This is a genomic window from Pantoea sp. BAV 3049, assembly GCF_009765445.1.
Classification (GTDB): Bacteria; Pseudomonadota; Gammaproteobacteria; order Enterobacterales; family Enterobacteriaceae; genus Erwinia.
This window is the reverse complement of sequence record NZ_WHOY01000031.1, coordinates 3,207,774-3,265,444: the sequence shown is the minus strand read 5'-3', so window position 1 is coordinate 3,265,444 and position 57,671 is coordinate 3,207,774. Positions and strand designations below refer to the sequence as shown.

Annotated in this window: 44 protein-coding genes, 1 tRNA gene and 3 pseudogenes (1 of these 48 only partly in view); 32 read left to right on the top strand and 16 right to left on the bottom strand. The window is 50.2% G+C overall.

What is annotated here, in order from left to right; all coding sequences use genetic code 11:
• The 4 genes in view from GSQ70_RS16280 to GSQ70_RS16265 are tightly spaced (at most 49 nt apart) and all read left to right on the top strand, a layout consistent with a single transcriptional unit that may run on beyond the window.
• Window positions 1-201, top strand: partial view of a glycosyltransferase family 2 protein gene (locus GSQ70_RS16280; protein WP_158783507.1) — the 3' end only. It extends 771 nt beyond the left edge of the window; only the last 201 of its 972 coding nucleotides appear in the window; its start codon lies beyond the left edge, outside the window; the stop codon is at window positions 199-201.
• Between the two features lie 49 nt (window positions 202-250).
• Window positions 251-889 (top strand): bifunctional 2-polyprenyl-6-hydroxyphenol methylase/3-demethylubiquinol 3-O-methyltransferase UbiG, encoded by a 639-nt coding sequence (locus tag GSQ70_RS16275; protein WP_233268331.1) that lies wholly within the window; start codon window positions 251-253, stop codon window positions 887-889.
• Entirely contained in the window at window positions 874-1,773 is a 900-nt protein-coding gene (locus GSQ70_RS16270) for a lysylphosphatidylglycerol synthase domain-containing protein (protein ID WP_158783506.1), read from the top strand. Before GSQ70_RS16275 ends, GSQ70_RS16270 begins: the two co-directional genes overlap by 16 nt.
• Entirely contained in the window at window positions 1,766-3,529 is a 1,764-nt protein-coding gene (locus GSQ70_RS16265; protein WP_199257272.1) for a glycosyltransferase family 39 protein, read from the top strand. The genes GSQ70_RS16270 and GSQ70_RS16265 overlap by 8 nt, the downstream gene beginning before the upstream one ends.
• Window positions 3,530-3,636: 107 nt before the next feature.
• On the opposite strand, the gene GSQ70_RS16260 is transcribed toward GSQ70_RS16265, so the two are convergent.
• The 4 genes from GSQ70_RS16260 to sbcB form a co-directional block, all read right to left on the bottom strand.
• Window positions 3,637-4,593: a glycosyltransferase family 2 protein gene (locus GSQ70_RS16260; RefSeq protein WP_158783504.1), complete on the bottom strand. Its 957-nt coding sequence runs from the start codon at window positions 4,591-4,593 to the stop codon at window positions 3,637-3,639.
• A 19-nt stretch (window positions 4,594-4,612) separates the two neighbouring features.
• Window positions 4,613-6,010: a DUF2142 domain-containing protein gene (locus GSQ70_RS16255; protein ID WP_158783503.1), complete on the bottom strand. Its 1,398-nt coding sequence runs from the start codon at window positions 6,008-6,010 to the stop codon at window positions 4,613-4,615.
• Between the two features lie 29 nt (window positions 6,011-6,039).
• Complete coding sequence (locus GSQ70_RS16250) at window positions 6,040-6,414, bottom strand: GtrA family protein (protein WP_158783502.1); 375 nt, start codon at window positions 6,412-6,414, stop codon at window positions 6,040-6,042.
• Window positions 6,415-6,557: 143 nt separating this feature from the next.
• Complete coding sequence (gene sbcB / locus GSQ70_RS16245) at window positions 6,558-7,985, bottom strand: exodeoxyribonuclease I (RefSeq protein WP_233268328.1); 1,428 nt, start codon at window positions 7,983-7,985, stop codon at window positions 6,558-6,560.
• A gap of 281 nt (window positions 7,986-8,266) precedes the next feature.
• On the opposite strand from sbcB, the gene GSQ70_RS16240 reads away from it, so the two are divergent.
• A complete protein-coding gene (locus GSQ70_RS16240; protein WP_158783500.1) occupies window positions 8,267-9,304 on the top strand; it encodes an acyltransferase in 1,038 nt (345 codons plus the stop codon).
• 66 nt (window positions 9,305-9,370) lie between these two features.
• Here GSQ70_RS16240 and GSQ70_RS16235 read toward each other — a convergent pair whose 3' ends face one another.
• A complete protein-coding gene (locus GSQ70_RS16235) occupies window positions 9,371-10,519 on the bottom strand; it encodes an acyltransferase (protein WP_158783499.1) in 1,149 nt (382 codons plus the stop codon).
• 264 nt (window positions 10,520-10,783) lie between these two features.
• Here GSQ70_RS16235 and dacD point away from each other — a divergent pair, with 264 nt between their 5' ends.
• Complete coding sequence (gene dacD, locus GSQ70_RS16230; protein ID WP_158783498.1) at window positions 10,784-11,953, top strand: serine-type D-Ala-D-Ala carboxypeptidase DacD; 1,170 nt, start codon at window positions 10,784-10,786, stop codon at window positions 11,951-11,953.
• Window positions 11,954-12,508: 555 nt separating this feature from the next.
• On the opposite strand, the gene GSQ70_RS16220 is transcribed toward dacD, so the two are convergent.
• Both GSQ70_RS16220 and GSQ70_RS16215 read right to left on the bottom strand, forming a co-directional pair.
• A complete protein-coding gene (locus tag GSQ70_RS16220; protein WP_158783497.1) occupies window positions 12,509-13,735 on the bottom strand; it encodes a cytochrome c in 1,227 nt (408 codons plus the stop codon).
• On the bottom strand, window positions 13,732-14,226 hold the full coding sequence (locus GSQ70_RS16215; RefSeq protein WP_233268326.1) for a GMC oxidoreductase: 495 nt from the start codon (window positions 14,224-14,226) through the stop codon (window positions 13,732-13,734). The genes GSQ70_RS16220 and GSQ70_RS16215 overlap by 4 nt, the downstream gene beginning before the upstream one ends.
• Before the next feature lie 255 nt (window positions 14,227-14,481).
• On the opposite strand from GSQ70_RS16215, the gene GSQ70_RS16210 reads away from it, so the two are divergent.
• Window positions 14,482-15,540: an FUSC family protein gene (locus GSQ70_RS16210; protein ID WP_158783496.1), complete on the top strand. Its 1,059-nt coding sequence runs from the start codon at window positions 14,482-14,484 to the stop codon at window positions 15,538-15,540.
• A 150-nt stretch (window positions 15,541-15,690) separates the two neighbouring features.
• Window positions 15,691-16,011, top strand: a complete 321-nt coding sequence (locus GSQ70_RS16205) for a DUF496 family protein (RefSeq protein ID WP_158783495.1) — start codon at window positions 15,691-15,693, stop codon at window positions 16,009-16,011.
• Between the two features lie 47 nt (window positions 16,012-16,058).
• Here GSQ70_RS16205 and GSQ70_RS16200 read toward each other — a convergent pair whose 3' ends face one another.
• Window positions 16,059-17,132 carry a LacI family DNA-binding transcriptional regulator gene (locus tag GSQ70_RS16200; protein WP_158783494.1) on the bottom strand — a complete coding sequence of 358 codons (1,074 nt, stop codon included), beginning with the start codon at window positions 17,130-17,132 and terminating at the stop codon, window positions 16,059-16,061.
• Window positions 17,133-17,261: 129 nt separating this feature from the next.
• Between GSQ70_RS16200 and GSQ70_RS16195 the strand changes: the two genes are divergently transcribed.
• The 12 genes from GSQ70_RS16195 to GSQ70_RS16140 all read left to right on the top strand — a co-directional run bounded on the left by GSQ70_RS16195 (window position 17,262) and on the right by GSQ70_RS16140 (window position 33,015).
• Window positions 17,262-18,686, top strand: a complete 1,425-nt coding sequence (locus GSQ70_RS16195) for an EmmdR/YeeO family multidrug/toxin efflux MATE transporter (protein ID WP_158783493.1) — start codon at window positions 17,262-17,264, stop codon at window positions 18,684-18,686.
• Window positions 18,687-18,740: 54 nt separating this feature from the next.
• A complete protein-coding gene (locus GSQ70_RS16190) occupies window positions 18,741-20,003 on the top strand; it encodes an MFS transporter (protein ID WP_158783492.1) in 1,263 nt (420 codons plus the stop codon).
• Between the two features lie 249 nt (window positions 20,004-20,252).
• Window positions 20,253-21,476, top strand: coding sequence for an enterochelin esterase (gene fes / locus GSQ70_RS16185; RefSeq protein ID WP_158783491.1), 1,224 nt, complete (start codon window positions 20,253-20,255; stop codon window positions 21,474-21,476).
• Window positions 21,477-21,488: 12 nt separating this feature from the next.
• Window positions 21,489-21,713 carry an MbtH family NRPS accessory protein gene (locus tag GSQ70_RS16180; RefSeq protein ID WP_158783490.1) on the top strand — a complete coding sequence of 75 codons (225 nt, stop codon included), beginning with the start codon at window positions 21,489-21,491 and terminating at the stop codon, window positions 21,711-21,713.
• On the top strand, window positions 21,710-25,684 hold the full coding sequence (locus GSQ70_RS16175; RefSeq protein ID WP_199257271.1) for an enterobactin synthase subunit F: 3,975 nt from the start codon (window positions 21,710-21,712) through the stop codon (window positions 25,682-25,684). Before GSQ70_RS16180 ends, GSQ70_RS16175 begins: the two co-directional genes overlap by 4 nt.
• On the top strand, window positions 25,681-26,940 hold the full coding sequence (gene entS, locus GSQ70_RS16170) for an enterobactin transporter EntS (RefSeq protein WP_158783489.1): 1,260 nt from the start codon (window positions 25,681-25,683) through the stop codon (window positions 26,938-26,940). Before GSQ70_RS16175 ends, entS begins: the two co-directional genes overlap by 4 nt.
• A gap of 88 nt (window positions 26,941-27,028) precedes the next feature.
• Window positions 27,029-28,201 (top strand): isochorismate synthase, encoded by a 1,173-nt coding sequence (locus GSQ70_RS16165; RefSeq protein ID WP_158783488.1) that lies wholly within the window; start codon window positions 27,029-27,031, stop codon window positions 28,199-28,201.
• An 11-nt stretch (window positions 28,202-28,212) separates the two neighbouring features.
• Window positions 28,213-29,829 carry a (2,3-dihydroxybenzoyl)adenylate synthase gene (locus tag GSQ70_RS16160; protein WP_158783487.1) on the top strand — a complete coding sequence of 539 codons (1,617 nt, stop codon included), beginning with the start codon at window positions 28,213-28,215 and terminating at the stop codon, window positions 29,827-29,829.
• Window positions 29,830-29,843: 14 nt separating this feature from the next.
• Window positions 29,844-30,698 (top strand): isochorismatase, encoded by an 855-nt coding sequence (locus tag GSQ70_RS16155; RefSeq protein ID WP_158783486.1) that lies wholly within the window; start codon window positions 29,844-29,846, stop codon window positions 30,696-30,698.
• Entirely contained in the window at window positions 30,695-31,453 is a 759-nt protein-coding gene (gene dhbA / locus GSQ70_RS16150) for a 2,3-dihydro-2,3-dihydroxybenzoate dehydrogenase (RefSeq protein WP_158783485.1), read from the top strand. The genes GSQ70_RS16155 and dhbA overlap by 4 nt, the downstream gene beginning before the upstream one ends.
• Window positions 31,454-31,465: 12 nt before the next feature.
• Window positions 31,466-31,879 (top strand): hotdog fold thioesterase, encoded by a 414-nt coding sequence (locus GSQ70_RS16145; RefSeq protein ID WP_158783484.1) that lies wholly within the window; start codon window positions 31,466-31,468, stop codon window positions 31,877-31,879.
• A 71-nt stretch (window positions 31,880-31,950) separates the two neighbouring features.
• Window positions 31,951-33,015, top strand: coding sequence for a YncE family protein (locus GSQ70_RS16140; protein WP_158783483.1), 1,065 nt, complete (start codon window positions 31,951-31,953; stop codon window positions 33,013-33,015).
• 291 nt (window positions 33,016-33,306) lie between these two features.
• On the opposite strand, the gene GSQ70_RS16135 is transcribed toward GSQ70_RS16140, so the two are convergent.
• The 4 genes from GSQ70_RS16135 to GSQ70_RS25785 all read right to left on the bottom strand — a co-directional run bounded on the left by GSQ70_RS16135 (window position 33,307) and on the right by GSQ70_RS25785 (window position 41,782).
• Window positions 33,307-33,987, bottom strand: coding sequence for a hypothetical protein (locus tag GSQ70_RS16135; protein WP_158783482.1), 681 nt, complete (start codon window positions 33,985-33,987; stop codon window positions 33,307-33,309).
• Between the two features lie 102 nt (window positions 33,988-34,089).
• Window positions 34,090-34,317, bottom strand: a complete 228-nt coding sequence (locus tag GSQ70_RS16130) for a hypothetical protein (RefSeq protein WP_233268325.1) — start codon at window positions 34,315-34,317, stop codon at window positions 34,090-34,092.
• A gap of 119 nt (window positions 34,318-34,436) precedes the next feature.
• Window positions 34,437-40,373, bottom strand: coding sequence for an AVAST type 3 anti-phage nuclease/ATPase Avs3a (gene avs3a, locus GSQ70_RS16125; RefSeq protein ID WP_158783480.1), 5,937 nt, complete (start codon window positions 40,371-40,373; stop codon window positions 34,437-34,439).
• 146 nt (window positions 40,374-40,519) lie between these two features.
• A complete protein-coding gene (locus GSQ70_RS25785; RefSeq protein ID WP_199257270.1) occupies window positions 40,520-41,782 on the bottom strand; it encodes a hypothetical protein in 1,263 nt (420 codons plus the stop codon).
• Window positions 41,783-42,180: 398 nt separating this feature from the next.
• On the opposite strand from GSQ70_RS25785, the pseudogene GSQ70_RS16115 reads away from it, so the two are divergent.
• The 6 genes and pseudogenes from GSQ70_RS16115 to GSQ70_RS16090 all read left to right on the top strand — a co-directional run bounded on the left by GSQ70_RS16115 (window position 42,181) and on the right by GSQ70_RS16090 (window position 44,968).
• Window positions 42,181-42,593 (top strand): annotated as a pseudogene (locus GSQ70_RS16115) (hypothetical protein).
• Window positions 42,590-42,795, top strand: a pseudogene (locus GSQ70_RS16110) (helix-turn-helix domain-containing protein). The pseudogenes GSQ70_RS16115 and GSQ70_RS16110 overlap by 4 nt, the downstream one beginning before the upstream one ends.
• Before the next feature lie 347 nt (window positions 42,796-43,142).
• Complete coding sequence (locus GSQ70_RS16105) at window positions 43,143-43,400, top strand: antitoxin (RefSeq protein ID WP_079816675.1); 258 nt, start codon at window positions 43,143-43,145, stop codon at window positions 43,398-43,400.
• On the top strand, window positions 43,401-43,733 hold the full coding sequence (locus tag GSQ70_RS16100) for a type II toxin-antitoxin system PemK/MazF family toxin (RefSeq protein ID WP_098142490.1): 333 nt from the start codon (window positions 43,401-43,403) through the stop codon (window positions 43,731-43,733). It begins immediately after the preceding gene.
• A 223-nt stretch (window positions 43,734-43,956) separates the two neighbouring features.
• Entirely contained in the window at window positions 43,957-44,292 is a 336-nt protein-coding gene (locus GSQ70_RS16095; protein WP_158783479.1) for a hypothetical protein, read from the top strand.
• Window positions 44,293-44,578: 286 nt separating this feature from the next.
• Window positions 44,579-44,968, top strand: coding sequence for a phage integrase N-terminal domain-containing protein (locus tag GSQ70_RS16090; RefSeq protein WP_158783478.1), 390 nt, complete (start codon window positions 44,579-44,581; stop codon window positions 44,966-44,968).
• 864 nt (window positions 44,969-45,832) lie between these two features.
• On the opposite strand, the pseudogene GSQ70_RS16080 reads toward GSQ70_RS16090, so the two are convergent.
• Window positions 45,833-47,095 (bottom strand): annotated as a pseudogene (locus GSQ70_RS16080) (tyrosine-type recombinase/integrase).
• A 161-nt stretch (window positions 47,096-47,256) separates the two neighbouring features.
• Window positions 47,257-47,332 (bottom strand) — tRNA-Asn (locus GSQ70_RS16075).
• Window positions 47,333-47,839: 507 nt separating this feature from the next.
• Here GSQ70_RS16075 and GSQ70_RS16070 point away from each other — a divergent pair.
• Genes GSQ70_RS16070 through GSQ70_RS16060 form a run of 3 tightly spaced genes read left to right on the top strand, consistent with a single transcriptional unit; the run spans window position 47,840 to window position 51,319 of the window.
• A complete protein-coding gene (locus GSQ70_RS16070) occupies window positions 47,840-48,763 on the top strand; it encodes a sugar ABC transporter substrate-binding protein (protein ID WP_158783475.1) in 924 nt (307 codons plus the stop codon).
• 22 nt (window positions 48,764-48,785) lie between these two features.
• Window positions 48,786-50,270 (top strand): sugar ABC transporter ATP-binding protein, encoded by a 1,485-nt coding sequence (locus tag GSQ70_RS16065; protein WP_158783474.1) that lies wholly within the window; start codon window positions 48,786-48,788, stop codon window positions 50,268-50,270.
• 17 nt (window positions 50,271-50,287) lie between these two features.
• Window positions 50,288-51,319: an ABC transporter permease gene (locus tag GSQ70_RS16060; RefSeq protein ID WP_158783473.1), complete on the top strand. Its 1,032-nt coding sequence runs from the start codon at window positions 50,288-50,290 to the stop codon at window positions 51,317-51,319.
• A gap of 63 nt (window positions 51,320-51,382) precedes the next feature.
• On the opposite strand, the gene GSQ70_RS16055 is transcribed toward GSQ70_RS16060, so the two are convergent.
• Entirely contained in the window at window positions 51,383-51,802 is a 420-nt protein-coding gene (locus tag GSQ70_RS16055) for a lipoprotein (protein ID WP_158783472.1), read from the bottom strand.
• 399 nt (window positions 51,803-52,201) lie between these two features.
• Here GSQ70_RS16055 and nac point away from each other — a divergent pair, with 399 nt between their 5' ends.
• The 3 genes from nac (at window position 52,202) to GSQ70_RS16040 (ending at window position 55,224) form a co-directional block, all read left to right on the top strand.
• Window positions 52,202-53,119 (top strand): nitrogen assimilation transcriptional regulator NAC, encoded by a 918-nt coding sequence (nac, locus tag GSQ70_RS16050; protein ID WP_158783471.1) that lies wholly within the window; start codon window positions 52,202-52,204, stop codon window positions 53,117-53,119.
• Window positions 53,120-53,257: 138 nt separating this feature from the next.
• Window positions 53,258-54,214 (top strand): HTH-type transcriptional regulator Cbl, encoded by a 957-nt coding sequence (cbl, locus tag GSQ70_RS16045; RefSeq protein ID WP_158783470.1) that lies wholly within the window; start codon window positions 53,258-53,260, stop codon window positions 54,212-54,214.
• A gap of 167 nt (window positions 54,215-54,381) precedes the next feature.
• Window positions 54,382-55,224, top strand: coding sequence for an oxidoreductase (locus GSQ70_RS16040; RefSeq protein ID WP_158783469.1), 843 nt, complete (start codon window positions 54,382-54,384; stop codon window positions 55,222-55,224).
• A gap of 1,219 nt (window positions 55,225-56,443) precedes the next feature.
• Here the strand turns inward: GSQ70_RS16040 and GSQ70_RS16035 are convergent.
• Window positions 56,444-57,346 carry a LysR family transcriptional regulator gene (locus GSQ70_RS16035; protein WP_158783468.1) on the bottom strand — a complete coding sequence of 301 codons (903 nt, stop codon included), beginning with the start codon at window positions 57,344-57,346 and terminating at the stop codon, window positions 56,444-56,446.
• Window positions 57,347-57,671 lie beyond the last annotated feature (325 nt).

Genomic DNA, 57,671 nt, shown 5'->3' with positions numbered 1-57,671 from the left:
CTCGATGGCGAAGGATCCGGTCATATTCAGTCTCTGATTCTCGCTTCAGTCCTTCTGGGAATGGGGTTCCAAACCTTATTGATTGCGTTTGTCGCTGACTTGCTTTCAGCTAACAGAAAGCTACTTGAAGATCTGAGATTTAAGATGGCTCAGTGGGAAAAAAATAATCCCACTAAAATTAAATCATCGGATGATAATTAATCATCGCTTTCAGGTTAACTAACAAAATGATTATGAGACTTAAATTAGTATGAATATGAAAATAGCTGGCGGTAAAACTGAGGATGGTATTGTAGTTGGCAATACCTATGACAAATATGGCGCACGTAATCCCATAGTAAAATGGATGATGAAAGGGTTTGAGGATTCGTTAACACAACTGGTCTCATTAACTAATGCAAAAAATATCCATGAAATCGGTTGTGGGGAAGGTTATTGGGTGACCAAATGGAGCCAGTCAGGTGTGGCTGCAAGAGGGTGCGATTTTTCGCATCAGGTAATAGAAATAGCACAAGAAAATGCAAAATCCGCGGGTGTTTCAGAAGATATTTTTAAAGCCAAAAGTATCTATGACCTGGACTCAGAGCAAGATAGCGCAGAACTTATCGTTTGCTGCGAAGTGCTTGAACATCTGGAAGATCCTCTTGCCGGTCTTGAAGCACTTCAGAGAGTAACAACTGATTATATCTTATTAAGTGTTCCCAAAGAACCTTTATGGAGAGTTCTCAACTTTGTGCGTGGGAAATATTGGTCCGATTTGGGAAATACACCAGGGCATCTCCAACACTGGTCAAAACGTTCATTTATTGAACTGGTAAGCCGTTATTTCGATGTTGTACAGATTAATACTCCTTTGCCCTGGACTATGGTGTTATGCCGCCGAAAATAAGAGATGTTAAGCCGTATTTGCACTATGTTGGCTCTTTTTTAGCAATATGTGGTGTTGTTTTTGTTATTTTAAAATTGAATCAATATTGGCATAGTGTCAAGCTGAGTGATCTTGGCATAGCTACATGGTTAACTATTTTGGCTCTAAGCTTTTGTTATGGTGCAGCGAATATCTTTTTGGTAATGGCCTGGCGCTCAATTTTAAAATTTTATCATATTCCCACAAAGTTAAATTGGACTATATATGCCTATGGTATTTCGCAATTAGGAAAGTATGTTCCCGGAAATATATTTCATATTGCGGGCCGACAGGCTATTGCCATGGCGGCAGATTTGCCAGGAAAACCTATATTAAAATCTAACATTGCTGAATTAGTAATGATATCTTGTACAGGATGCCTGGCTGGTTGGTTAGTTTTAAATCTTATTTTCCCTGCTTTCCCATTACTGGCAGGTTTGCTTCTGTTGGTAATCAGCGTCATCGCTGTTTTATTTTTGTTAATGCGCTTATTTAACTCAAATATAAGCCGTGCAATGCTATTTCAAATGCTGTTTTTGATATCCTCTGCAGTGATTTTTACTCTCATTTTGAATCAGTTACACCAGGCCGGAACATTTAATTTTCCGGTGATGCTTTCTGTAGGTGGGGTTTATACAATAGCCTGGCTGGCTGGTTTGGTCATGCCTGGTGCGCCTGCAGGAATTGGGATCAGAGAACTTGTTGTCGTTTTCTTCTTAAGTCGCCAGATCCCAGATGCAGAATTGTTACTGGCGGTTCTTCTGGGTAGAATTGTTACTGTTGTGGGTGATGTACTATTTTTTATTTTTTCCTATATCATGGGTAAGAAGCTGAATAATATGAGTGAGTTGACTTGTGATGAATAAAATAAAACACATTACTTATGCCTCTCTTTTTTTTAACAACTGGCCTCTCAAGGTTGCTTTATTAATATTGTTATTGCTTTGTTTTGGTTATAATTATTCAACCCGATTGGGATTGTTCCCGGATGAGGCTGCTCATTTAGGTTTTGTCATTAATGTAATGAATCATGGTTTTCCTGATTATCTGCATGGCACGATATACAATTCAGAAAAATTCAATTACCTTGAACACCCTGCATTGTATTATATTCTATCCGGAACCATAGGGAAGTTGTTATTTTTATTTCATGATTTTTCTTTCAAGACCTTAAGGTTCATAAACTTTTTCATTTCAAGCCTTTCATTCTATTTTATTTACAGATCATTGCTCGAAATGAATGTAAATAAAACTGCCATCTTATTTTCATTCATACCTGTGCTATGCATCCCAATGTTCATTATTTTGAGTGCTTCGATAAATAATGATCCATTGATGATTCTTGGATGTGTAATTACGTTCTACTCTTTTGTTGTTTATTATAGTGACCGGGAGAAAGTATCAGATTTCATCAGGTGGTTTTTACTGGGATGTGTAATAACTTCACTGACAAAAGCTACCGGTACTCTGGGTATTGTATGTGTATTGAGTTTGTTTATTGTATTCAGTTTTCGCGATGTAAAATCTATTCTGATTAAATTGAATAAAGCAGATTGGATTCTTGTTGTTTTTTCAGTGTCGTTAGTTGTTTTATATTATGGGTTCATGCACCACCATTTTGGTAAGTTTTTTCCATCTGCACAGGAAAATCCAAGTTTTTGGTTCGCAAAAATGAATCCAGATGCTGAACGAATGGGCATTAAAGAACATCTTGTTGCTTTTTATCATTCAAATGCATGGACATTAGTCGATCCATATGGGCATCAAAGTTTTATTGATACTATCTACCGTGAAAAACTGTTAGTAATTTTAATTTCTTCTTTACCGATATTCCTCTGCATAACTGTGTATCAGCAAATCAAAACTCGTGGAAAATATTTGCGACTCGTTGCTGTTTTCGGATGTGCATACGTGTTATATATGTGCCTTTATTTCGGCGAGATTCATCGAATGCACCTTGCAACCGGTTATCCCGGTGCTATGCAATCCAGATATTTCTATGGCTTCTTGCCCTTTTTTATCACTATTTATGCGTTAGCATTTGATAGTCTGAAGAACGCTGTGCTGAAATTTGTTGTGTATGGTTTTCTCGGTGTGGCATTAATATTTTCCTTCTACCCTTCTTATGCCCCGCTCCTGAAAGGCTTCTATGGCCAGGAAATGGTCAATGCTAATTATGGTGAGTTAATCGCTGGCAGAGTATTCGAACAAACATTTACGGCTAAGAACAGTAGTCTCAACAAGATTGAGATTAATCTCGGTACATACAACAGAATAAATAAAGGACAGCTTAAACTTTCAATTTATTCATCTGAAGATCACCTTCTGAGAGATGACAGTTTAGAGATGAGTAAAATATCGGACAACAATTGGGCTACTTTTAAGTTTAATGGTTTAGCTCTTTCCCCCCACAGTGAATATAAACTGAAATTGACGTCTGCTGACGGAAAACCAGGTAATGCCATTACATGGTGGGCTTTGGGACCATTTACTGAAAGCCCACTCTTCCGCGGAACGCAACAGGGGATGTCTGATCTGGGAGGCAACCGATACCTTGAAGGGTTGGCAAGTGTAGATGGTAAGCGGGTCGATGGGACTTTTTCGTTTAGAATTTATTATTGAGAAGTTTCTTTAAACATATTATAGGAGAGCCTGAATGTGGTTCCAGGCTCTTTTTGTTATTTGTTATTTGTTATTTGTTATTTGTTATTTGTTATTTGTTATTGACTTTATTTATCTTCAATATTTTCATGTGAATAATTTGAATTTAAATAAAATAACGCTTTCATTTCTCTTCGCCCCATTGTAACTGACTCGAGTATAATACCGCATACAAAAGATATTATCCCAATGGTCATAATTGCTGAAGCCAGAATAGCTGTTGGGAAACGAGGAACTAAGCCCGTTTCTTCAAATTCAGCCAGGATAGGGAATCCAAGTATTATTGATAAAAAGACAAAAAGAATGCTCAAAATAAGGAAGAAGTAAAAAGGCCTTTCACTCATGTAAAGTTTGATTATTGTTTTGAGTATCTTAATACCATCTTTATACGTTGATAACTTACTTGTCGAACCTTCAGGACGTTCACCATAGCTCGTCTGTACTTCTCCATAACGCATTCTCAGTTCAAGTGCATGAATAGTCAACTCGGTCTCGATTTCAAAGCCCCTTGATAAGCATGGAAATGATTTTACGTAGCGTCGGCTAAATACGCGGTACCCTGAAAGCATATCGCTGAATTCGCCCTTAAATATCGTCGTCACCGTTCCGGTAAGCATTTTATTACCGAAGCGGTGTCCCTGACGATATGTTCCCTCATCCCCATTTTCCTGTCGACAGCCGACGACCATATCAAGTTTGTCATCAATCAACTTGTCAACCATTTTTTTTGCAGCGGAAGCATCATAAGTTGCATCACCATCCACCATGATATACACATCTGCTTCAACATCGGAAAACATTCTACGTACAACATTCCCCTTACCCTTTAGAGAGACGGTATGGACATGTACATTGTGTTCTTTTGCTATTAATGCCGTTTTGTCTTTAGAGTTGTTATCAAAAACATAAATATCGGCCTCAGGAATACTTTCTCTGAACTGACTGATTACGGTAGCAATAGACATTTCTTCGTTATAACATGGAACTACAAGGGCAATTTTTCTGCTGCGATAAATTTTATTCATGACTGACTCCATAATTAAATCAAAAATAGCGCGTCTCTAATGCAATATGTACAGTCATTACAGAGGCGACTGCCATGAAAGCCAGCGCAGCATATGAAAGCTTTCTTAATTCAGGCTTATCCATTAATGCATATCCTAAAATAATAAATGGTATTATAAAATATCTTCCCTGAACGCCATCAACTTTTGTTGTAGGGAATGCAGACCATTGTACAAGGAGTGCGCAAAATGTAAGGGTTATAATACTAAGGGTAAGTAATAATAAAAGTACCGTGTCTGTTTTGTGCTTTGCAACGTGTTTTTTGGATATGTTCAAAATGAATATGCTGTATATCGCAAGACCAAACCCCCAATAGGCAAAGTCACCAATTGGCGCATCAAGCCACCCAAGTTTACCGATGAGAGACTGAACGTAGAAGGTGAATGTAGAATAGTCTGACAATGTGTTGACTATTATTTGAGGTATTTCGAAAGGATGCAATATATAATATTTCAGCACATCAATTTGTTCAATGCCGGGATGATGGATGCCGTTGTCATGAACCGTTTTAATTGAAAAATAGGTCCAGGCAAGCACCAGTATTGACGTGACAGCAAAACCGATCAAACAAGAGCGTTGTCTGGTCCGGAAGAATAACCATAAGGGAAGGAAAAGAAGGGGTAACAGATTTGCCCGGCTGCTGCTTAATGCAAAAATAACTATGCATAGCAGGAAAAGTTTTTTTCGAAAATGGAGATGATTTTCGTGTTTCAATAGATTAGTCAGTAATGACATAGTAAGCACTGTGAACGCAAATGTCAGGCCATCAATCGTCGGTGAGAAAAATTGAAAAATACTCATTGGCAATAACATTACGGCAATCGCTGGAGCGGGTATAGGTGCTAGCCTCCATGCTGCAATTATTAGTGTTATAATTGCCAGTAGATTCAATGTGGTTGCCAGTTTATATGTGCTATATAGGTTTAAGTTTAGGATATGACCAACTTCAAAACCTATAGCTTGTGGTATATATACTGCCGGGAAGTAGAAGGCAGTATTTGCCATTGAATAAAATCTCTTCGTATTACTCCAGTAGAGATTTTGCATTTCTCTTTTCATTTCATTTGCGAGTTCAGGATTGTTATGTGATTTTATAACCTTATCGTACTGCGATCTGAAGTAATTCATGCTATTATCAACTTCTCCACCTGAATTCATTTTTCCATCAGGAGAGGTAAGTGCGATATAGCCGTTCCTCAGTGCATCTGCTCGAGATAAATGTGCGCCTTCATCGGGGGAAATGAAAGGGGGTTTGACATGAAATACCCATGCAAAAGAAACAAGTGTAAATATTATAAAAAGAATAATGTTTGTCCAGTTGTTCTTCCTGTCTGGACGAGTGGTGTTATTCTCACTGCTACTATCTTCATAAAGCATTTGTATTCCTTTAACGCAAATTAAGTGTACTATGATATAGTTGTCTTTCTTTCTGTGAAAACAATATGTTTTGAATAAAAATAGCCAGACAACAGACTGAAAGCAGAAAATGCAACTGCGGTAATAATTGGGGGGAGTACAAAATGGTCTGCCGCCCATCCAAAGAGATACGCAAGTAACCCCATAAAACCCACAAAAATGAAATATCGAAAAAGAGAGGTTTCTGATTCGAAGGTCCATTTTGCGTTAACAAAGAAACTAAACGTAACAGCAGCACAAAAACCAGCAAGATTGCTCGCTGCCTGGTTAATGCCCAAGAGATAAAAACAGCATCCCAAAATGGACCAGTGGATAACGGTGTTTATTAAACCTACCAAAACATATCTTATGAACGTCGAATTCATGTCCCCCCCTATTTTACAAGTAGCAAATAGTAACATTTGTCGAGGTATATGCAACTGTCCCGCTAATGTTGCTGATAGTGAAAAGCGTTGACAAGGTGTATAAAAAAATTGCCGACCAAAACCTTATAAAATTTGATTTTTAATCAATCGGTTATATATCTTGCGTAGTCAAACAACGCTTTCAGCTGCTTCATCCTGACTTTTTCATCTGCATACTGATTAAACAGCATTTCCAGTTCCTGCACGTAGTCCTGCACACGCTCTGGGTTTAACATTTCTCGCCGATGCTGCAGCCAGCGATTTTGCTCTGCTTCATCAAGCGTGCCAGGATAATTGCGCGCACGATAGCGAAACAGCAGTTTTTCGATACGACCATCATTAAACGTCAGATCCAGTGCCGGTAAATTTTCTGGCGACGTCTGCAAGATAATGTTCATTGCCGTTCGGTCAGCATCGCTGAAGAAGCCATCATACAGCTGGGCATCAACGTCATCAGAAGGGGTAAACGGCTCGGCTTCTGCAAACAACGTGACCACCTTCTCACGGATTTCCGGATGCTGGCGCAGCAGTGCCAGGTTATCCAGGCACTGCTGGCGATCGATCCCCAGACGCTCAGCATCTTCCGGGCGCAGGGTATTTGCTGGTGCTACCACCGGACACTTGTTGATATGCATCAGCTTGACCGGAACAGGAGCGGCATCGCCCAGCTCGTCCCGACGAGTATAGAGTCGCTCACGGAGTTGGTCGGCATCCAGCTCCAACAGAGGGGACATATCGCCCGCAAGATCGCAGGTGATCAGGGCATTCTTGTTGACCGGGTGCCAGGCCAGCGGAGCAATCCAGCTGGTATTACCACGAAATGCGCCAAACATACCGGAAATATGCACCAGTGGCTTCATTTGCGGGATATCAATCAGCGTGGTGATCTTCTGTTTGTTACGGTGGCTGAACAGGAACTCATACAGCCGTGGCTGCTTCTCTTTTACCAGTTTTGCCATGGCAATGGTGGCATACACATCGGACATCGCATCGTGAGCATTCTCATGCGCGACGCCGTTGGCCTTGGTCAGATGTTCCAGGCGGAAACTGGGAAAACCGTCATCATTTTCAGGCCATTCAATGCCTTCTGGCCGGAGCGCATAGCATGCCCGCATCACGTCGAGCAGATCCCAGCGGCTGTTACCATGCTGCCAGCTCCAGCCATACGGGTCGTAAAAGTTGCGATAGAGCAGATTGCGAGTGACTTCATCGTCAAACCGCACGTTGTTATAGCCAACAATGCAGGTGTCTGGCTCGCTGAACAGCTGGTGGATGCGTTTGGTGAACGCGGCTTCGCTCATGCCTTTCGCCAGCGCCACCTGAGGGGTAATCCCGGTGATCATCACCGCTTCAGGTTGAGGCAGATAGTCATCGGCAGGTTTGCAATAGAACACTTCCGGCTCGCCAATGATGTTGAAATCCATATCCGTGCGTATCCCGGCAAACTGTGCGGGACGATCCAGCGACGGACTTTTGCCAAAAGTTTCGTAGTCGTGGAAAAGGAAGGTTGATTTTTTACTGATTTTTTTCACTTTATCTCTGTCCACTTCTTGTTTTAACATTATGAATCTAAAGATATTTTCGAGTCTTGTCGTTTATCTTTAATCATGAACATTCACTCTAACACAAACCGTTTTATATACCCAATGGCCGTGCTTTTTTGAACAGAATATTATCCCGGTAAGAAGAGTCTTGTGGAAGACGGAACGGTGAGCCGCAAGTGCTAAAAAATTGTGTGACCGGTTTGAGGAAAGTTGAAAGTAGCGTAGACTCCTTGAAAATTTTGAGTTTTCAGTGAGTCTGACAAGAATCTATGGGTTGGTTACGTTTTTTTCTGGCTGCATCTGTAGTCATTTCACACAATGGTATCCAGGCCCCTGGTATTTCTGGCCACCTTGCTGTAATGGCTTTTTTCGTGATTTCCGGTTTTTATATGGCTTTGGTTTTAAACGAAAAATATGGAAGTAATATTTCTGGTTTTTATCTGGCCAGATTTCTTCGTTTATGGCCGGGTTATATTATTGTTTTCCTCGTTGTTGTTATGTTTATAGAACCTATGGGGAGCCAGATTTATCAATCAACTGCAGTATCCATATATGTATGGTTTTCATCACTGACGATGTTTTTCTATGAGACATTATGGTGGTTTGGCTTTGATACCGCAGGGAATGTCGTTTTTATTAATACTCCTGAACTTTATAAAACGACCCCTCCGATTATAAATGCTACCCATATGCAACACATGTGGTCTGTAGGGGCTGAAATTTGTTTTTATATTGCGGCCCCCTTTTTTGCCAGGAAGTTAAGAGCGGTCGTGTTTCTTCTGGTGTTATCTTTAATTTATTATCTGTCAGTCAAACATTTTTTGTTCTTCCATCATCCCCTTGATCATCGAAGCGCATTGAATCATTTCTGGTTGTTCCTCATGGGCATGGTGTCTTACTTTGGTTGGACAAAGTACCGTAACTATAGATGTGCAAAGAAATTAAATGCGCTTACAGCATCTGTTTTGGGGCTGGTGATAATTATTTCTGTCATTGAAGTTTCATTAAGGTATTTCAATAGTTCTTATGTGTTAATTGTCAGCTATTTTATATTTTTAATATGTATTATTCCTGTTTTTCATGCGACAAGAAATAGCAAAGCAGACAGGCTGATCGGTGAGATGAGTTATCCAATTTATCTGACGCATTGGCCTATAGTATTAATATTAATTTCAAATCACAGAGGGAGTTGGGTCTGGTCGTTTATTATTGTTGGCCTGTCATTAGTCGCTTCGATTTTCCTTTATGTTGCCGTAGATAAAAATGTTGAGAAATTTCGCAGAAAACTGGCGAAATCGCGGAAATAAAGTCTTTTCCCTTAGGCTGGGGAATGACATCGGGGCCTCTTCCATGAGGCTAAACGGATGACGGCTTTAACCCACTAAATCCCGTTCCAAAGGCCGGTTAGCCAGCACCTTCTTCCCAACCAGAATCCCAGGCTTCTCCACAAACTTAAACAGCAGAGCCGCCAGAGCATAGGTTATCGGGATACAAACAGCGCAGACCGTGGCGAAGCGTACCATATCACTTTTGCCGCCCAGACTGGTATGCGTCAGGAGCAGGGCGATGGCTGGAATGACAATCAGCAGATGCAGCAGGTAAACGGAGAACGACACGTCACCCAGCCAGGTGCTGAGGCGGTTGTTCAGCAGCTTACGGGGCAGGGCAATCAGGCGGGCCATCAGGCCGCCTTCGGCATGCTGCCAGAGAATGGCGGCCATGCCGACAATCATCAGCACTTCCATTGCAACCTGCAGAGGAATCGCTTTCAGACCGATAATCACGCTGGCGACGGGGCCAAACAGGGCAAACACGACGTAAAGCAGCGATTTCCGGCGGACCGCTTCGGCAAGCAACATACCGGAAATAAAGATATTCAGCTTTATCAGGATCATTGATGGCATTTCAAACGCTTCATAATAATCCGCCAGCACAAAGCGTCCCACGCAGCACAGCACCATAATGCCGATCAGCGATACTGCATAACCAAAGCGCATCGTTACCAGCATGATGAACGGGAACAGCAGATAGAACTGCATCTCCAACCCTATACTCCAGTCTGGCAGTACCGTGTTAAAACCGTAAGCGGGCAGCAAACCAAACAGGAAACTGAAGTGAGTCAGGATGTTTGCCAGTGACCGATCGGTATAACGAGAGCTTTCTGTCGCTGTGCCAGAGTAAAAATGCGCGAGGGTGTCACGCATTTCACCGAACCACGGGCCGTAAACCAGCGCGACGATCAGGAGCAGATAGTAGAGAGGGGCGATGCGGAAAAATCGGCGTATCCAGAATTTCCTGATGGTACTGGCATGCTGCCAGGGTTCTTTCTGCTGGCGCTCTTTATAGTTTTTCGCCATCAGATAGCCAGAAAGGAGAATAAAGAGATCAACACCGATACCCGGTGACGAAATCAGCGTGATATGGCAATGAATCAGCAAGCTGATGTGACCCACCAGTACCCAGAGTGATGCGATGCCTCGCAACCCCTCCAGTTCAGTAGACCAACCCCTTGATGAAGACATATTTTACCCCTGTTCGATCAGTATTTTGAAGGAGGAGGGTAAAAGACTTGTGATAACAAACAACGTGTTATGTTCCTAAAGTAAAACTTATCAGATTTTCCTTAATGCATCGTACCAAATAAACCAAAAGGTTAAGTTCAGGGGGCGTCTGTGCTAATCGGCTGAAAATTAATATTTTCTTGCAATTTATTAACACACTCTGGTCGGGAATCCCGTACAACAAGCTGGTTTTTTTATCACAAGATTATTATTGAGGGTTCCCCGTTGAAGAAGCGTCAGCTTGCAAGTATGAGTTTGGTTCTGGCTTTTGCCGTAGTGGCACACGCAGATGAAAATCCAATAGCATTTCCCCTCACTTCTCCTGCCATAGATGCTGCTTCCTGGGTATTGATGGATGCCACCACGGGCCAGATCCTGACAAAGGGCAATGCCGACGAGCGTCGTAATCCGGCCAGCCTGACTAAACTGATGACCGGTTATGTGGTTGACCGCGCCATCGACAGCAAGCGCATCACCCGTGATGATATGGTCACCGTGGGCAAAGACGCCTGGGCCGCGGGCAATCCGGTATTCAAAGGCTCTTCGCTGATGTTCCTGAAGCCTGGGGAAAAAGTTTCCGTGCGCGATTTAAGCCGTGGGGTAATCATTGATTCTGGTAATGATGCCTGTGTGGCTCTGGCGGATTATGTCGCTGGCAGCCAGTCAGCTTTCGTCGATCAGATGAATCAATATGTGCAGAAGTTGGGGCTGACCAATACCCATTTTGAAACGGTGCACGGTCTGGATGCACCGGGACAGTACACCACCGCAGGTGACCTGGCAAAGCTGTCCCGCGCTATTATTTATGGTGAACCGGATTTCTATCAGATGTACAGCGAGAAATCGCTGACGTGGAACGGCATCACTCAGCAGAATCGTAACGGTTTGTTATGGGATAAAACTCTGCACGTCGATGGTCTGAAAACCGGTCATACCGAAACGGCTGGCTTTAACATTATTGCCTCCAGCGTTGACGGCCAGCGTCGTCTGATTGCGGTAGTGATGGGTGGCAAAAGCTCTAAAGGCCGTGAAGAACAGGCGCGTAAGTTGCTGACCTGGGGTCAGAGCAATTTCGATACCATCCAGCTGTTCCATGCCGGTAAAGAGATTGGGCATGAAAACGTCTGGTACGGTAACCCGCATCAGGTTTCAGTCGGCAGTGATTCCGATGTCTATCTGGCACTGCCGCGCGATCGGGTGCAAAAGATTAAAGCGAAATACGTTATCGATCGCAAAGACCTGCAGGCTCCGCTGAAGTTGCATGACCAGGTAGGAACAATTCAGCTGGTCGATGGCGATAAGCAGCTGGCTTCTTATCCGCTGGTGACGCTGAATGAAGTGAAAGAAGCGGGTGTGATTACCCGTATTGAAGATTACATCAAACAGAAGCTGTAATTTAAGTTACAGGCGATCCAGGGATGGATTGCCTGTGCTTTTGCGGCCGCTCTCGCAACTCAAAACCCTGCCAAATAAATCTCTCTAATATCTCCGATTACCGCTGTATTTTTAACCAGTTATTTAAACGGAGAGCGAAAATGAAAGTTGACATTCAGCAGCGTTCGACCTGTCAGATAGCCGGCTATCACCTGATCGGTCCATGGGAAAAAAACAGCCCCTGAAGGGTTTGGTAAACTGGTCGCCTGGACCTCAAAGCATCAGTTGATGGGGCCGTGGATGGCCGTTTATCACGGGAATCCGCGTGAAGTGCCACCTGAGCAACTGGAGATCGAAACGGTGATTGGCGTGCCTTAATGACGGCTCGGAAAGCGGCAAGTGGGAGATTGAGCTGTATATGCCTGTGAAGAAGGCTGATTGAGACTACCTGCGACAGTGGTCAGTTATGGGAGAAAGCACCCTCTCCGGCAGGAGAGGGTGGGTTAAACAGTAAGCCTGACGCTGGCGGAACATCTGAATCTGCCAGTGCGCCAGGCTGTGGCGGCAAGTTACCTGCTACTCGCGCAGTTCGGCTTTCAGCTTTTGCACGTCGCTGGCACTGACAGGCGATGCGGCATTGCCCCAGCTGTTGCGGATATAAGTAATCACGTCCGCCATCTCTTCGTCACTCAGCGTACCGGCGAAGGAAGGCATTGCCGGTGCGGTTGGGCGGCTATCGGTATCGACACCACGGCTGCCTGCGACCACAACATGGATCAGTGAGGTGGCTTCCGGCGCGTTAATCAGCGGGCTGTCTGCCAGGCGGGGGAAGATATTCTTGCCGCCTTTGCCTTGTGGGGCATGGCAGGCTGAGCACTTCGCTTCATAAATCAGCGCGCCTGTTTTCATCCTGCTGTCATCAGCCGCCAGCGGAGCAGGCTTGTCGCTGCCCTGAACCGGAGTCGATTTCAGGTAAGTGGCCACCGCTTTGAGATCTTCAGCACGCCAGTACTGGGTGGAGTTCTTCACCGCATCGGCCATCGGACCGGAAGCAATGTCGTAACGGTTCACCCCGGTACGCAGGTAGCTGACGATATCATCCTGTGTCCATTTGCCCAGGCCGATATGCTCGTCGCTGGTCAGATTGGGAGCCCACCAGCTCTCCACCACTGCACCGGAAAGGAACTGGCTGGATTTATCGCCGCCCAGCACATTTTTCGGCGTATGGCAGGTGCCGCAGTGGCCCAGCCCCTGAACCAGATAGGCTCCCCGGTTCCACTCGGCTGATTTGCTCATATCCGGTTTGAATTCGCCTTTGTCGAAGTTCATCCAGTTCCAGACGATCAGGCTGGTCCGTACGTTGAACGGGAAGGGAAGCTGGTTAGACTCAACCTCCTGATGCACCGGCTGAAGGCTTTGCAGATAAGCCCACAGATCGGCGTTATCCTGGCGGGTCACTTTGGTGTAGGCGGTAAACGGCATGGCACCGTACAGGCGTTTACCGCCGTGGCCGATCCCTTCAGACATCGCGCGCTGGAAGTCATCGAAATTCCAGTTGCCAATACCGGTATCGCGATCCGGGGTGATGTTGGCCCCAACCAGTACGCCAAACGGCGTATTAAGGCTGACCCCTCCGGCAAAGGGCTTATCTTTGCTGACCGTGTGGCAGGCCGTACAGTCACCCAGCGTGGCAATATAGCGGCCCCGTTCAATCTGGTCGTATTCAGGCTGTGCCCAGGCTTGAGAGATGCTGAGGGCAGAGAGTGAAATCGCAGCCAGTGCGAAAAGCGTACGCTTGTTCATGCGGTAATCATCTCCCCCGGGCGTTTCAGATAGTAAGCCCGGATATCATGGGCTGCCTTGTAGGCCAGCGCGCCGACCGTACCGGTCGGGTTGTAGCCCGGATTCTGCGGGAAGGCCGAAGCGCCGACCACAAACAGGTTTGGCACATCCCACACCTGCAGGTGTTTGTTCACCGAGCTGTTTGAAGGATCGGCACCCATCACAAAACCACCACAGACGTGAGATGACTGATAGGGCACGCTGTTCCAGTGCCCGCTGGTAGGTTTGGCGACCAGCTGACGCGGGTTCATGCTTTTGGCAATCTCCGCGACTTTACCAGTACAGTACTGCGCCATCCGCAGGTCGTTTTCCGGGAAGTCGAAGGTAATGCGCAGCAGCGGTCGGCCATGCGGGTCTTTGTAGTTTGGATCGAGGGAAAGATAGTTTGTTCGCTGGGTGTAGCTGCTGGCTTCACAGCCAATCGACATAGTGCTGAGATAGTTTTTTACCACCGCCTGACGCCGGGCAGCGTGGGGGTGGGTTTACGCATTGTGCTTCCTTGTTCCAGTATGTATAGAAAACCAAGAAAAATGTAAAAGTATGAATAAGACGACAGTGTTATGTAATTCGTTTGTTTCTATATTGTTAATTAGTGTTATTCCCTTATTTTTCTCAGGGCAACTCCTGCAGAAAAAATAGTACAGAATCAATCTTCCGGGATTTTTATCGGGTATGATCGGTGCGATTAAGATCCTCAGGAGAAAGCATTGCGTCCCGACAAGCCGTTATCGGCCTTCGAATTCACCCTCTATCGTAACTACCGCACAGTCCATGGCATCCGGATTGCGTTGGCGTTTGTGCTGACCTTTTTACTGGTGCGCCTGATGGCGATACCGGAAGGGACCTGGCCGCTGATCACCCTGGTGGTGGTGATGGGGCCCATCTCCTCCTGGGGAAACGTGCTGCCTCGCGCAGTGCAGAGGATTGGTGGGACGATTGGTGGCTCGGTCTCGGGGCTGATTGCGCTGAAGCTGGAATTGATCTCCATGCCGGTGATGCTGGCCTGGTGCACGGTGGTAATGTTTCTGTGCGGTTTCCTCACGCTGGGTAAACACCCATATATGGCGCTGCTGATTGGCATTACGCTGGCGGTGATTTGCGGTGCACCTCCGGGAGATATGACCACCGCGCTCTGGCGGGGAGGGGATGTGATCCTCGGTTCGATTCTGGCGCTGCTGTTTACCAGTATCTATCCGCAAAAGGCCTATACTCACTGGCGGATAAAATTGTCGGATTCGCTGCTGGAAACGGCCAAAATTTATCATGCCGGTTTCTCTCCTAATCTGGTAGAGAAGCCGCGGCTGGGGCGTCCGATGCAGCAACTGCTGACCAGAGTGGTGAAGATGCGTTCGCTGATTGAACCTTCCAGCAAAGAGACGCGCACTCCGCGCTCCGTATTTGAAGGCATCCAGACGCTTAATCGCAATATGGTCTGCACACTGGAGCTGTTGATGAATGCCTGGTGGGCCTCCCGCGAGAGCCACCTGATTATGCTCAATGCCCCGACGCTGCGGCGCACTCAGCAAATGACGGAAAACACCTTGCGTGCGCTCTCCACGGCGATAGTGGAAGGCAGCACCGAGAAGATCGCGGCCAACAGCGCAGAGCTGGCAGATATCAGCCGCGAGCTGCGCCAGTTGATCAAAGAATCGAACAGCGATGAGCTGGTGGAAACGCCGATCCATGGTTACGTCTGGCTGAACCTGGAACTGGCCGGGCAGCTGGAGAGGCTGTCCGATCTGATGCGGCTGGTGCTGCGTAAATAAGCGATTTGCAACAACTTACTGCGGGCAGAGGTGCTTCGCGGTAAGATACTGACAGTCCGACTCTACATTGCCATCGGCCGCGGCATACCGCTAAGCTGACAGCGACGATAATGACGCCTGTGCGAACAGGCCTAAATGAAAGGTGTCTCCATGGAAAATGCAAAGCAATCATTTCAGGACGTGCTGGAGTTCGTGCGGATGTTCCGCCGTAAGAACAAGCTGCAGCGCGAGATTCACGACAATGAGAAGAAAATTCGTGATAACCAGAAACGTGTCCTGCTGCTGGATAACCTGAGCGAATATATCAAGCCGGGCATGAGCATCGAAGCTATTCAGGAAATTATCGGCAGCATGCGCAGTGACTACGAGGATCGTGTTGATGACTACATCATCAAAAACGCCGATCTGTCGAAAGAGCGTCGTGACCTGTCGAAAAAACTGAAGGCGATGGGCGAACCCAAACCTCAGTAAACCAGACGGTTAAGCATAAAAAAAGGGCGATCATCGATCGCCCTTTGTCATTTCTGTTGTCCTTCCAGCAGGTGCGCCAGTCGTCGCAACTCTCCGGCAAGGTATTTTATCCCAACCCGTTCGCTGTCCGGTGGCGCGGTTGTGTCACGTACCACCAGCCGGGGCGCGAAGGGCGACAGCGGCTCAGAAGGGGCTTCTCCCTCCAGCCTGTTTACCAGCCAGTCGACGCTGCATTTTCCTAACTGCTGCATATCCTGCCTGACGGTAGTGAGAGGAGGCTGGTACCAGGCGCTTTCGGCCGTATCGTCATAACCCACTACCGATATATCACCGGGAATGCGCAGACCCGTCTGATTCAGGGCCCGCAGCGCGCCCAGCGCCATCTGGTCGTTGGCGACCAGTAAAGCACCGGGCAGAGGGCGACCGGCAAGCGAAATAATCGCCTGATAACCTGACCGCGCACTCCAGTCTCCGGTCAGTACGCTGTGTGGCTGAAGCTGATGCTCCTGCAAAACGCTCAGCCAGACCTGATAGCGGGCTCTGGCCGCCACTGAATGCGCAGGCCCGTTGAGCAGGGCGATGTCGCGATGCCCCAGTGACAGCAGATGTTCTGCGCCCTGACGGGCACCGGTTTCCACGCTGAACTGGCAGCAGGCGACAGGCGCTTCCTCAGGCACATCAAGGAACAGGCAGGGGAGATTGTCCGCCATAGCTGCAATCGCCGACGCCTGTTCACTGTCCAGCGGCAGATTGATCAGCAACGCATCCACCCGCTGAGCCATCAACTCATGCACTGCACCTTCCGCCCCGGCAGGGCCGGCCATGGCTATCACCAGCCGGTAATCCCGAACGCTTGCCTGATGCTGAATGGCTGAGGCGATCTGCGCTGGCGCGAGTAACGCCAGATCGCTGGTCGCCAGCCCGAGCGTGCGGGAGCGTTTGCCCGCCAGCTGTTGAGCCACGCGGTTAGGCACGTAGTTCAGTTCAGCCATTACCGCTTCGACTTTTGTCCGGGTGCGCGCAGCCACGCTGGCCGGGTGGTTCAGCACCCTTGAAACGGTCTGATACGAAACGCCAGCGGCGGAGGCAACGTCTGCCAGAGTGACCGAACGGGCTTTCATTATTTTCTCCTGACGGTTAACCGGCGCAGTGTAACAAGAAAATCCCGAAAAAGACTTTGCATATTAGTCAGCCTTTTACCATCATCTGTTAAGCCTTCTTAACTCTCCCTCTTTCTGGCTGGAACAATCTTGCAAAACTTCAGGGTTACTCTGCAGCAGGCAATACAACCGTGGTCTTCCAAACGACGTTCCTACAAGGTTTTATTCTGGCGGGAGATCACTCCGCTGGCGGTGCCCATTTTTTTCGAGAATCTCTGCGTTCTGCTGATGGGGGTGCTCAGCACCTTTCTGGTCAGCTGGTTGGGCAAAGAGGCGATGGCGGGCGTGGGGCTGGCCGACAGCTTTAACATGGTGGTGATCTCCTTTTTTGCAGCCATCGATTTGGGGACCACGGTGGTGGTGGCCTTCAGTCTCGGTAAGCTGAACCGCGAACGGGCACAGGCCGCTGCCCGTCAGTCGCTGGTGCTGATGACGGTGTTCGCTATTCTGCTGGCGATTGGCATCGAATTCTTTGGGCAGCAAATTATTGATGTTATCGCCGGTAACGCCGAGCCCAAAGTAAAAGAGCTGGCGCTGGTCTATCTGAATATCACCGCCTGGAGCTATCCGGCAGCGGCCATCGCGCTGATTGGTTGTGGTGCATTACGCGGCGCGGGCAACACTAAAATCCCCATGCTGATTAACGGCGGGATGAACATCCTCAACATTGTCTTCAGTACCGCGCTGATTTACGGCTGCTTTGGCTGGAAAGGGATGGGGTTTGTCGGTGCCGGGCTGGGTCTGACCCTTTCCCGATATGTTGGTGCTGTTGCGGTCATTTACGTCCTGATGATCGGGTTTAACCCGCAGCTGAAAATCACCCTGCGCAGCTACTTTTCCCGCCTGAACACCGGCATCCTGATGGAAGTGCTGGGGATTGGCGTGCCTGCCAGCATCGAATCGGTGCTGTTTAATGGCGGTAAATTGCTGACGCAAATCTTCGTTGCCGGAATGGGAACCGATGTGATTGCCGGTAACTTTATTGCCTTCTCCATTGTTTCGATGATTAACCTGCCTGGCAACGCGCTGGGTTCCGCCTCCACCATCATCGTCGGCACCCGGCTGGGCAAGGGGCAGCTCAGGCAGCCGGAACGGCAGCTGCGGCATATTTTCTGGCTGTCGACCATTGGCCTGTGTATCCTGGCCGCGCTGACGGTGCCTTTCGCCGGGCCACTGGCCGCGTTTTACACCAGCGAAGATGATGTGATCCACGTTGTGAAGATCCTGGTATGGCTCAATGCTGCCTTTATGCCGTTCTGGGCGGCTTCATGGGTGCTACCCGCAGGGCTGAAAGGAGCGCGGGATGCGAGATTCACCATGTGGATCTCGCTGCTGGGTATGTGGGGCTGCCGCATCATTGCCGGGTACACTCTGGGTGTGCTACTGGGCTTTGGCGTGGTGGGGATCTGGCTGGGCATGTTCCTTGACTGGATTGTACGTGGCGTTTTCTTCTATCGCAGGATGGTCAGCGGGCGCTGGCTGTGGAAATATACTAAGCCGGCCGCATCGCCCTGAAGGTTACCTCTCAGGCCGGATAACGATAAAAATAACTCTTACTCAGGAATTGCTATGCATTCATCCTCTTCCGCCGGGGCGGGATCGCTGTTTCAGTATCGTTCATTTGTGGCTTTCTGGCTGGCGCGTACCAGCTCCAGCTTTGGTTTCCAGATGTTGTCCATCGCGGTGGGCTGGCAAATCTATTCTCTGACTGGCCGCGCGCTGGATCTTGGCCTGATTGGCCTGGTCCAGTTCTTACCCGCCGTGCTGCTGGCGCTCCCTGCCGGACACGTTGCCGACCAGTTTGACCGTCGGCGGGTGGTGCTGTGGGGACAAATCACGGAATGGCTGGCCATCGTCGTGCTGGCCGCGCTAACCTTAATGCAGCGAACCGACGAGCTGATTATCCTCAGCCTGATTTTTATTATCTCTGTTGCCCGCACGCTGGAAGCGCCCTCGCTACAATCGATGCTGCCTGCGCTGGTGCCTCCGGCGATGCTGGCTCGCGCCACTGCAGCCAGTACCACTGCGATGCAGACCGCAGCAATAGTGGGTCCGGCACTGGGCGGCTTTTTATATGTTGCCGGTCCGGGGGTAGTGTACGCCACCACCGGTATTCTCTATCTGGTCTCCATTACCATGGTCAGCCTTCTGCGCTATGATCATGCGCCGCCTCCACGAGTACCCGCTACTTTTGCCAGTGTGTTTGCCGGCGTTAAGTTCATCCGTAACCGGCCAGATGTCCTTGGGGTAATTTCGCTGGATCTCTTTGCCGTTCTGCTGGGAGGAGCAACCGCGCTACTGCCAATCTTCGCCAAAGATGTACTGCATACCGGTCCCTGGGGGCTGGGCTTATTGCGAGGCGCACCGGCTGTTGGTGGGTTGCTGGTGGGCTTCTGGCTCAGCCGCCGTACGCTTGAGCGTCACGTCGGGATGACAATGTTTGCCGCCGTGGCGGGTTTTGGTGTGGCCACGCTGGTTTTTGCGTTTTCAAAAGAGTTATGGTTGTCAATGCTGGCACTGTTCGCACTGGAAGGCTGCGATATGATCAGCATGGTGATCCGTGGTTCGCTGGTGCAACTGGATACGCCGGATGAAATGCGCGGGCGCGTCAGTGCGGTAAACTCAATCTTCATTAACACCTCAAACCAGCTCGGTGAGTTTGAGTCGGGCATGCTGGCCGCGTGGTTGGGGGCCGTTCCGGCTGCCGCAGTCGGTGGCATTGGTACGCTAATCGTGGTCGCGCTGTGGATGAAACTCTTCCCCGGACTGCGTCGTCGCCAGCGCCTGCATAACGAACCTGAGATCGAAGAAATCAACATCAGCAAAGCATAAACCGCAGACCAGACCGGGCAGGCTACAAGTCTGACCCGGTATCCATCACGCTTAATCTTGTTCCGGTAACAAATTTTTCCGCGCTGGTTTCGCTCACAGCGACAAATGTCACCGCTCTCTGTTTCCTGCTTCACCGCTCCTGTTTCCTGGCAAATATGCCGCTCAGTGTTGCAAATGCTAATTATTATCAATATTATTATCATCCTATCAGGTGGGATGTTTCATCATAAAGAACATAAGGTTAATGGTATGACTGGCGGCGGCGATCGCATCACACTCGGGGAGTGGCAGCAGAAGGTTTCAGGCGGGCTGCCTGAAATTCACCGGGATGGGGATACCTGCACCGTGACGTTCTACTGGCAGGATCCCGCCGGTACAGCACAGACTTCTCCGATCCGCCGCGTGTGGATCTACATCACCGGCGTGACCGATCACCATCAGCAAATGATGCCGCAAAGCCTGCAAAGACTCGATGGCAGCGATATCTGGCGATGGCAGGTGCAGCTCAGTGCCCGCTGGCGGGGCAGTTATTGTTTTATTCCTTCCTGCCGTGAAGATGATTTCTCCGCTGCTGCGTTGCAAACTCCGCCGGACCGTCAGGCTTTACGTGAAGGCTGGCGCAAACTTCTTGGTCAGGCCATTGCCGATCCTCTGAATAAAGACGGCCGCTGGCAGGGAGGTCGGGGACATCCTGTTTCCGCTCTGCATCTGCCGGATGCCCCTTTACAGCCAGGCTGGCAACCGGGATCGGCGGCCAGCTTTACGCCAGCGACAAGCCTGCAATGGCGGAGTCAGCGCCTCGGCAATCAGCGGCAGGTCTGGGTCTTCACTACCGGCGAGGAACAGCCAGAAAAACGGCCACTGGCGATCCTGCTGGACGGATGCTTCTGGGCAGAGCAGCAGCCAGTCTGGTCCGCCTTGCAGACGGAAACGGATAACGGCCATCTGCCACCGGCTGTTTACCTGCTCATTGATGCCATCAATACCGAAAGCCGCAGCCGTGAACTGACCTGCAACCCGGATTTCTGGATGGCGGTGCAGGATGAGCTTTTGCCGCTGTTGAGCCGCGATAACGTTTGGCGTGACGATCCCGCCACTACGGTGGTTGCGGGGCAAAGTTTCGGAGGGCTTTCCGCGCTGTATGCCGCCCTGCACTGGCCGCAGCGTTTTGGCTGCGTGCTCAGCCAGTCCGGCTCCTTCTGGTGGCCCCATCGCCAGGGGCAGGAACAGTCCGGCCTGCTGGCAGAGCAGGTCAGCCAGGGGGTGGGAGAGGGCTGCGAATTACGTATTTTTATGGAGGCAGGCGTCAGGGAACCGCTGATCCTGCAGGCTAACCAGCGGCTGCTTCCCCTGCTGCAAAAATCACATCCTTCTCTTATCTACCGCCAGTTTGAAGGCGGACATGATGCGCTTTGCTGGCGTGGCGGCCTGACTGACGGGCTGGCCGCGCTGTGGCAGACCGTTCGGCCATAAATGGAGCCTGGCATGGACTACAGTAATCCTTTCGATCGCCCTCAGGGGCTGTTCCTGATCCTGCGAAATCCGCAGCAGCAATACAGCCTGTGGCCGGAACATTGCGCGCTGCCTGCGGGATGGCAAATCATTTCTGGTCCGCAAAATCAGCAGCAGTGTTATGCCTGGCTGGAGAACAACTGGCAGCAGCTGGTGCCGGCTTCATTTGCCGCTTCCTGCCCGGAGAGACAGCCATGAGCGCGTCGCTGAAGCCAGAGAACGTGATGCCGCTGGTGGCGGCTCAGCCGGGGATCTGGATGGCGGAACAGCTTTCGCCGGTGATGAATGCATGGAGCGTAGCTCACTATGTAGAGCTGAACGGCAAGCTGGATGAAGCGCTCTTCAGCCAGGCCGTGGTGGCCGGAATGGAAGAGGCAGATACGCTGCGCATGCGCTTTGCTGAAGAAGAGGGCGTACCGGTTCAGTGGATTGATACCTCCGCCAGCTTCACGTCGCCGCGATTTGTGGATTTGCGACAGTACCAGGAACCCCAGCAGTCGGCCCTGGCGCTGATGCAGCAGGATCTCGAACAGGATCTACGCATTTCCGGAGGCAACCCGGTCTATCACCACAGCGTTTTTCGCCTGTCTGACACCCGTTGGTTCTGGTATCAGCGTTTTCATCATCTGGTGGTGGATGGCTTCAGTTTCACTGCTATCACAAGACGCATTGCGGAAATCTACACCGCGCTGTGCCGCCAGCAGCCGATCGGCCCGACTCCTTTCACCCCGTTCAGCGAGGTGGTGGAAGAGTATCAGCGCTATCACTCCTCATCCACCCGGCAGCGGGATGCTGCATTCTGGCTGGAGCAAGCCCGCCAGTTACCGATGCCTGCCAGCCTGTCACCGCTGCCACTTAGCGGGCAGGACGCAAGCACGCAGCTGATTCGTCAGACGCTGAGTTTTGATCGTCACGCTTTTCGACAATTGCTGAGTGACAGCGTGGCTGATAATAATCTGACCCCCGCCGATATGGCACTGGCGCTGGTTGCGCTGTGGCTGGGGCGGCTGTATGGGCGTGATGAGTACAGCGCCGGATTTATCTTTATGCGTCGCCTGGGATCGGCCGCAATAAGCGCTACCGGACCGGTACTGAACGTGCTGCCGGTTGGCGTGAAGATTGATCCGCAAGCCACGCTGCCGCAGCTCGCTGCAGAACTGGCGCAGCGGTTGAAAAAAGTTCGCCGTCATCAGCGTTACGATGCGGAACAAATCCAGCGTGACATCGGGCAGCTCAGCGAGCCGCTGTCTGGGCCGGTGATCAACCTGAAGATGTTTGACTACCGGCTGGATTTTGACGGTATCGAAGGGATCACCCATCAGCTGGCTTCCGGCCCGGTGCGGGATCTGGAAATCGCGCTTTACATTGATGAGCAGAGCAATGCTTCGCTGGAGATCCTTGCCAACGCCAGCCGCTACCAGCCAGAAGTGCTGAGGGAGCACCTTGACCGCTTGCCTCTGCTGCTGAGCCAGTTTGCGGCGCAGCCCGCTCTGAGCTGCGCGCAGGCACAATTGCTGCATCCTCATGAAACGCAATTGCTGCAGAGGGTTAACGATACGGCGATTGCGTTGCCGGATGCCACGCTCAGCAGCCTGATTGCCTGTCAGGCAGAGAAAACACCTGAAGCAGCCGCTCTGGCCGATGAGCATTACCAGCTCAGTTACCGGCAAATGCGACAGCAGGTTCTGGCGCTGGCGGCAGTGCTGGCCGCGCAGGGCGTAAAAGCGGGCGATGTGGTGGCGGTGGCGTTGCCACGATCGGTTTTCCTGTCGCTGTCACTGCAGGCGATTGTCGAACTGGGGGCGGCCTGGCTGCCGTTGGATACCGGCTATCCCGATGAACGGCTGACCATGATGCTTGAGGATGCCCGTCCCCGGCTGCTGATGACCAGCGCACCGCAGCTAAGTCGTTTCGCGAAGGTCAAAGGTCTGAAAAGCTTCTGCTATGACGCGCCGGTGCCTGACGGAACGAATATCCCTTCCGCTGGAGCAATGATCGGTGATGCAGATGTCTCTCCAACTGCCGGGAGTGCCGATCACACTGCCTATGTAATCTATACCTCCGGCTCAACCGGCAGGCCGAAAGGCGTGATGGTCGGGCAGCGGGCTATCGTGAACCGGCTGATGTGGATGCAGGAACACTATCAGCTGACAGCGGATGACGTGGTACTGCAAAAAACACCGTGCAGTTTTGACGTGTCGGTCTGGGAATTTTTCTGGCCGTTGATCGTTGGTGCGCAGCTGGTGATGGCTCCGCCAGAGGCGCATCGCGATCCGCAGGCTCTGCAACTGTTATTCAGCCGCTATGGGGTAACCACTACCCACTTCGTTCCATCAATGTTGGCCGCTTTTGTCGCCGCGCTGAATGATGAGCAGGCGATTGCACACTGTGCTTCGCTGAGGCGCGTGTACTGCAGCGGTGAGGCTCTGCCGACCGATCTTTGTCATGTGTGGCAGAACAAAACCGCCGTGCCACTGCACAATTTATACGGTCCGACAGAAGCGGCTGTGGATGTCAGCTGGTATCCGGCTTATGGCGAATCCCTGCAAAAAGTCACCGGGACCAGCGTGCCGATTGGCTGGCCGGTCTGGAACACCTGCCTGCGCATTCTGGATGGCAATATGCAGCCGGTCCCGCCGGGCATTGCGGGTGACCTCTATCTGAGCGGCATCCAGCTGGCTCAGGGCTATCTGGCACGTGCCGATCTCACCGCCAGCCGTTTTATTGCCGACCCCCAGAATTCCGGTGAGCGCATGTACCGCACCGGTGACGTGGCCCGCTGGCTCGAAGAGGGTGCAGTGGAATATTTAGGACGCAGCGACGATCAACTGAAGATCCGTGGCCAGCGTATTGAACTGGGCGAAATCGACCAGGCACTACTGACGCTGGAAGGCGTGGCGCAGGCGGTGACCACGGCATGCGTGCTGGGCAAAAAAAGTTCCGGAGGAGGGGATCAGCGCCAATTGGTCAGTTACGTTGTTTCCGCTTCCGGTCAGCCACTGGATACGCTTCGCCTGCGCAATGAGTTAAGCGAGAAACTGCCCGCCCATATGGTCCCGGTTACGCTGGTGCAGATTGCTGCATTCCCTTTGAGCGCCAACGGTAAGCTGGATCGCAAAGCATTGCCGCTGCCAGAACTGGCTTCCGGCAAGGCAGGACGGCAACCTCAGCCCGGGCTGGAAGCGATCATTGCCGACGCCTTCGCCCGCTTGCTGGGCTGTGAAATCAGCTCGGTCAACGATGATTTCTTCGCCCTTGGGGGACATTCGCTGCTGGCGATGCGGCTGGCGGTAGATTTACGACATCGTCTGAACCGGCCGGTCAGCGTCGGTCAGGTGATGGTGGCGTCCACCGTGCTCGCCCTCGCGGAGCTGCTATCGCAGGGACAAAGTGAAGATGAAGCTGCTCGCGCCGGGATGGACACCGTTTTACCCCTTCGTCGCAGCAGCGGGCCAACGCTGTTTTGTTTTCATCCTGCCTCGGGCTTTGCCTGGCAGTTCAGCATCCTGCAGCGTTATCTCGATGCGTGCTGGTCGCTGATCGGTATTCAGTCACCACGTCCGTCTGGACCGATGCAGCAGGCCGCCAGCCTGGATGAGATGTGCGATCGCCATCTGCTAACCCTGCGGCAGCAGCAACCTGACGGACCTTACTTCCTGTTGGGCTACTCGCTGGGTGGCACGCTGGCCCATGCTATTGCGGCCCGGCTGGAGGCAGCCGGAGAAGAGGTGGCTTTCCTGGGCCTGCTGGATACGTGGCCGCCGGAAACGCAAAACTGGTCGCAGCAGGGTGTGCAGACGCTGGACGAAGAAGTGCTGCAGGAGATCAACCGCGAACGGGAAGCCTTTATTGCCGCACAGCAGGAGCTGCGTCAGTCGCTGGAAGCGGATCGCAGTGGCGAACTGTTCACGGCAATAGAAGGTAACTATGCCGATGCCGTCAGGCTGCTGGCAACGGCCAAAAGCCGTCGTTTTAACGGTGAGGCGACGCTGTTTGTGGCAGAACGTACGCTGAAGCCGGAGCAGGATGCCCATCTTGCCTGGGCGGAGTGGGTCGGGCGACTGAATACGCTGCCGGTGGACTGCGCGCATGTAGATATCATCTCTGCAGAGGCTTTTGAACTTATCGGACCACGTCTTAACACTCTGCTTAATCAGGCTGGAAAATGAAAAAACAATCCTTCTTTCTCAGTCTCAGTTTGCTGAAGACGCACCCGGCATTCCGGGCGGTATTTATCGCCCGTTTTATCTCTATTCTGGCGCTGGGTCTGCTGGCTGTGGCCATCCCGGTACAGATTCAGCAGCTGACTGGTTCCTCCCTTCAGGTCAGTCTGGGCGTGACCCTGACAGGGCTGGCGATGTTCAGCGGCCTGATGATGGGGGGCGTACTGGCTGACCGCTATGAGCGCCGCAGGCTGATCCTGTTTGCCCGTGCCACTTGCGGGCTGGGCTTTATCGGATTGTGCATCAACGCTTCGTTGCCTTCTCCCTCTCTGGTGGCAATTTACCTTCTCGGGCTGTGGGACGGCTTCTTTGGGGCAATAGGGGTGACGGCACTGCTGGCAGCCACACCGGCGCTGGTGGGCAGAGAGAATCTGATGCAGGCGGGAGCGATCACTATGCTGACGGTCCGGTTGGGGTCGGTGATCTCGCCGATGCTGGGCGGGCTGCTGCTGGCTTCCGGCGGCGTGTTCTGGAACTACAGTCTGGCCGCAATCGGGACATTCATCACCTTATTACCGCTGCTCCGTTTGCCCCGGCTGGCTGCGCCACCTGACCATAATGCGCGGCCACTGGCGGCGCTGGTTGGGGGGCTGCGTTATCTGGTCAGCCATCCGCTGCTGGGTGGCATTGCGCTGACTGGTGCACTTCTCACCATGGCTTCAGCGGTTCGCGTGTTGTACCCGGCACTGGCGATCCGCTGGGAAATGAGTGGCGGACAAATCGGTTTGCTGTATGCCGCCGTGCCGTTGGGGGCCGCTGCAGGCGCGCTGACCAGTGGCAACCTCGCACAGCATCCCCGGCCCGGCATGGTGCTGCTGTTAACGGCGATTGCTTCACTGGTGGCGCTCAGTGTGTTCAGCCTGATGCCCTCCTGGCTGCCCGGCGCCGCCTGTCTGGTACTGTTTGGCTATCTCAGCGCCCTGAGTGCTTTGCTGCAATACACCCTGATCCAGAGTCAGACGCCGGACGCGATGCTGGGCCGGGTTAACGGTCTGTGGACAGCTCAGAACGTGATGGGAGATTCTCTGGGCGCGCTGCTGCTGGGCGCGATGACCGCAGTGATGACGCCGGTGGCGGCTGCCAGCTTTGGCGGTGCGGGGCTGGCCGCGATCGGCCTTGCTCTGCTGGCTCTGCTGGGTTCCGTTCGGCGTTACCGCCAGCCGTCACCTGATGCAGTGACGGAAGTTATTCCCGGAAAATAAACATCATGTTGCTTTTCGCTGAAGTTAGTGGTGATAATGCAAATGATTATCATTATTAAACCCTTTACCTTTATGGCGGGAGGCCATTATGGAAACACTCTGCACGGATGATGCAATACGCTCATCGGTTTCCCTCTCCGGCGACAGCTTTTACTTTGCCTCGCCGTGGAAAAGCCTGGTCACTCAGGGGCGCTTTGCTTCGCTGGATGCACCGGCCTGGCAGGGCGATGACCTGGAGGGGGACTTTCAGCAGAAGGTTCGCAGCGCTTTCAGCGCGGCCAGAGAAAGCGGCATCGACAAGCCGGTACTGGTCGGGGCTGTTCCGTTCGACTCGCGTCAGCCTTCAGCCCTGTTTATTCCTCAGCGCTGTGACTACTTCTCGCGCCAGCCGCTGGCGGAACAGGCTACCGATGTAGCGATGCCAGCGATCACCAGCCGCCATGCGATCCCCGGTAAAAATGTATTTATGGAGATGGTTGCCCGGGCGGCTGAAGCTACTTCGCAGCCTGAACTGGACAAAGTGGTGCTCTCCCGGCTGATTGATATCACCACGGCTGAACCCGTGACGCCGGACGCCGTGATGGACAGGCTGATTGCCCTTAATCCGACCAGCTATCACTTTCATGTGCCTCTGCCTGATGGCAGCTCGCTGCTGGGAGCCAGCCCGGAACTGCTGCTGCGCAAGACCGGCAGCCGCTTCTCCTCTCTGCCGCTGGCGGGTTCGGCACGGCGTGACCGCAGCAGTGATCAAGCCGACCAGGCCATTGGTGAACGATTGATGTATTCACAGAAAGATCGCTACGAACACCGGCTGGTCACACAGGCGATGCAGGAAGTGCTGCAGACGCGCAGCTCTTACCTTGTCGTGCCGGAAAAACCGGAGTTAATCACCACTTCGACACTCTGGCATCTGGCGAGCCCCATTGAAGGTGAGGTCAGTTGCCCGTCGGAAAATGCCCTGTCGCTGGCCTGCCTGCTGCACCCCACGCCTGCGCTGAGTGGTTACCCGCACGCACTGGCGCAGCAGTGGATTGAAACGCTGGAGCCGTTTGACCGGGAGATGTTTGGCGGCATCGTCGGCTGGTGCGATGACCAGGGAAACGGCGAGTGGGTAGTGACCATCCGCTGCGGCACACTGGCCGGTAACCGTATCAGGCTGTTTGCTGGTGCGGGGATCGTTCCGGCTTCGTTACCCGAAGCGGAATGGCATGAAACCGGCGTCAAGCTCAGCACCATGCTGAACGTTTTAGGTCTGCAATAAGGCGATCACCGATGACAATTTCTTACTCCCGCTGGCCGGACGATCTGGCCGCCCGCTATCGAGAAAAGGGTTACTGGCTGGACCTTCCGCTCACGGACATCCTCAGCCGTCACGCCTCAAGCCAGCAGATCGCGCTGATCGATGGCGACCGTCAGCTCAGTTATCAGCAGCTTGAGGCATCAGCCTGTCAGCTGGCCGCCGCTTTACAGCGTCGCGGTCTGCGCTGTGGCGATACCGCGTTGGTGCAGCTGGGCAACGTGGCAGAATTCTATACCGTGCTGTTTGCGCTGCTGAAAATCGGCGTTGCACCGGTCAATGCATTGTTCAGCCATCAGCGCCAGGAGCTGGATGCTTATGCCAGCCAGATCGAACCAGTGCTGCTGATCGCAGACCGGGAGCATGGGCTTTTTGCCAGCGATGACTATCTGCAACAGCTTCGCCAGCGCTGTCCTTCGCTGCGTGAGGTGATCCTGCATAACGCCCGGGAAGAAGATGAATCACTGGCTGCGCTGATTGCCTGCGACGCCGAAGGCTTTGTGGCTGCCCCTTCAGCGGCAGATGAGGTGGCCTTCTTCCAGCTTTCGGGCGGCAGCACCGGCACGCCGAAGCTGATCCCCCGGACCCACAATGACTACTACTACAGCATCCGTCGCAGTGTTGAAGTGTGTGGTTTTGACGAACGGACCCGTTTCCTCTGTGCACTGCCTGCTGCGCATAACTATCCGCTCAGTTCGCCGGGTTCTTTTGGTGCTTTTTACGGTGGTGGCTGTGTGGTACTGGCTGGCGACCCCAGTGCCAGCAGCTGTTTCCCACTGATTGAAAAACATCAAATCACGGTGACCGCACTGGTTCCTCCTGCGGTCAGTTTATGGCTGCAGGCCGTGCAGGAGTGGGGCGGTAATGCCGCACTGGCCTCGTTGCGGCTGCTGCAGGTCGGCGGCGCACGGCTGAGTGAAGCGCTGGCCGCACGCATTCCGGCGGAGATTGGTTGCCAGCTGCAGCAGGTCTTCGGCATGGCGGAAGGGCTGGTCAATTACACCCTGCCGGACGATGACGACTGGCATATCTTCAACACCCAGGGGAAACCGATGAGCCCGGACGATGAGGTGTGGGTGGCTGACGAACACGGTAATCCTCTGCCTGCCGGGGAAACGGGAAGGTTGATGACCCGCGGTCCTTATACCTTCCGTGGCTATTACCGCAGCCCGGAGCACAACGCAAAATCCTTTGATGCCAATGGTTTCTACTGTTCGGGCGATCTGATTTCCATGACCGAAGAGGGCTATATCTGCGTGCAGGGCAGGGAGAAAGATCAGATTAACCGTGGGGGCGAGAAGATTGCGGCGGAAGAGATTGAGAACCTGCTGCTGCGCCACGAAGCGGTGCTGCACGTGGCGCTGGTTTCAATGGACGACAGCCTGCTCGGCGAAAAAAGCTGCGCCTTTATCGTTGGCCTTCGCCCGGTTCGTGCGGTGGAAATCCGCCGTTATCTGCGGGAGTTGGGTGTGGCGGAGTTCAAACTGCCGGATCGCATTGAAACTGTCGACAGCCTGCCGCTGACTCCGGTCGGCAAAGTGGATAAAAAACAGCTGCGCGAACGGCTTGCAGCACGCCAGTTAACAAATTGATTATTGGAGAAAGTATGTCTATCCCCTCCCTGAAAGGTTATGCCCTGCCAGCGGGCAGCGAGCTGCCGGAAAACAAAGTCAGCTGGACGTTTGAGCCTGCGCGTGGCGCGCTGCTAATCCACGATATGCAGAACTACTTTATCAATTTTTGGGGTGAGGACTGCCCGATGATCGCACAGGTGATCCGCAATATCGCTGCGCTGCGCGACTACTGCCATCACAACGGGATCCCTGTTTATTACACCGCCCAGCCGAACCAGCAGAGTGATGAAGACCGTGCGCTGCTGAATGACATGTGGGGGCCGGGCCTGAACAAGCATCCGGAGCAGCAGAAGATTGTCGACGGGCTGGCACCGCAGCCGCAGGATGAAGTGCTGGTGAAATGGCGTTACAGCGCCTTCCACCGTTCGCCGCTGGAGCAGCATCTGAAAGAGACCGGTCGCGACCAGCTGATTATCTGCGGTGTCTATGCCCATATCGGCTGTCTGACCACCGCCATCGATGCTTTTATGCGCGATATCCAGCCCTTTATGGTGGCGGACGGCCTGGCGGATTTCAGCCGTGAAGAGCATCTGATGGCGCTGAAATATACCGCCGGTCGTGCCGGGAAAGTGGTGACCACCGAAGATCTAATCCCGGTGCCGCTGAGCAAAGCGCAGCTGAGGGCATTAATTCAGCCACTGCTGGACGAGGATGAAACCCCTGAAGACGATGAGAACCTGATTGACTACGGGCTGGACTCGGTGCGGATGATGGCGCTGGCGGCTCGCTGGCGCAAAGTGTACAGCGATATCGATTTTGTCATGCTGGCGAAGGATCCGACACTGGCAGCGTGGTGGGCTCTGCTTTCCCGGGAGGGCAGGGTATGAGTCTGCAACATGACTTCGGGGGCAATGTTGTCTGGGTCACCGGGGCGGGAAAAGGCATTGGCTATACCACGGCGATGGCCTTCCATCAGGCCGGGGCGAAGGTTATCGGTCTGGATTTGACCTTTGGTTCGTCTGACTACCCGTTCCGCATTCAGGAGCTGGATATCGCAGATGCGGCGCAGGTGAAAGCCGTCTGCCAGCAGTTGCTGAAAGAGACCCCGCGTCTGGATATTCTGATCAACAGCGCCGGGATCCTGCGCATGGGTGCCACCGACGAGCTGGAGGTTGCTGACTGGCAGGCGGTGATCAACATCAACGCGGGCGGCGCATTCAATATGTTCCAGCAAACCATGCCGGTCTTTCGCCAGCAACGCAGCGGGGCGATTGTGACTGTCGCCTCCGATGCTGCGCACAGCCCGCGGCTGGGGATGTCAGCATATGGTGCTTCAAAAGCCGCGTTACGCAGCCTGAGCCTGACTGTCGGTCTTGAAATGGCACCGTATGGCGTGCGCTGTAATCTGGTTTCTCCTGGTTCCACCGACACGGATATGCAGCGCAGTCTTTGGACCCATCCCGATGCTGAACAGCAGCGTATTCGGGGTTTTGCGGAGCAGTACAAGCTGGGCATTCCGCTGGGAAAAATCGCCCGCCCACAGGAAATTTCCGACACCATACTGTTCCTCGCTTCCGCTCATGCCAGCCATATCACCCTGCAGGACATTGTGATTGATGGCGGCTCGACGCTGGGCGCTTAGCGGAGAATGAGCATGATCTGGAAACGGCAGTTAACCCTGCAGGAGCTGAACCGTATGGCGGCGGGTTCGATGATCGACCAACTGGGAATTACCTTCACTCAGCTGGGACCGGATCAGCTGGAAGCAACCATGCCGGTGGATGAACGTACCCGCCAGCCCTTTGGTTTACTGCACGGTGGGGCTTCGGCGGCGCTGGCCGAAACGCTGGGATCGATGGCGGGTTATCTCGCCAGCACGGAAGGGCAGTGCGTGGTCGGGACGGAGATCAGCGCCAGTCACCACCGGGCCGTGACCAGCGGCCAGGTGAGAGGTGTCTGCCGTCCGCTGCACCTGGCCAGGAATCAGCAGGTCTGGGAAATTGCCATCTTTGACGGGCGCGACAAACGATGCTGCACCGCCCGGCTGAGTACGGCTTTGCTGGGATAAATCAACAACAGGTTCAGGCAGCCTGCCACGGGCAGGGGGCCATCACCACAATAGTGCTACATGGAGAGAATATGAATTTGACCAGGAATTTCAGCGGCCATAAAGGGCGTGTTTCACTGCTGGCTTTAGCATTGTTAGCCAGCGCACTGCCGGCACACAGCGAAACTTCAACGGCACCGCTGCGTCAGCCCGTGGCAAAGGGCGCTTACGAGATGGCTTACAGCCCGGCGGAAAATGCGCTGTATCTGGCCACATCCCAGAGCCGCAAGCTGGATAAAGGCGGCGTTGTTTATCGCCTTGATCCGCAAACGCTGGCGGTGACGCAGGCCATCCATAACCAGTACAAGCCGTTTGGCACCGCCATCAACAATAAAACTAACGTGCTTTACGTTGGTAACACGCTGAATGCGGCAGTGACCGCAATTGATGTTAAAACGGGCGACGTGAAGGGCAGCCTGATTCTGGACAACAGCCCACGTACCGAAGACTCCCGTCCGCTGGCTCCGCGCGAGCTGGTGATGGATGAAGGCACCGACACGCTCTACGTTGCCGGCGTGGGCAAAGAGAGCAAGGTCTGGGCAGTGGATGGGGCAAACCTGACGCTACGCCACACTTTTGACGGCATGGGGAAATACACGACCGGTCTGGCGCTGGATGCGGCGGCAAAACGCCTGTATATCACCAATGGCGACAATGAATTTATTACCATTGACACCAGCAGCAACAAGGTGCTTTCGCGGATCAAACTGGCTGAAGATCAGCAGCATTTCTTCCTGAATATCGCGCTGGATCCGGCCACCCATCGTGCCTTTATCACTGATTCGAAAAAAGCGCAGTTGCTGGTGGTGGATACCCAAAAAGGATCGGTGGTGCACAAGATCGACGTGCCGGAATCGCTGGCCGTGCTGTTCAATGCGCAGCGTGATGAAGTCTACGTAACTCACCGTGATGCGGGCGAAGTCAGCGTTATCGATGCCAAAACCTACAAGGTGCTGAGAACCATTAAGGCTCCCACCCATCCTAACAGCCTGGCGCTGTCGCCAGACGGTCAGACGTTGTATATCAGCGTGAAGCAGGCCTCGACCCGCAAGCAGGAAGCCACCGCACCGGATGATGTGATGCGCGTGGCGCTGTAATTTTGCTGCCCGGGAGCCAGGCGGTTCCTGGGAATATTTTGTGATACCCACTACAACATTGCTGTAAACCTGCGCCACCCCTGTTTTTAAGTGGATTGCTCCTTCCATTCCCCGATTTTTCAGATGCAAAAAGCCCGCTCAGGTAATCCTGAGCGGGCTTCTCTAATATGGCTCCTCTGACTGGGATCGCCTTTGCCATTAACTGGCTGATTACTAAGCTAAACATAAAAATCGGGATTGTCAAGACCACCAAAATGACCACCAATGGAATGCAATGAAAAACAGATAAATTTACCCCACATATTTCTTGGCAAAACTAGCTAGCTCCTGCGCTCTGACTGGGGCCCAGCCATTGTTGACTGCAAATTGTCTGATTGCTTCTTCAGATGCTTTAAGTCCTTGCTTTTTCAGGCCAGCAAAAATTCGTTTTGCCCTGTCTTTATCAGATGGGTGGCTAAGCCCTGTTGACATGTTGATGCAGCGACCGAGTCTTAAAATTTCATTACCAATAGGGTCTGGCAATTCTGGTTTTAGGATTTTCCAAGTAGATGGGCCAACTATTTCAGGCTCCCATGTAGATAGCCATCGTTTACCTTCCTCCTCTGACCAAGGTAAAAAGACGATACTATTGATGTTTTGAATACTATCAACAATATCCATGTCTTTATCTGTTAAATATGTAGCTAATACGATGTCATGATTTCCATATATTGGAAAATTTTTAGGGGTATTAAACTCTAGCCGAACCTTGTTACCTAGATCGACGGTTTGACCTTTTATCAATGCCTTTGTTGCTTGGGTTCCAAGGAATGTTGCTATATCAGAATGAGAAAACGTTCCTTTCGCAGGAAATAGCAGAGATACTCGTTGAAGTCCCGCTTCTTTGCATAGATGGTAGGCCTTACTTAAGGCTATTTTTATATTATCTTGATTTGAACCATTATTTTCGATTAGAAATCTGGAAATTGACATAAAAACTCCTTTTAATAAACATTAGGAACAGTAGAAAAGTCTTGGGTTAGGCTGTTATGTGGTCTGTCTTGTGAGCCGTCCCCAGCGCTAAAGCAAGTCATATCAAAAGTCTTCGTCGTTATCCGTTGGCTCATCCTCAATTGCTGGTAAGGCTTCAAGCTGAGATTCGAGTTGTTCGTTTAACTGGGAGCCCAATAAGAGAAAAGCGTCAAGCCTTTTTTGCCTTTTTTCCAGTATTCTCCGTTGCGCATTATTGGGATTGTCTGTATTGGCCGGATTACCTCGTAACTGAAAGATACGAATTTCAAGCAGATCAACATCTTCGTCCAATCCAGCTTTCTGTGCTAACTTCACCCATTCTTGGGATTTATCGATAGCATTCTCTGCTGCTAACGATAAACAGTAATCAATCAGTATTTTTGCTGCAGAATCAATATCCTTAGCGGCGGTTAGCCATTTTTGGACCCAATAACAAATGAGGCTGGTTCTGGGATTGGAAACCTTACATTACCGGCCCAGGGATCAAACTCATCAATCCCATAATATTCAGTAATATCTTTAATCCATCCTTTTAGCTTGTAGTATGCATGATCTATCTCAAGACTATCCCCAGCATCAGGGATTTTATAGTCATATACGTTTTTCGTTGTTTGTAATGCTCTGAGGAGCGATAAAGATCGCTCCGGTGATACTAACGCAGAATGGACAGCAATAGATTCTTTTCGATCTGAACAAACGTTAGACCAATGTCCCCATACCGTTAATAGCTCGGTGTTGGGGTATAGTGCTTCGTTAAATACATTTTCAGAAATTGACGCTAGCCATTCATTCCGATTATCAGAAATGCCATTAAGCCAACTGGAACGCTCTTTGGGCTGTATATCTCTCCGATCTGCGAGCCAACGATTATCGTTCCGAGAAATATCATGCCTTCTTAACCAGTCCTGGAAAACATCCTCAACATCATCGTAGCGGCTGGCTACTTGAGGTTTTGTTGCTAATAGCTTACCGGCTGTCATAAACATCGCATGGTATGACAGGTAAAAATGGTAATCATCAACACGTGGATAGGAACCATGGCTGTGATGGTTATCTCTGTCCTGATAGTAGCGTCGTTTATTACGCTCATCCTCATCCCAGTTGCGGCTGCCTTTATAACCAAGATCATCGCGAATAATGCGAAGCATTTCAGGTTCTAACTGTTTTTGAGATACGCCGAAACAACGGCCCAGAGGTTCTAACCAGTATGGGCCGAAGTCGATACCAAAACTATATGAGTCTTCACAACTAGAAGCTTCTATATCATCAATCACTGGAAAAGTTATTGACTGGTTTATATTTCGGAGTTTGTCTCTTTCCTGATTTGAGATGGTTATAATCCCGTCATCATGCAGCGCAAGTAATGTTCTGGCAGCAAAAAGACGAATTAATACGTGTGGTTGATCAGTGGTGGCGTAACGGTAGAAATAATCGATATTGGGAATCAGTTCTTTTCCATTGTCCAATGAAGCCCTTGCCGCAGCAATCATCAACCATAATTGAGCATGAAGGATATAAAAGGGTAGAGTGCTATCACAAAAAGGTGATGTAGTAGCATTTATAGAGTGCCGAAAAATTCCCTGTACAACGCGTGTACGATTCATTCGACATAGTGCCAGAACCGCATGTGCTGCCTGCCAGCGCATTTCCGCCTCCGGAGAACCCAGCCGCGCCCAAATATAGCCTGCAAGTGAATCCTCTACATGAGTTGGCGGAGATAATGTATCGTTCCATGGGCCGTCACCATCCTCATCTTTTAGCACCTCGTCGAATAAATCCAGGGCATAAGATAATACATTTAACGCTTCATTACTCTTCAGTTTACTAACAAGAAGGCCTGGAAGGCTAAACAAACGGTCAGCATTTGCGGGCTCTGGTGATTCTGCAATAGCCTCCAGGACAATACCGAAAATCTCTTTTTCACTTATACCAGAAAGCCTGCTGGCCAAACCGAAGGGGAAAATCTCGTAAAAACGACTTTTTCCTATCCGCATACAGAAACGTTGGCAATACTCTTTTATTAAACCTACCAGGGCGGTTTTAATGCTTAAACGAGATGCCCATTCATCAGGTATAGATTCAAAAATATATTTGACATCATAAAGCCCCCAGTGAGACATGGCACTAACAGCTGCGATAAAACTACATTCTTTCCCCGTATGAACTCGGCTTATTGCTTTTTTAATGAAAGTTTCTTTGGAATAGAGTTCAGGATTGCTACGAAATTTTTCGTATGCAGCATTAACACCCTCAATAGACGATAAATCACAATCCTTAAAAACTGAATTCCACTCCTGGGCATGATCTCGCTCACTATCATTCGGAGAGAGACTGGTTTTTTTTGAAGTCGCCTCAGTACGCTGCAGAAGTGAGATTTTTTCTTTCAACTCTGAGTGTTCAATACCTAATGATGTAGCAATAGCATCCAGCTTTTTAAGATTTTGGATATTTTGTACGTCAAATTTTGTATAGTGGTAAACCACTTCGAATGCCGCAATCTTATCTTCGCCATTAGTACACGAGGATAAAACTGAGTCAAGCAAGTCGCATTTATGCCAACCATTCTCAAATGTAATGAAAGGAAGTGCATCGAGTGCGTTAATTTTATTTTTCTTTACAAGTTTTTCAATGGTCCATGCCAGTATATCTCTGTGATCGCCAAATGTACGGTCACGCCAACGACTTATTATTGCTATGGCTGAAGATGGACATAACTCAGCCAAAATCTCAACAGTATCACTCCACGCAAAGTGTTTATCACGATCAACATATTCTCTGGTTAATTCCGCACATCGAGCAAGTTTATAGGAAATTTCAGGAGGAACTTGCGCTTTACCAGCAATATCTTCAGCAAGATCAAGTATCGCTTCCCATCGACTTAAATTTTCATCTCCCAACTTATTTGTAACTTCAATCGCTTGGTTAAAGTATTCTTTAGCTTCTGGTTCATCAAGTGAAATGAGTGAACGGGAAAGGTCTATATAGCCGTCAGCTTTGACCTGAGCATCAGAGTGCTCATCCCTCCATAAGGATAAGGCGAGTTCTGCGAAGTGATATGAAAGCTCTTCAAGCCCTGAAATCTCTGCACATACAGAACTGAAACGGTGAAGCGTTGGTGTGAATATTCTATTCCCTTTATGTTGACTCCATTTGATGATGTTTTCCAAGTCGTCTCTTGAGGCATTGCCTGCTTCGATCAGAATATCAAACCATACATTTGCAATTTCATTTGATGCTAATGAATGTTCAGAGTAAGAGTAGCCCTTAATAGCAGTCGATTGTTTTTGTGTATCGCTAAGTTCATTTTCTAAGTCTGCCTTCTCAGTTTGACCAAGAATTACTTTGGCCCGTAAATTGTACCAAGGGATTAATACTCCGCTGTATTGTTTCAGTCGACGCAGATCATCAGATTCGCTATGGGTTTTTCCAGCAATTAGTTCTTTTTTGACCTCGGCTGAGGCTAAATCACTTAGAGTTAATTGAGTGCCCATCAGATTTGCCTGAAGAGCGTATGCCCGGACGTAAGCAACTCTTTCTTTACTATATTGAGAGGTCAGAACATGAGGGGGAACCTTTGGTAAATAACGATCCAGCAATTGGAGAGCTTCTGTCTCTGTACAAACAGATTGTCTAAGTGCCATTTCAACCATGCCAGTGATAGCAGATATTGTCTGGTCATGTATGCTGTTTCTGCCTTTAATAGTGACTCGCGGACTTTTTACCAAGCGCCAGGTTCTTCTGATTGCCTGTTCAGCGACTGGACGGTGAAGTTTTCTTGCTTCCAGTACAATTCCCATGACTAGGCTGATATCGTTTCCTGCCGCAATAGCCAACTGATCAAGTTCATCATAACGGGCGTGGGCCAGTAACTGCATGGCGACAATTCTTCCAGCGTCAAAAGACAGTTCTCGAGGCCGCCACCTTCTGAGCTCCCTTGCTGCCGCTTCCGCGCCATGAATATTTAGGCAGGCAATGAGCATTGCCGCTCTGTCCTGATCGGTAACATTTTGCCTGCTCCGCTCATCATCTGGTAGTTGACTCCAGTTTGTTAACCACTCCATGGTGAGTCGAAGGCGACTGCGGGCTTCTCCTGAGAGTTCAGGATATTCGGAAAGTATTGCGGCATAATAAGCATTTCTGGAACCAGGCCAGCCAGTATCTGGAAATGCGTTACGGGAAACCAGTTCCTGAACGCCGTTGCTTCCCACAAATTTTGCTGCCAGATCGATATTGTCCCTCAACAGGACTCTTTGCCTCTTGTCTCCTGCGCATTCTCCACCTGCTTTCAGTGCCAGTTTAGCCGCATCCTGGTATCGACCTGTGCGTAAGGCTGCTTTTAACGCAAACTGCAATCTTTGAAGTTCTATGTCCCTGCGTTCAACCGGGCTGGTTTCAGGCAGAGCTTGTGAGGATATCGCTAGCTCGATCAGTTCAGAAAGCTGGTTTCCTTCCAGCATCAATGCAGGTAAAACAGATGCTGCATAGGAACTATCTTTTGTCAGTGGTCTCAGTTTAGTAATAAACTGATGCAGAGCAGCGGCCGATGGCCGAAAGCGCCTCTGAAACCATGTTTCGGCCGGTTCATCAAAGAACTGAATAGTCTCGCCACTAACGATTAATGGACGTCCCAGATCAATTGCGAAACTTTTAATAGCAGAACCAGCTACTCCGGAAATGGCAGATAGCACAGATAATGGAATTAATGGACGCAATATTGCCAGTGCGGAACAAATCGTATCAATTTGAGCACGTTCAGATATTCCGGCTGTATCACGTAAGCGTGCAATGGATTTTTCCAGCACTTCACCAATAGTATCTTCTACCGTTTTGGGATTTGGCCCCAAAAGTCTCAGTGTGTCGTTCAGTGGAAGATTTTGTGATAATGACAGAGCCTGAACCCGGGGATTGCAAGAACTCAGACGATGGAACTCGTCAACATCACTTTCGCTGGCATCTGGAAACTTTTGGTGAAGATGAGCGGCTGTCTCATCGCGATCAAAAGCTTGTAGGGATAATGTGAGTGCTTCAGGAGGTGGATCAAGCAATTCCCGTCTATAAGGTCGGCAAAGTGCGACAAGGCAGACTCCATCAGGAAGCTTTTCTCTAATTAAATCTTTGATAAAAGAACGCGTTTCACCGATTTCTTCCGCCGCCATCTGTGCATTGTCCGCAGCATCGATAATAATACACAATACGGCCAAGGGCTCAGAGGCCCGGAGTATTGAAATGCTCTGAGAAAGGCGATACAGAAACGCACGCATATACTGGGATATGCCAGTATTAGCATTTGGGATCAATGGATGACAGAGACCACGAGATGCCATTTCATTAGCCATCTGAACCAATGCCGTACGATGATGGTGGCGGTAAGAAGAAGCGTTACGGTACTGACCCAGTCCGAAACAGTCGTATAAGATGCTAACTGAACCAGTGGGAAGATGCTCCCCTATATGAGTAGAGAAAATTGATTTCCCCACACCAGCATCTGCATGGATGATCACAGGTGCGCCGGATGCTTCAACAACACGTTGAACCAGCGTCATCTCCTGAGTTCTTGAGACGGCATTTTCTATTCTTTCTATACGACAGGGTGCAGGAAAAAGATCTGTTTCATCCACCCCCAAAGCACGCAACACATCCATTCTGGTAATTGAAGGATTTGCGGCGCTTTCGGTTAACGCTTTTCTGTTAACCAGCTCTTTTAATTTCAGAGGGGCTTCAGTATCCAGGTCGGGGAGATATCCCGCTGATTCTCTTAGCAGGATATTCCGCTGACTCCATAAATCGTCTTGCTGACCTTCTATATGTAAAAGCTGGCAGAACATCGATAGCTCAGCGCCTTGAAGCCCGGTAAATTTCTCAAGTTTCGCCAGATCATGTGGATGGCGTGTAACATGTTGGCTCGCGGAATCATTGATAGCTTCACTGAAGCTGCTACTGACTGGACGGTTCGTCACAAACCAGAACTCGAGTTTAGTGCGTAACGTGTCTACCGGTATTTTTTGTATAAGCGCCTTATAACGAGTGGCAAAACCTTCGATGGTTTTTTGTAACCCACTAGGGGGAAATGGAGTATCTGGATGCAGTGTTGAATGCTTTAGCTGCATATAACGAACAGTTGTTGCTGTTGCGAGCTCGTTACTGCCGTAATATTCAGCAATATCAATCAGCTCCTCCCCATCCTTAACCACTGGCTGAGAGCCCATTTCCTTCGTTGATGCCCCTTCAATGGTCAGGGCAACAAGAGTTGACTGAGGTTCCAGTAGTCGAAGGGCACGGCGAGCCGCCCAAAGATAATGAAACTGATCGCCATCTCTACTGGTGCGAACAAGCAGGCTGTCAGACATTGAGCATCGTCCTTATGTCAGTTAGGCTGTATCGATTATAACTCCTTATTTTTTATTACACTATCGCCATAGCGCATGTAGGGGAAAACACTTTCCTGCATTGAATGACCAGAGTTTCAGGAAAGTGTTTTATAGCAGAAAATCACTCAGCTATTGATTCTTTCGATAAGACAGGCCAGTTTTTGTCTGTCTTCTTGCAATATTGTTTTCACGTTACTCCGACTTCTGGCTCTGGAGCGTGTGTCGAAGCCATCCTTCCTGAATATATTTTCTAAGCCGCTCAAGCGTTTTTCACCTAATTTCTCTGATAACCATGTATCCAGTTGCTGATTATAAATCGGGAATGCGTCTGAAGATGAGCGACGTAGAGCAATAGCACGCAGTTCTGTTAACTGGATAATATCTATAATATCGCGATCAAATGTAATTAAATTGGCGATGTAAAATGAAGCATTTGTGTTATCCGAGATAGAGTTTGTCAGCTGATCCATGCTCCTGAGCATATTTAAATCTCTGGCGCAGTTTCTCAGTTCATCGAAGGGGCTTTTTTTCTTTTGTAAGCCATCGAGTTTTTGTGACATCTGTGATTTTCCTTCACGGAAGAGAATGTCGGCACAAACAAGTAATTCGCGAATCATCATGGTAGATAATTCATCATGCATGAATTGCAACAGTTCATTCAATTTGTTCTGGGCTGATCTTTTGGAAGACAGTTCGATTAACTTCGTTCTTAACAGCATAGCTTCCAGTAGGTCAACCTGGTCTTCGATCGCCTTTCCTAAACCGGCATCTAAGTTCAGGTAAAATTGATACAGAAAACGGTCAGCCTCTGCTTCCGCCTGCTCCTGGTATAATTTCCTGTACATTTTTCCCCATTCTGCATTCAGGGGTTGTTTAATCCAGGAAAGGGCAAACAATGCAGCCATTGTTTCCCGGATCCCAGTTACCGTTTCTGGCGATCTGTCTCTTTGTGCTTCCCATAAATAAAGATAGGGATTAATGTTGGATAGTTCATCGAATGAGAATGAATCTGAAAGCATTCGACAAAAATTCAACAGATGTTCTTTAGGCTCTTCACGATAGGCCAAAGAACGAATAAAACTTGCTGCATTAGAATCAATATAAGTACCGTAGCCAACCTGAAACATCATGGTATCTGATGATGAAATGACATCATGATCCAGAACCCATAATGAATGCCCAGAGAATAACGTTGATACAAAACCTTTTTCAGAAAATTGAGCTCGCCTAAGGGAGAGCGGTCCTGCTTTACTCTCGTCGGCATACAGGATCCTCCAGTCTTTTAATAAATGCTGATTTTCCTCAAAACTGGCAAGAGCTTCACTACGTGTCGGAGCTGTACCGACTGCGTAAAGAGCTTGTTGAATTGCATATTCTGTAGAATGCACTTTCTCTCCTTGAAATAAATTTTCGTAACCTTCTAAGTATGCTGAATGATTTAATAAACACTGTAAGACAGGAAATAACAAGTTGTTTTAGTAAGTTGTGATCCACCTTCAGAAAGCGCTACTTGCCGCCCACTCCCAATAGCAGTATTCTTACTCCGCACCTGCAAAATCAGATGCCGGGATTGGAACCCTGAGAAATGTTACAGGCGACATATGACGCGCCCGCGTCTTTTTTTATGTCGTGCGCTCGGCTATACCTCTATGGTGGGCTGGGCGGGGGCACCGTAAGGTGCGCCGGTTGCCTGTAACGCCGGTAGTTCCAACCCCGTTCAGTCCACCACCATGAGATTGGAACCTCTGGTGGTGGGTTTTTAAACCCGTTACAGGAGGTTGCCACTATGGCTACTACCCCAACCCAGACACATCCGTTACTTACTGTTTCCTTCAATGCCGCCACGGACTTCACCGTCCTTGCCAGCTACTGCGAAACCTTCGCCGAAACCCTGATTGAAAACGACGATCCCACGCTGAAAATGGCGCTCTGCGGCAGACTTAACGCCTGTCTGACGCTGCTGCAACCCACATTGTTAGACCCCGTTCCTCCCCATCTTGTTGAAAGCCTGACTGTTGACACTCTTCCTGCAAATTCCCCCGTTTCGAGCCAGAATGCACAGAGCTTTGCCGCTACTGCCTTGCCCTTACGCAAACCCTCTCGGGGCTGGGATTTGCCTCTGAAACGGAGAAGTACCTTAGCTGGCTGCGTACGGCCGGTGCCGTGAAGTTTATTGACGGTGTGGAGATTAAAGCATGATGCAGTCTGACTGGCATCCCGCCGACATTATCGCCGGACTGAAAAACGTGGCACTTCGCTGTCAGCGCTTTCCCGTCAGCCGGGGCTGGCGTCTTCTACGCTGGCAAATGCGCTTACCCGCCGCTGGCCCAAAGGCGAACGATTGATTGCTGAAGCGCTAGATGTTGCGCCTGAAAAAATCTGGCCTTCACGCTATCTCTGATGTCCCTACGGCGCAGACCATATACGGAAGCTGCGCCGCATTTCGTTTATCTGAATCGTCATAATCCTTTGAACCGCAAAAACAGTTTTCTATTATCGGCCTTCTTACCACGAACTAAGCTCTCGCCTGCACGAAATGCTTCATGACCTGAAAGAAGCGACTGATGTATCAGGATGGTCGCCTTTATACCGGCAATGCCGCCTTTGAAAACTGCCGGATCCATCCTTCGATGGATTAAGGCTTTCTTCACACATTATTACGCTAAGGAAATCACAATGAATCTGATGAATAATTGTGTATCACCTGCCACAGATGTTATATTAAAATATAATATTCGGAGGTGCTCTATGTATACCACTCGCCTGAAAAAGGTTGGCGGATCCGTCATGCTGGCGGTTCCTCCTGCCGTGCTGAAAACGCTTGGGCTGTCAACCGACAGCGACGTGGGCATGACCATTGATAATGGCTGCCTGATTATTGAACCCCAGAAACGGCCCCGTTATTCGCTTGAGGAACTGCTGGCACAGTGCGATCCGCACGCCGAAATGAGCGAAGAGGATCGGGAATGGATTGATGCGCCTGCGGTGGGTAAGGAGATCCTGTAAATGGACCGAGGGGAAATCTGGCTTGTTTCACTGGATCCGATTGCCGGTCACGAGCAAAGCGGAAAACGTCCGGTGCTTATCGTATCGAAGGCATCGTTTAACAAGCTGACCCGGCTACCCGTTGTTGTTCCCGTCACCAGCGGCGGAAACTTTGCCCGCGCAGCCGGTTTTACCGTCTCCCTGGACGGCGCGGGAACAAAAACAACGGGCGTTATTCGCTGCGACCAGCCCAGAACCATTGATATGGGAGCCCGGAACGGTAAGCGACTGGAACGTATACCCGATGCTGTCGTGAATGAAGTGCTGGCCCGACTGGAAGCGATTCTGAGCTGATGCTTTTTATGTAACCTGAATGGGGGCGCTGTCACATACAGCGCTCTCATTTTTTATAACAACAAGTGATTAAAAAATCCTTTTGCAGGTAAAAACAATTTCTCCTTTCTGCGCCAGCGATACCGGCATAATCTCCCCCTCGCTACACACCGTCCGCGGACGGCTCCCACGCTTCACAACCTGAAAGAAGCGCCTGTTATCAGGACGGTTGATCCGTTTACCGATGCAGACCTCTGCAAACACCGGGTCGCAGATTATCGCGATGGAGGCTCAGGTTTCGATACGATACATCCTTTTACTGCGCCAGCCTGCTGGTTCACCCTGCGCCGTGCCGGAATTCTCCCGGCCAACCATACCGGCTGATATCAGCGCCCTTTACCTGACGGGCTGCGGCCTGCATTGCCGTCAGGCTTTGCTGCCGCGTGACCGTGAATCTGCACCAGATATTTTTTCAGCACTGCAACATAGCGGTGCGTCACTCTGCCCCGCGCAGAGCGGGAGAGTGACGCACGACGCCTTTTCGACCTGCACCAGACACCTCAACTTCGCCAGCTCATAGCCGGATTCTGACACCGCCTTTTCAGGCCATTTTACCCATAAGGAGAACATGAACCGATACCGAGGCGGATCCGGACGATCCGGGGGATAACCCGCGCAAGCGGGCGGCTGCTCAGAGAGCACAACCGAAGCCCCACCACACCTCAACGGCTGCCGCCCCGGCGCTCAGGTATCGTTCGCAGCCCCGACAAAAAAACAGGGGCTATCGGCCTGTGCGCCGGGGAAAGCTGTATCAGTGTTGGGTTTTTTGGGTGATGAGTTTGCGGCAATCATGAAAAGGGGAATGTATGGGAATACTGGAGCAGGAAATGAAGCGGCTGGCGCAGCAGGCGGGCGGCAGCTACAAAACTGTGGATGACCGCATCAGGCTGGCACAGCGTTTTTGTGAGCGTCTGGTACTGGCGCAGAATGTGCAGATCCGCCGGGTGGAGCAGCTTAAGGCCCGGCATATTGAAGGCTATATCCGTGAACGGCTGGCGCAGGGTATCACGAAGCGTTCCCTGCAAAACGAGATGGCGGCGGTGCGTTGCATCCTGAAACAGGCCGGGCGTGACAGGCTGGCGCAGGGATTCAGCGAACAGGAGGCGCTGGCAATGACGGCAATGGATTTGGGCCACGGCGATGGGCGTGGACGGTATGTGGCGCAGGTTTACGGGCGAAGGGATGAGGCAGATTGATAGCCTAGAGCTTGTAATATGATGGTTATTCATCGTTTTTCACCTGATGATATTTGAGGTCAAATATCATCAGGCTGTTTCCTATTGATTTCGGGCTATTAATAGGTTTTCGTACAAAAAATTTTGGATCCAAAATTTTTTGTACGTTTTCCTGTCAACGCTGACGAGATTAATAATCACCGACTATTAAATTCATGATTATTTATTATAAATCATTGCATTAGGTCTTTTGGGGTTATTTTTGATAGCCATCACATTATAAAATACACTTTATTCATCGTTATCCACCGGAAAAATTTCCACGTAGAAATTTTTTGTACGGTTTTCTATCAATAACTATGCTTCTGAACGGTATGCTCTATTAAGATATTTCTGTTGCAATATCAGTAAGTTGACGACGGCTGCGCCAGCTAAAGGAAAAAGGCCGGAAAGGGTAAGGGGGGGAAGGGTAACAACGCCAGACCGGAAAAGGCCAAAGGGCTTAAAAGGCTAAAGCTGGCGCAGATCGATATGTATCCGGCGTTATCTGGCGCAGTCCTGCTGTCTACAGGCAACGACAGACTGGTGCAGATAAACGGTGGCAATAAACTGGTGCAGTTATGGTATGCCGATGAACCTGTTTCTGGTGCAGGCTGTCTGGCTGCTATCGGCAAACGTTATTTTTTGTGGGCAATTTTCGATATTTACCAATTAATTTGTGAGATATCGATAGGTTTTCGTACAAAATTATTTGCCCCAAATAATTTTGTACGCTTTCCGATTAATAACCAAAAAATCGAAGGCAATTCCTTTCAATGCAAAAAGCAGATCCCGATTCACTCAGGATCTGCGTTTTCATTTTCAACAAATTACATTGCCGCTGGCTCAGGCCGCCTTATGCTGCCGCGCATAAATCCAGGGGGCAATATATTCTTCCCGGCTCATATCCAGATAATCCGACTACCACTGCATCATGTCCTTGCGGGCGTCAAGGTGCTCAGCCCGGTGAATATACGCCGCCCGCACGCTGTTGCGCTCCTGATGGCTCATTTGCCGCTCCACGGCATCCCGTGACCAGAGTTCAGACTCCACCAGTGCGCTACAGGCCATCGCCCGGAAACCATGTCCGCAGACATCGGTTTTGGTGTCATAGCCCATTAAACGCAGCGCCCGGTTGACGGTGTTTTCACTCATCGGTTTATACGGGTTATGGTCGCCGTGAAACACCAGTTCCAAATGACCGGAGATTTCATTTATCTGCTTCAGAATGGCGATAGCCTGACGAGAAAGCGGGACAATATGCGGGGTGCGCATCTTAGCGCCACGGCTAGAGAAACGGACTTTCTCAATCGTTTCCCGTGTGGCGGGAATGGTCCAGATTTTGTGTCTGAAATCTATCTCGCTCCAGCGGGCAAAGCGCAGTTCGCTGGAACGGATAAACAGATGCAAAGTCAGCGCTACCGCCAGTCGTGTTAACTGTCGCCCCTGTTGATAGTCACCGATACGCTCCAGCAGTTCAGGCAACCGCTCCAGAGGCAGGGCCGGATAGTGATTTTTAACCGGCGGTGCTGTGACGCCTTCCAGATGCAGCGCCGGATTGTTTTCGGTCAGTCCCTGCTGAACGGCGTGGCGCATGATGTTGCAGAGTTGCTGCCGGGTTCGGGACGCGACTTCCAGAAAGCCTTTATCCTCGATAACTTTCAGCAACGCCGTGAAATGCAGCGTTTTCAGCAGAGTGACGGGCAGATGACCGATTGCCGGAAAGATATGATTTTTCATATTGGCAAGGATGCGCTCTGCATAATCAGCCGGCCATTTTTTGTTGGTTTTGTGCCATGCCACCGCAACGGCCTCAAAGCATTTTTCCGGTGACGCGGCGGCTTTTTCAGTCATGCGTTGTTGTGCGGGATTGATATTCTGTGCCAGGGGTTTACGGATACCGTCGCGCTGCTGGCGGGCGTCGGAAAGCGAGACCTGCGGATAGGCGCCTAATGCGATACGGGATTCTTTTCGGTTGAAGCGATATTTGAGATACCAGAGGCGTGAACCGCCTGGATTGACAAGCAGATACAGACCGTGTGAATCGGTCAGTTTAAAGGGTTTATCGGATAGTTTGATACCGCGGATTTTCGCGTCGGACAGGGACATGTGGTGGTCACTCCATTATCGAACTGAAATGACCCCAAATCAGACCACCAATTTCGCCGGATGCGCAGGGAAAACCAGATACGCATCGGGAAATATTTTCACGCTAACTTGTTGAAACCTAAATTAATAGGGACTTATAAGCACGCCTGAAAACAGGAAATTGGCTCCTCTGACTGGACTCGAACCAGTGACATACGGATTAACAGTCCGCCGTTCTACCGACTGAACTACAGAGGAATTGTTTCAACGGGGCGCATGTTATCGGTGGCCCTTCCCAATGTCAAAGGGGGAATGCAATTTCCGGTGCGTTTGCTGGCAAAACCAGCGATCCGCTGATTTTCTCGCCCTGCGGTACAAACTCCAATCTCTTGCGCCAGATCCCACTTTCGAGGGATTACGTTGCCGATGTTAGAGGTGTGTCAAATTTTTGTTATCTGAAGATTTTAAAACAGTTGTTTCAGTGCTTTCATGTTGAAAATTTCAAATGACTTTATTTTGAAATAAATGAACTGAAGTGGATTTCCTGGCCGTTACGGGGGAAAAACTGAAACGCAGGTTCGAAATTAACTCGCTGATTTAAATAACGTAAAAGAAAGGAGTGAAGGAATAAAACGGGCCTTACCCTGAGTACTATCTCCCCTACATTTTACTAAAGCCGTCGGTGAAGTTGAGTGAATGTAAAAGATATTTTTCATTCGATGTCCCAGCCCGCCTGCGCATGCTAACGACAAAAAGGGCTTTGCCATGAACGTGAAAAAAACGATTTTAGCGTCGCTGTTAGTGTGTATGTTACCCGTCTCTGCCTTTGCGAAAGATCTTCAGGTCGCCGTCTCTATGGCACTTTTTGATGATAACTTCCTGACCATTGTCCGCAACTCAATCACAAAAGAGATGGATAAAGAGCAGGTTAAAGGACAGATAGAAGACGCCAAAGGCGACGTTGCCCAGCAGCTGCAACAGGTGCAGAACTTCATCGGTCAGGGCGTGGATGCCATCATCGTCAATCCCGTAGACACCAACGCGGTGAAACCGATTATCGATCAGGCCAGCAAAGCGGGTATACCGCTGATTTTTGTTAACCGCGAACCGGCAGGCCAGCTGCCAGACAAAATGGCTTATGTCGGGTCGGATTCTGAGCTGGCGGGTCGTCTGCAGATGGAAGCGCTGGCAAAAAACATGAACTTTAAAGGCAACGTAGCCATTCTGTTGGGTGACCTTGCCAATGAGTCCACCCGTAAACGCACCGCAGGCGTTAAAGCGGTGGTCGCCAAATATCCTGGCCTGAAAGTGGTGCAGGAACAAACCGCAAAATTCACCCGTAACGATGCTGTGGATGTGGTCAGCAACTGGTTAACCGCTGGCGATGATATCCAGGCAATCGCTTCCAATAACGATGAAATGGCGATCGGCGCGCTGCAGGCACTCGGCAAAAATGACGGACATGTGCTGGTGGCAGGCGTGGATGGTACTCCTGATGCCCTGCAGATGATCAAAAACGGCAAGATGGTTGCCACCGTCTTCCAGGACGGGAAAGGCCAGGGTGAAGGTGCAGTGCAGGCCGCGGTGAAGCTGGCCAGGGGTGAGAAAGTGCAGAAGGTTGTCGATATCCCGTTCCAGCTGATCACCAAAGACAATATGGCGAAATTTGCCAGCCAGAACCAAAAATAACCCCGCTGTACGGAGGTGAAGAATGGCCGCATTTGCGCTTGAAGCCGAAGGCATCAGCAAGTTTTTTCCGGGTGTAAAGGCACTGAGTAACGTCTCTTTACGTGTAAAAGCCGGAACCGTCCATGCGCTGATGGGCGAAAATGGCGCGGGCAAATCCACTTTAATGAAGTGCCTCATCGGGATTTATCGTCCCGATGAGGGCACGATCCGCGTTAAAGGGGAGCCGGTGCAGTTTCAGGATACGATGGACGCGCTGCGTTCCGGTATCTCAATGATTCATCAGGAACTTAATCTGGTGCCGTACATGACGGTTGCCGAAAATATCTGGCTGGGCCGTGAGCCAGTTAAGTACGGCTTTGTTGACCACGGCAGGCTGAACAAACTGACCAAAGACCTGCTGAGCAAACTCAATATTCGCCTGACGCCGGAGCGGCTGGTGGGCGATTTAAGTATCGCTTCGCAGCAGATGGTGGAAATTGCCAGGGCGGTCTCCTGGAATGCCGATGTGGTGATTATGGACGAACCGACGTCGGCGCTGACCGAAACGGAAGTTTCCCATCTGTTTGCCATTATTCGTGACCTCCGGCAGCAGGGAAAAGCCATCATCTATATCAGCCATAAAATGGATGAGATTTTTACCATTACGGATGAGGTGAGCGTATTCCGCGACGGTGCCTGGGTGGGCAGCAACGAGACTTCCCGCTATACGCGGCAGTCGCTGATCACCCAGATGGTGGGCCGCGAACTGACCCAGCTGTTCCCGAAATTCAACAGCGACATCGGTGAAGATGTTCTGACCGTGCGCAATCTGCAGCGCAAAGATGTGTTTCATGACATCAGCTTCAGCGTCCGTCGCGGAGAGATCCTTGGTGTGGCTGGGCTTGTAGGCGCTGGCCGCAGCGAGGTGATGGAGAGCCTGTTTGGCATGACCAGCATCGATAGCGGTGAAATCCTGATGGACGGCGTGCCGGTCAGGATTGATTCGCCTTCCACGGCAATTGAAAAAGGGCTGGCGTTTCTGACCGAGGATCGCAAGAAATCCGGGCTGTTCCTGGTGCTGTCGGTGATGGAGAACATGAGCATCGTCAACATGCCGGAGTACAGCAGTAAGGCAGGCTTCGTCAGCCATATGCAGATGGCGAAAGATTGCATGGAACAGATCCGGCGTCTGAATATCAAAACACCCACCATGGACCAGATTATTAACAACCTCAGCGGCGGTAACCAGCAGAAGGTGCTGATAGCCCGCTGGCTGCTGGCGCAACCGAAAGTCCTGATCCTCGATGAGCCTACACGCGGTATCGACGTCGGCGCCAAAGCGGAGATCTACCGCCTGATCAGCGAACTGGCGAACCGTGGCGTCGCCATCATTATGGTCTCCTCAGAGCTGCCTGAAATTCTGGGTATGAGCGACCGGGTGATGGTAATGCACGGCGGTCGTATCACCGGCATCCTCAGTAAAGAAGAGGCTGACCAGGAAACCATTTTGTCGTTGGCGTCCGAATAGGGGCGTGAGGGGACTATATGAGTGACGTAAAGATGACAACTCAGCGGCCGGTTCAGTCGGCATCACTGTTCAGTAACCTGAAAAGTAAGTTACCTAAAGACACAGGCATCTTTATCGTGATGGTCGGCATTGCGCTGATATTTGAAGCTTTCGGCTGGTATGTCCGTGACCAGTCGTTCCTGATGAACCCGAACCGTCTGGTGCTGATTATTTTGCAGGTGGCAATTATCGGCATTATCGCGGTGGGGGTGACTCAGGTCATTATCACCACCGGGATTGACCTCTCTTCTGGCTCGGTGATTGCGCTGACAGCGGTGGTATCGGCCAGCCTGGCACAAACCTCTGACAGCCTGACGCCAATGTATCCTTCGCTGGTCAATCTGCCTGCGGTGGTGCCGATTGCCGCGGGGATAGCCGTGGGCTTTGTCTGCGGCGTGGTGAACGGCGTGCTGATCACCCGAACCGGTATTCCTCCTTTTATTGCTACTCTGGGGATGATGGTTTCAGCACGTGGTCTGGCCCAGTATTACACTCAGGGTAATCCGATCAGCTTCCTGTCCGATAGTTTCACCTCAATGGGTCAGGGTGCCATGCCGGTGATTATTTTCCTGGTGGTCGCGGTGATTTTCCATATCGCGCTGAAACATACGCGCTATGGAAAATATATTTATGCCATCGGTGGCAACATGACTTCGGCGAAGGTTTCGGGGATCAATGTAAATAAATACCTGATCATCGTTTATACCATCGCCGGTGGCCTCTCCGGACTGGCGGGTGTGGTACTCGCCGCTCGCGTCAGTAGCGGTCAGTCAAGTATGGGTCTCTCTTACGAGCTGGATGCGATAGCCGCGGCGGTGATTGGCGGCAGCAGCCTGATGGGCGGAGTGGGGCGTATAACCGGTACGCTGATTGGTGCGGTAATCCTGGGCTTAATCAAAAGCGGCTTCACTTTTGTTGGCGTTGATGCCTATGTGCAGGACATCATCAAAGGCATTATTATCGTCGCTGCCGTTTCTGTCGACATGTATCGCAACCGTAAAAAACGTTGAGTTTGGTTCTGCAAAAGTCATTAAGGGCGCAGGGGCGCCCTTTTTGGTGGGTGAGATCCTCTCTCAAAGCGACCAGCTGCGGACAATTTTGTTTTTATCAAAACTGATTTGTAAACGATCGCCGTGGTACTCCGTGTTACCTGACATTTTCCCTGAGGCCTTGCTGGCAGCGCTGGAGGCACTGTTGGCAGTATTCGCCATACCCAGCGCGCTGGAAATGGCACCGGCGCCGGGAATATAACCGGCCAGACCTGAAGCGGTATTGAGGGTGCCATTTTTGTCGTAATACCAATAGGCGGTGCCATCAGAGTGAACGGTCTGATCGTCAGGTACACCATATAGCGACTGGACTTCCGCCTGCGTCGTCTTATTTTCAACAACATGACTGTTCAGATAGCTGGCGCTGAATTTGTCTTCGCTACCCGTTGAACTACATCCTGAAAGCACTAAAACCGCCAGTACAGTACACAGTATTTTTTTCATTTTTTATGCCCTGAAATGATGTTGTGAAATAGTTATTATCATATTTCGGAACTGTGAGAAACATTTAGTCACTTCCACTGCCGAAAAGCTGACAAAATACGGACACTGCGCGTGTCATTAAGTGGAAGCGATTACATGCACACCGTAATGGCATTTTCTGCACCATTGCAGTGCGATTTGCGTGACTGGTGTGACCTCGTCAGTATCAAAATGAGTGATTAACCCTTTAGGGGTAATCAGATTCTCTTATTTAACCGCCTGTTAGCCAGAAGCTGGCGCTGTTAAACCTCATTAAGAAAATTCTGGCACGACGCTTGCAATTATCTCACTGCACCAGAGTAAAAACTTATTTCTTACCGCCAGTGACAATGGCATTCGGGGATCCGTGACGGAGGCAAAATGAACTTAAGACGACTCAAATATTTCGTGAAAATCGTCGATATCGGCAGCCTGACTCAGGCAGCAGAAGTCCTGCATATTGCACAACCGGCGCTCAGTCAGCAGGTCGCAACGCTGGAGAACGAGCTGGATCAACAGCTGCTGATCCGCACCAAGCGCGGCGTGACGCCTACCGAAGCCGGAAAAATCCTGTATTCGCATGCACGTACCATCCTGCGCCAGTGCGAACAGGCTCAGACGGCGGTCATCAATGCCGGTCAGTCACTGAACGGGCAGGTGTCCATTGGGCTGGCACCGGGTACGGCGGCGTCATCACTGACCATGCCGTTACTGCAGACCGTGCGTGAGCAGTTCCCGGATGTGCTGGTTTACTTACATGAAAACAGCGGCGCTTCGTTAAACGAAAAAGTGATGAATGGCCAGCTTGACATGGCGGTCCTTTACGATCGTGCTCCGACGGCCGGTATCACCAGCATGCCGCTGATGAAAGAAGAACTTTATCTGGTGGGTGCCACTGACTGTCCCGGACAGAACGTGGACCTTGCAGACGTTGCGCAGATGAATCTGTTCCTGCCGCGTGATTACAGCGCCGTGCGTAAACGTGTCGACGAAGCTTTTTCGCTGCGTCGCCTCAGCGCCCGCATCATCGGCGAAATTGAATCCATCGCCACGCTGACCGCTGCCGTTTCCAGCGGAATGGGAGTGACGGTATTACCAGAATCTGCAGCCCGTGCGCTGGTCAGCTCGACCAATGCCTGGATGGCGCGTATTAACAGTCCGACGCTGAATCTGCCGCTGTCACTGAACGTTTCGGCCCGTTTGCCGCTGTCTCCATCGGCACAGGCGGTAAAAAATATTCTGCTGTCGCTGCTCAACAAGCCAGTAGTCGAAGATCGCGAACTGATGTTGGTGAGCTGACCCGTCTCAAGGGCGCGCGCTGGCGCGCCTCACTTCTTATCGCGAAAAAGCATATAAAACCTCTTTTTATTATTTGTTGCTATCAATTTGCGTCTTTAACATGATGCGAACTGACTGATAACAAAGAGAGGAACGCGCGTGAATTTTCAGCAGCTTAAAATTATCCGGGAAGCGGCACGCTGCGATTTTAATCTCACCGAAGTGGCCAATACCCTGTTTACGTCCCAGTCTGGCGTCAGCCGCCATATCCGCGATCTGGAAGATGAACTCGGCGTGGAAATATTTATTCGCCGTGGTAAGAGATTGCTGGGGATGACCGAACCGGGCAAAGCACTGTTGGTCATTGCTGAGCGCATCCTCGACGAAGCCGGAAAAGTCCGTCGTCTTGCCGATGTGTTTACCAATGAATCCAGCGGCGTGCTGACCATCGCCACCACGCATACTCAGGCTCGTTACAGCCTGCCCAAAGTGATCAAAGCTTTTCGCGCACTCTATCCAAATGTTCGTCTGGAGCTGAACCAGGGATCGCCACAGGAGATCGTATCGATGCTGGTGGCAGGCGAAGCAGATATCGGCATTGCCAGCGAGCAGGTCGTCAACAATCCTTCACTGGCGGCCTTTCCGTGGTTCAGCTGGCACCATGCTTTGCTGGTACCAAAAGGGCATGAGCTTGAGCAGGAGCAGCCCATCTCCCTGGCTACATTAAGCCGTTATCCACTGATCACCTACCGGCAGGGAATTACTGGCCGTTCGCGGGTGGATCGGGCTTTTCACGCTGTGGGTCAGACACCGGATATTGTGCTGAGTGCGCAAGACAGTGACGTGGTGAAAACGTATGTCGAGCTGGGTTTAGGCGTGGGTATCCTGGCCGACCAGGCCTGCCAGTTGGATGAGCATTCCCCGCTGACCCGGCTGGAAGCCAAACATCTGTTTGAGTCGAACACGGTCTGGCTGGGACTGAAGCGAGGACAGCTGCAGCGCAACTATGTCTGGCAGTTCCTCGAACTGTGTAATGCCAACCTGTCGCTGGAGGAGATCAAGCGTCAGGCATTGTCGGTAGAGATCGAGGAACCGGCGATCGATTTTCAGATTTAGCTTCAAAGCCCGGCTATCCGTCGGGAACTCTGACCCGCAACATTTGCGCACAAACCGACACGGCGTCCCGGCTTAACACCGACTACCCTTTATAAACGTTTTTCCCCTGACCGCGTTCGTGGTCAGGTTCTTCCGTTTTTGCGAGCTGTAACTGAGAGGATTCCACTATGACGACCAAGCAACCCGTCTGGTTTATTACCGGCTGCTCTACAGGATTCGGACGTGAACTGGCTAAAGAGGTTCTGAAGAAGGGCTTTAACGTGGTGGTGACTGCCCGTGATAAAGCGAAGGTCAGCGATCTGATTTCAGGTCAGGAAGATCGCGCGCTGGCAGTGGCACTGGATGTCACTGACAGCGGCAATATTAAACAGGCAGTGGACGCGGCTCTGGCTAAGTTTGGCACTATCGATGTGCTGGTGAACAACGCCGGATACGGTTATCAGACCTCGGTGGAAGAGGGTGAGGAGAAAGAGATCCGCGCCCAGTTCGATGCCAACGTCTTTGGCCTGTTTGCCATGACCCGGGCGGTGCTGCCGGTAATGCGTAAGGCGAAAAGCGGCCATGTTATCAACATTACCTCGGTGGCCGGACTGATTGGTTTCCCGGCTTCCGGCTACTACTCTGCCAGTAAACATGCGGTGGAGGGCTGGTCTGACTCGCTGGCCGCTGAAGGGGGGCCATTGGGCATTAAGGTCACCTGTGTTGAGCCTGGACCGTTCCGCACCGACTGGGCCGGGCGATCGCTGCGCCAGACCACCAGCAGGATTGCTGACTACGCTGAAACGGCTGCGGCAAGGATGAAGGAGACTTCAGAACGTAGCGGCAGCCAGCCAGGCGACCCCTTGCGTGCTGCGCAGGCGATGATTGCCCTGACTCAGGAGACAAATCCTCCGCGTCATCTGGTGATGGGAGCTTTTGGTTATGAAGCAGTTACTGCAAAACTGAAAGAGCGTCTGCAACAAATAGAAGCATGGAAAACGGCTTCCATTGGGACTGATTTTCCGAAATAAGTCTCAGATTTAGACTCAACTTAATAATATCCCGTACGCCCTGTTTTATCGCAGGGCGTTTTTTTATCCCAAAAAAATACAGTTAAATGAATATGTTTTTCGATAATAAGTAATATTTCACTCCGGGTCCGGGAGCGTTGCAGTGGATATCATTGGTTCTGAAATAATCATCATAGCAGGCCAGTCTGTAATCCACTGTAGGGTGAGAGATCCTGATGCTGCAATGAGTTATTTTCACCCGGTCTTCTGTGGTGCTGGCGGGAAAGGATTAATCACGGAAACGCAATCAATCTTCTGTGAGCGGAGAAGGTCTGATTTATGTGGTTTTCAGATTTTAAATCTGGAAAGAAATATATAAAAATGAGCACGGAAATATATTTATGTTAAAAGTAATAGTCTTATGACTTCATGGCGTAAAGATCGCATCCACATAAGGCTGACAGCAGGGAAGAATATGTCGGACGATCAGATTAACTGCAGTAATAAAAAATGAGAGGATAATCAAGGCTAGTGCTATGAACTGCCACCAGAAAATCCTTCCCAGGGATTTTCTCAGGTTTTGTTGACCCGCCAGATTCCCCTTAGCATGTCAGAAATAGTCATTCCTCTTGTTGCTGTGCGTTGCAGTAATAGTCGGGGTTGAACTGGAGAACTGCGTTTTCACTATTTTATAAGCGAAGCAAAAAAACGGATACATTAATGCCCGGCAAGTTAATGGTTTTTTTAGGTAAGCTGGCGAGATGAATCATGTAAAACAGAAAAGAGATGTTCTGTCTCAACTGCAGGCGCTGGGCTGAAAAACTGGACTGAGAAATATGTCACCGTTTCCCGGTTACCGTCCGGTGTCTGCTGCAGATATGAATGATTAGTTTTTCTTATCAATTCACCGGATCACATTCCATTTTTATCTGTAACAAAAAAGTTCATCTATCTACACCATTTAAGCCAATCAACAATCAGATCCAGCGTTATCTGTTATTTATTTTAATGCTAACCTGTTATTTTTTGGTAAATGAAAAAATAATCTATTTAATAAACGCCATTATGGCGAAAGATGCCCAGATGGAATCATTTCTCATCTGTGTCTTTTTATCTGTTATGGACCTGTCGGGAGCGTACTGCAATCAGGATCGTGGTCGATCATGTATTATATTTTGGTATTGAAATCGGTAAGTAATGTGAATGTAATTGGGCTTAACTTGTTAAAATATAAGTTAATTTAGCATTCTTCCCCCGCCGCACTCTCTGAATTCATCTCTCCAGGAAGGATGCTGTTAAGAGCCAGTCTGAGATTTTCCTCACGATCTTTCAGGCAATAAATATAGGTTTTTAACTCCGGAAACGAGCGTTCGATGGTGTAATTCAGGTTATTAGTCAGACAGTATTTGTTTTTATAGAAGGAGACCATTGATTCACTCATCAGGCCCACGGCATCACCGCTGCCAATCAGGAACAGGTAGTTATCAATGTCGTCAACAATGATAACCTGCGCAGCAGGACATAGAGTAAGAATTTTCATATGTGCAGTTTTTATGTATTCATCGTGGAAACCATTTTTAGGAATGATGACGGGGATGTTTTTCATATCACTGAGTTGATAATTACCCAGTTCAGTCGACAAAAGATAACAAACTGGTTCGCTATAGAAATTTAATGTACTGATCCCACTTTCAGAGATTTGTCGATGTGAGATCACCGCCTGAATTTCACCAGAAAGAAGAGACTCAAGGGAATGACTGGCATCACTTGAGCAGTAAGAAACGCACTCGGTTTTCTTTCTTTTTTTGACCAGAATATTATAAAGGAAATGATTAAGATTTTCCACCCCAATCATAACGCTTCTTCTGATGGTTAAATTAGTCGATTTTTGTGAAAAGCTGTCTTCAATTTCAGATATTTTCATGTAATACGGCATTATTTTTTCATACAGCTCCAGTCCTTTTTTTGTCAGTGTGAAATCATGATCTGTTCGTGAAAAGAGTTTGTATCCCAGCTCATCTTCGAAAAGTTTTATTCTTCTTGATATAGGGGATGAAGTCACAAAAAGAATCTCTGACGCTTTTTTAAGAGATTTTTCTCTCGCCACGATAATAAAGCATTTCAGATTAGATGAAACAAACATACGGCCTCCTTATGGGGGTAATTAGCGCCTGATTAAATCAAGTGAAATATAACACACTGTAAAGTCGTCAAAACGGGATTATTCCTAAGATTAATCGGCTTTTTTGCAGTATTTTCATCATGATACTATTTTTTAAAGGGTGTTGTTTAATTTTTGATCTTGCGGGATTTTTGGCCTGTACATACGCTTTCAGTGTCTGAACCAGACCCGCGTAACCATTATCAGCACCAGGGATTAAAATAATTTAAAACGGCAGTGAAAGCAAAAAGGTTAACATTTCTGAAAATATTGGTGAATCATCCGTTTTTATCATGAAAATTATTTC

Coding starts and splice junctions, on each gene's coding strand:
- GSQ70_RS16275 (WP_233268331.1), top strand. CDS start 251: ATGAATATGAAAATAGCTGGCGGTAAAACTGAGGATGGTATTGTAGTT.
- GSQ70_RS16270 (WP_158783506.1), top strand. CDS start 874: ATGCCGCCGAAAATAAGAGATGTTAAGCCGTATTTGCACTATGTTGGC.
- GSQ70_RS16265 (WP_199257272.1), top strand. CDS start 1,766: ATGAATAAAATAAAACACATTACTTATGCCTCTCTTTTTTTTAACAAC.
- GSQ70_RS16260 (WP_158783504.1), bottom strand. CDS start 4,593: ATGAATAAAATTTATCGCAGCAGAAAAATTGCCCTTGTAGTTCCATGT.
- GSQ70_RS16255 (WP_158783503.1), bottom strand. CDS start 6,010: ATGCTTTATGAAGATAGTAGCAGTGAGAATAACACCACTCGTCCAGAC.
- GSQ70_RS16250 (WP_158783502.1), bottom strand. CDS start 6,414: ATGAATTCGACGTTCATAAGATATGTTTTGGTAGGTTTAATAAACACC.
- GSQ70_RS16240 (WP_158783500.1), top strand. CDS start 8,267: ATGGGTTGGTTACGTTTTTTTCTGGCTGCATCTGTAGTCATTTCACAC.
- GSQ70_RS16235 (WP_158783499.1), bottom strand. CDS start 10,519: ATGTCTTCATCAAGGGGTTGGTCTACTGAACTGGAGGGGTTGCGAGGC.
- GSQ70_RS16220 (WP_158783497.1), bottom strand. CDS start 13,735: ATGAACAAGCGTACGCTTTTCGCACTGGCTGCGATTTCACTCTCTGCC.
- GSQ70_RS16205 (WP_158783495.1), top strand. CDS start 15,691: ATGGAAAATGCAAAGCAATCATTTCAGGACGTGCTGGAGTTCGTGCGG.
- GSQ70_RS16200 (WP_158783494.1), bottom strand. CDS start 17,132: ATGAAAGCCCGTTCGGTCACTCTGGCAGACGTTGCCTCCGCCGCTGGC.
- GSQ70_RS16190 (WP_158783492.1), top strand. CDS start 18,741: ATGCATTCATCCTCTTCCGCCGGGGCGGGATCGCTGTTTCAGTATCGT.
- fes (WP_158783491.1), top strand. CDS start 20,253: ATGACTGGCGGCGGCGATCGCATCACACTCGGGGAGTGGCAGCAGAAG.
- GSQ70_RS16180 (WP_158783490.1), top strand. CDS start 21,489: ATGGACTACAGTAATCCTTTCGATCGCCCTCAGGGGCTGTTCCTGATC.
- GSQ70_RS16175 (WP_199257271.1), top strand. CDS start 21,710: ATGAGCGCGTCGCTGAAGCCAGAGAACGTGATGCCGCTGGTGGCGGCT.
- entS (WP_158783489.1), top strand. CDS start 25,681: ATGAAAAAACAATCCTTCTTTCTCAGTCTCAGTTTGCTGAAGACGCAC.
- GSQ70_RS16165 (WP_158783488.1), top strand. CDS start 27,029: ATGGAAACACTCTGCACGGATGATGCAATACGCTCATCGGTTTCCCTC.
- GSQ70_RS16160 (WP_158783487.1), top strand. CDS start 28,213: ATGACAATTTCTTACTCCCGCTGGCCGGACGATCTGGCCGCCCGCTAT.
- GSQ70_RS16155 (WP_158783486.1), top strand. CDS start 29,844: ATGTCTATCCCCTCCCTGAAAGGTTATGCCCTGCCAGCGGGCAGCGAG.
- dhbA (WP_158783485.1), top strand. CDS start 30,695: ATGAGTCTGCAACATGACTTCGGGGGCAATGTTGTCTGGGTCACCGGG.
- GSQ70_RS16145 (WP_158783484.1), top strand. CDS start 31,466: ATGATCTGGAAACGGCAGTTAACCCTGCAGGAGCTGAACCGTATGGCG.
- GSQ70_RS16140 (WP_158783483.1), top strand. CDS start 31,951: ATGAATTTGACCAGGAATTTCAGCGGCCATAAAGGGCGTGTTTCACTG.
- GSQ70_RS16135 (WP_158783482.1), bottom strand. CDS start 33,987: ATGTCAATTTCCAGATTTCTAATCGAAAATAATGGTTCAAATCAAGAT.
- avs3a (WP_158783480.1), bottom strand. CDS start 40,373: ATGTCTGACAGCCTGCTTGTTCGCACCAGTAGAGATGGCGATCAGTTT.
- GSQ70_RS16105 (WP_079816675.1), top strand. CDS start 43,143: ATGTATACCACTCGCCTGAAAAAGGTTGGCGGATCCGTCATGCTGGCG.
- GSQ70_RS16100 (WP_098142490.1), top strand. CDS start 43,401: ATGGACCGAGGGGAAATCTGGCTTGTTTCACTGGATCCGATTGCCGGT.
- GSQ70_RS16095 (WP_158783479.1), top strand. CDS start 43,957: ATGCAGACCTCTGCAAACACCGGGTCGCAGATTATCGCGATGGAGGCT.
- GSQ70_RS16090 (WP_158783478.1), top strand. CDS start 44,579: ATGGGAATACTGGAGCAGGAAATGAAGCGGCTGGCGCAGCAGGCGGGC.
- GSQ70_RS16070 (WP_158783475.1), top strand. CDS start 47,840: ATGAACGTGAAAAAAACGATTTTAGCGTCGCTGTTAGTGTGTATGTTA.
- GSQ70_RS16065 (WP_158783474.1), top strand. CDS start 48,786: ATGGCCGCATTTGCGCTTGAAGCCGAAGGCATCAGCAAGTTTTTTCCG.
- GSQ70_RS16060 (WP_158783473.1), top strand. CDS start 50,288: ATGAGTGACGTAAAGATGACAACTCAGCGGCCGGTTCAGTCGGCATCA.
- GSQ70_RS16055 (WP_158783472.1), bottom strand. CDS start 51,802: ATGAAAAAAATACTGTGTACTGTACTGGCGGTTTTAGTGCTTTCAGGA.
- nac (WP_158783471.1), top strand. CDS start 52,202: ATGAACTTAAGACGACTCAAATATTTCGTGAAAATCGTCGATATCGGC.
- GSQ70_RS16040 (WP_158783469.1), top strand. CDS start 54,382: ATGACGACCAAGCAACCCGTCTGGTTTATTACCGGCTGCTCTACAGGA.
- GSQ70_RS16035 (WP_158783468.1), bottom strand. CDS start 57,346: ATGTTTGTTTCATCTAATCTGAAATGCTTTATTATCGTGGCGAGAGAA.